Annotated in this window: 56 protein-coding genes and 1 riboswitch (1 of these 57 cut by a window edge); of the genes, 33 read left to right on the forward strand and 23 right to left on the reverse strand. The window is 65.7% G+C overall.

All coding sequences use genetic code 11. The features are described 5' to 3' along the window. Positions 1–61 precede the first annotated feature (61 nt). The 7 genes from HZS63_RS02855 to HZS63_RS02880 all read right to left on the reverse strand — a co-directional run bounded on the left by HZS63_RS02855 (position 62) and on the right by HZS63_RS02880 (position 6,018). Positions 62–943 (reverse strand): cytochrome c oxidase subunit 3, encoded by an 882-nt coding sequence (locus HZS63_RS02855; protein ID WP_180682545.1) that lies wholly within the window; start codon positions 941–943, stop codon positions 62–64. Between the two features lie 71 nt (positions 944–1,014). After that, positions 1,015–1,224, reverse strand: a complete 210-nt coding sequence (locus HZS63_RS02860) for a DUF2970 domain-containing protein (protein ID WP_180682546.1) — start codon at positions 1,222–1,224, stop codon at positions 1,015–1,017. Further along, entirely contained in the window at positions 1,221–1,844 is a 624-nt protein-coding gene (locus HZS63_RS02865) for a cytochrome c oxidase assembly protein (RefSeq protein WP_180682547.1), read from the reverse strand. Before HZS63_RS02865 ends, HZS63_RS02860 begins: the two co-directional genes overlap by 4 nt. Before the next feature lie 8 nt (positions 1,845–1,852). Next, complete coding sequence (locus tag HZS63_RS13850) at positions 1,853–1,969, reverse strand: cytochrome oxidase small assembly protein (RefSeq protein ID WP_343039942.1); 117 nt, start codon at positions 1,967–1,969, stop codon at positions 1,853–1,855. A 13-nt stretch (positions 1,970–1,982) separates the two neighbouring features. Then, positions 1,983–3,602: a cytochrome c oxidase subunit I gene (gene ctaD, locus HZS63_RS02870; RefSeq protein WP_180682548.1), complete on the reverse strand. Its 1,620-nt coding sequence runs from the start codon at positions 3,600–3,602 to the stop codon at positions 1,983–1,985. Between the two features lie 35 nt (positions 3,603–3,637). Continuing rightward, positions 3,638–4,828 (reverse strand): cytochrome c oxidase subunit II, encoded by a 1,191-nt coding sequence (gene coxB / locus HZS63_RS02875; RefSeq protein WP_180682549.1) that lies wholly within the window; start codon positions 4,826–4,828, stop codon positions 3,638–3,640. 251 nt (positions 4,829–5,079) lie between these two features. Next, positions 5,080–6,018 carry a class I SAM-dependent methyltransferase gene (locus tag HZS63_RS02880; RefSeq protein ID WP_180682550.1) on the reverse strand — a complete coding sequence of 313 codons (939 nt, stop codon included), beginning with the start codon at positions 6,016–6,018 and terminating at the stop codon, positions 5,080–5,082. A gap of 293 nt (positions 6,019–6,311) precedes the next feature. Here HZS63_RS02880 and HZS63_RS02885 point away from each other — a divergent pair, with 293 nt between their 5' ends. Together HZS63_RS02885 and trmL are read left to right on the forward strand one after the other, a co-directional pair. Then, entirely contained in the window at positions 6,312–6,812 is a 501-nt protein-coding gene (locus HZS63_RS02885; RefSeq protein ID WP_180682551.1) for a phosphoribosyltransferase family protein, read from the forward strand. A gap of 10 nt (positions 6,813–6,822) precedes the next feature. Next, positions 6,823–7,299, forward strand: a complete 477-nt coding sequence (gene trmL, locus HZS63_RS02890) for a tRNA (uridine(34)/cytosine(34)/5-carboxymethylaminomethyluridine(34)-2'-O)-methyltransferase TrmL (protein ID WP_180682552.1) — start codon at positions 6,823–6,825, stop codon at positions 7,297–7,299. 1 nt (position 7,300) lies between these two features. Here trmL and HZS63_RS02895 read toward each other — a convergent pair whose 3' ends face one another. The 3 genes from HZS63_RS02895 to HZS63_RS02905 form a co-directional block, all read right to left on the reverse strand. Then, positions 7,301–7,756, reverse strand: a complete 456-nt coding sequence (locus HZS63_RS02895; protein WP_180682553.1) for a MaoC family dehydratase — start codon at positions 7,754–7,756, stop codon at positions 7,301–7,303. Positions 7,757–7,835: 79 nt separating this feature from the next. Next, a complete protein-coding gene (locus tag HZS63_RS02900) occupies positions 7,836–8,453 on the reverse strand; it encodes a ParA family protein (protein WP_180682554.1) in 618 nt (205 codons plus the stop codon). A 25-nt stretch (positions 8,454–8,478) separates the two neighbouring features. After that, positions 8,479–9,237, reverse strand: a complete 759-nt coding sequence (locus tag HZS63_RS02905; RefSeq protein WP_180682555.1) for a TSUP family transporter — start codon at positions 9,235–9,237, stop codon at positions 8,479–8,481. A gap of 25 nt (positions 9,238–9,262) precedes the next feature. Here HZS63_RS02905 and HZS63_RS02910 point away from each other — a divergent pair, with 25 nt between their 5' ends. The 14 genes from HZS63_RS02910 to tolA all read left to right on the forward strand — a co-directional run bounded on the left by HZS63_RS02910 (position 9,263) and on the right by tolA (position 19,017). Further along, positions 9,263–9,901, forward strand: a complete 639-nt coding sequence (locus tag HZS63_RS02910) for a trimeric intracellular cation channel family protein (RefSeq protein WP_180682556.1) — start codon at positions 9,263–9,265, stop codon at positions 9,899–9,901. A gap of 18 nt (positions 9,902–9,919) precedes the next feature. After that, the gene (locus HZS63_RS02915) at positions 9,920–10,354 is read left to right on the forward strand and encodes a DUF1841 family protein (RefSeq protein WP_180682557.1); all 435 of its coding nucleotides are present in this window, start codon (positions 9,920–9,922) and stop codon (positions 10,352–10,354) included. A gap of 115 nt (positions 10,355–10,469) precedes the next feature. Continuing rightward, complete coding sequence (locus tag HZS63_RS02920) at positions 10,470–10,673, forward strand: hypothetical protein (RefSeq protein WP_180682558.1); 204 nt, start codon at positions 10,470–10,472, stop codon at positions 10,671–10,673. Positions 10,674–10,891: 218 nt separating this feature from the next. Continuing rightward, on the forward strand, positions 10,892–11,761 hold the full coding sequence (locus HZS63_RS02925) for a lytic transglycosylase domain-containing protein (RefSeq protein ID WP_180682559.1): 870 nt from the start codon (positions 10,892–10,894) through the stop codon (positions 11,759–11,761). A gap of 10 nt (positions 11,762–11,771) precedes the next feature. After that, positions 11,772–11,916: riboswitch (ZMP/ZTP riboswitch) on the forward strand. Between the two features lie 46 nt (positions 11,917–11,962). After that, complete coding sequence (gene glyA / locus HZS63_RS02930) at positions 11,963–13,207, forward strand: serine hydroxymethyltransferase (protein WP_180682560.1); 1,245 nt, start codon at positions 11,963–11,965, stop codon at positions 13,205–13,207. 3 nt (positions 13,208–13,210) lie between these two features. Further along, complete coding sequence (gene nrdR / locus HZS63_RS02935; RefSeq protein WP_180682561.1) at positions 13,211–13,660, forward strand: transcriptional regulator NrdR; 450 nt, start codon at positions 13,211–13,213, stop codon at positions 13,658–13,660. Positions 13,661–13,696: 36 nt separating this feature from the next. Continuing rightward, entirely contained in the window at positions 13,697–14,338 is a 642-nt protein-coding gene (locus tag HZS63_RS02940) for a riboflavin synthase (protein WP_180682562.1), read from the forward strand. A 26-nt stretch (positions 14,339–14,364) separates the two neighbouring features. Beyond that, entirely contained in the window at positions 14,365–15,507 is a 1,143-nt protein-coding gene (ribBA, locus tag HZS63_RS02945; RefSeq protein WP_180682563.1) for a bifunctional 3,4-dihydroxy-2-butanone-4-phosphate synthase/GTP cyclohydrolase II, read from the forward strand. Between the two features lie 4 nt (positions 15,508–15,511). Continuing rightward, positions 15,512–15,982: a 6,7-dimethyl-8-ribityllumazine synthase gene (ribH, locus tag HZS63_RS02950; RefSeq protein ID WP_180682564.1), complete on the forward strand. Its 471-nt coding sequence runs from the start codon at positions 15,512–15,514 to the stop codon at positions 15,980–15,982. Beyond that, positions 15,979–16,524, forward strand: a complete 546-nt coding sequence (nusB, locus tag HZS63_RS02955; protein ID WP_180682565.1) for a transcription antitermination factor NusB — start codon at positions 15,979–15,981, stop codon at positions 16,522–16,524. The genes ribH and nusB overlap by 4 nt, the downstream gene beginning before the upstream one ends. Before the next feature lie 6 nt (positions 16,525–16,530). Then, positions 16,531–16,947: a tol-pal system-associated acyl-CoA thioesterase gene (gene ybgC, locus HZS63_RS02960; protein ID WP_180682566.1), complete on the forward strand. Its 417-nt coding sequence runs from the start codon at positions 16,531–16,533 to the stop codon at positions 16,945–16,947. After that, the gene (tolQ, locus tag HZS63_RS02965) at positions 16,944–17,657 is read left to right on the forward strand and encodes a protein TolQ (RefSeq protein ID WP_180682567.1); all 714 of its coding nucleotides are present in this window, start codon (positions 16,944–16,946) and stop codon (positions 17,655–17,657) included. The genes ybgC and tolQ overlap by 4 nt, the downstream gene beginning before the upstream one ends. Before the next feature lie 12 nt (positions 17,658–17,669). Further along, positions 17,670–18,110, forward strand: coding sequence for a biopolymer transporter ExbD (locus HZS63_RS02970; RefSeq protein ID WP_180682568.1), 441 nt, complete (start codon positions 17,670–17,672; stop codon positions 18,108–18,110). A 22-nt stretch (positions 18,111–18,132) separates the two neighbouring features. Continuing rightward, entirely contained in the window at positions 18,133–19,017 is an 885-nt protein-coding gene (tolA, locus tag HZS63_RS02975; RefSeq protein ID WP_246316117.1) for a cell envelope integrity protein TolA, read from the forward strand. 29 nt (positions 19,018–19,046) lie between these two features. Here the strand turns inward: tolA and dnaE are convergent, their stop codons facing one another. The 4 genes from dnaE to HZS63_RS02995 form a co-directional block, all read right to left on the reverse strand. Further along, positions 19,047–22,610, reverse strand: coding sequence for a DNA polymerase III subunit alpha (gene dnaE, locus HZS63_RS02980; RefSeq protein WP_180682569.1), 3,564 nt, complete (start codon positions 22,608–22,610; stop codon positions 19,047–19,049). A 30-nt stretch (positions 22,611–22,640) separates the two neighbouring features. Continuing rightward, the gene (locus tag HZS63_RS02985) at positions 22,641–23,336 is read right to left on the reverse strand and encodes a DUF599 domain-containing protein (protein ID WP_180682570.1); all 696 of its coding nucleotides are present in this window, start codon (positions 23,334–23,336) and stop codon (positions 22,641–22,643) included. Between the two features lie 68 nt (positions 23,337–23,404). Further along, complete coding sequence (locus HZS63_RS02990; protein ID WP_180682571.1) at positions 23,405–23,959, reverse strand: flavodoxin family protein; 555 nt, start codon at positions 23,957–23,959, stop codon at positions 23,405–23,407. 39 nt (positions 23,960–23,998) lie between these two features. Continuing rightward, entirely contained in the window at positions 23,999–24,700 is a 702-nt protein-coding gene (locus HZS63_RS02995; protein WP_180682572.1) for a pirin family protein, read from the reverse strand. Between the two features lie 87 nt (positions 24,701–24,787). Here HZS63_RS02995 and HZS63_RS03000 point away from each other — a divergent pair, with 87 nt between their 5' ends. The 8 genes from HZS63_RS03000 to mgtE all read left to right on the forward strand — a co-directional run bounded on the left by HZS63_RS03000 (position 24,788) and on the right by mgtE (position 33,096). Beyond that, entirely contained in the window at positions 24,788–25,759 is a 972-nt protein-coding gene (locus HZS63_RS03000; protein WP_180682573.1) for a LysR substrate-binding domain-containing protein, read from the forward strand. A gap of 45 nt (positions 25,760–25,804) precedes the next feature. Next, complete coding sequence (locus tag HZS63_RS03005) at positions 25,805–26,884, forward strand: NAD(P)/FAD-dependent oxidoreductase (RefSeq protein ID WP_180682574.1); 1,080 nt, start codon at positions 25,805–25,807, stop codon at positions 26,882–26,884. Beyond that, a complete protein-coding gene (gluQRS, locus tag HZS63_RS03010) occupies positions 26,884–27,816 on the forward strand; it encodes a tRNA glutamyl-Q(34) synthetase GluQRS (protein WP_180682575.1) in 933 nt (310 codons plus the stop codon). Before HZS63_RS03005 ends, gluQRS begins: the two co-directional genes overlap by 1 nt. After that, positions 27,804–28,571, forward strand: a complete 768-nt coding sequence (trmB, locus tag HZS63_RS03015; RefSeq protein WP_180682576.1) for a tRNA (guanosine(46)-N7)-methyltransferase TrmB — start codon at positions 27,804–27,806, stop codon at positions 28,569–28,571. Before gluQRS ends, trmB begins: the two co-directional genes overlap by 13 nt. Further along, a complete protein-coding gene (gene ribD, locus HZS63_RS03020) occupies positions 28,568–29,734 on the forward strand; it encodes a bifunctional diaminohydroxyphosphoribosylaminopyrimidine deaminase/5-amino-6-(5-phosphoribosylamino)uracil reductase RibD (RefSeq protein WP_180682577.1) in 1,167 nt (388 codons plus the stop codon). The genes trmB and ribD overlap by 4 nt, the downstream gene beginning before the upstream one ends. A gap of 14 nt (positions 29,735–29,748) precedes the next feature. Next, positions 29,749–30,696, forward strand: a complete 948-nt coding sequence (locus tag HZS63_RS03025) for a pseudouridine synthase (RefSeq protein WP_180682578.1) — start codon at positions 29,749–29,751, stop codon at positions 30,694–30,696. 9 nt (positions 30,697–30,705) lie between these two features. Further along, positions 30,706–31,263 carry a TMEM165/GDT1 family protein gene (locus HZS63_RS03030; RefSeq protein ID WP_180682579.1) on the forward strand — a complete coding sequence of 186 codons (558 nt, stop codon included), beginning with the start codon at positions 30,706–30,708 and terminating at the stop codon, positions 31,261–31,263. Positions 31,264–31,722: 459 nt separating this feature from the next. After that, positions 31,723–33,096, forward strand: a complete 1,374-nt coding sequence (gene mgtE, locus HZS63_RS03035) for a magnesium transporter (RefSeq protein WP_180682580.1) — start codon at positions 31,723–31,725, stop codon at positions 33,094–33,096. A 10-nt stretch (positions 33,097–33,106) separates the two neighbouring features. Here the strand turns inward: mgtE and alaS are convergent, their stop codons facing one another. Continuing rightward, positions 33,107–35,743: an alanine--tRNA ligase gene (gene alaS / locus HZS63_RS03040; RefSeq protein WP_180682581.1), complete on the reverse strand. Its 2,637-nt coding sequence runs from the start codon at positions 35,741–35,743 to the stop codon at positions 33,107–33,109. A 50-nt stretch (positions 35,744–35,793) separates the two neighbouring features. Continuing rightward, a complete protein-coding gene (locus HZS63_RS03045) occupies positions 35,794–36,894 on the reverse strand; it encodes an NAD(P)H-dependent flavin oxidoreductase (protein ID WP_246316118.1) in 1,101 nt (366 codons plus the stop codon). Between the two features lie 52 nt (positions 36,895–36,946). On the opposite strand from HZS63_RS03045, the gene HZS63_RS03050 reads away from it, so the two are divergent. Together HZS63_RS03050 and HZS63_RS03055 are read left to right on the forward strand one after the other, a co-directional pair. Further along, complete coding sequence (locus HZS63_RS03050) at positions 36,947–37,453, forward strand: dihydrofolate reductase (RefSeq protein WP_180682582.1); 507 nt, start codon at positions 36,947–36,949, stop codon at positions 37,451–37,453. A gap of 7 nt (positions 37,454–37,460) precedes the next feature. After that, complete coding sequence (locus HZS63_RS03055; RefSeq protein ID WP_180682583.1) at positions 37,461–38,585, forward strand: GGDEF domain-containing protein; 1,125 nt, start codon at positions 37,461–37,463, stop codon at positions 38,583–38,585. On the opposite strand, the gene HZS63_RS03060 is transcribed toward HZS63_RS03055, so the two are convergent. Both HZS63_RS03060 and ffh read right to left on the reverse strand, forming a co-directional pair. After that, on the reverse strand, positions 38,564–39,205 hold the full coding sequence (locus tag HZS63_RS03060) for a hypothetical protein (RefSeq protein ID WP_246316119.1): 642 nt from the start codon (positions 39,203–39,205) through the stop codon (positions 38,564–38,566). The genes HZS63_RS03055 and HZS63_RS03060 overlap by 22 nt on opposite strands. 9 nt (positions 39,206–39,214) lie before the next feature. Beyond that, on the reverse strand, positions 39,215–40,588 hold the full coding sequence (gene ffh / locus HZS63_RS03065; RefSeq protein WP_180682584.1) for a signal recognition particle protein: 1,374 nt from the start codon (positions 40,586–40,588) through the stop codon (positions 39,215–39,217). Between the two features lie 58 nt (positions 40,589–40,646). Here ffh and HZS63_RS03070 point away from each other — a divergent pair, with 58 nt between their 5' ends. The 7 genes from HZS63_RS03070 (at position 40,647) to HZS63_RS03100 (ending at position 51,096) form a co-directional block, all read left to right on the forward strand. Beyond that, entirely contained in the window at positions 40,647–41,441 is a 795-nt protein-coding gene (locus HZS63_RS03070) for a cytochrome C assembly family protein (RefSeq protein WP_180682585.1), read from the forward strand. Further along, positions 41,438–41,695: a PP0621 family protein gene (locus tag HZS63_RS03075; RefSeq protein WP_219339067.1), complete on the forward strand. Its 258-nt coding sequence runs from the start codon at positions 41,438–41,440 to the stop codon at positions 41,693–41,695. Before HZS63_RS03070 ends, HZS63_RS03075 begins: the two co-directional genes overlap by 4 nt. A gap of 130 nt (positions 41,696–41,825) precedes the next feature. Then, on the forward strand, positions 41,826–43,376 hold the full coding sequence (locus HZS63_RS03080) for an ATP-binding protein (protein ID WP_180682586.1): 1,551 nt from the start codon (positions 41,826–41,828) through the stop codon (positions 43,374–43,376). Positions 43,377–43,396: 20 nt separating this feature from the next. Continuing rightward, the gene (locus tag HZS63_RS03085) at positions 43,397–44,833 is read left to right on the forward strand and encodes a sigma-54-dependent transcriptional regulator (RefSeq protein ID WP_180682587.1); all 1,437 of its coding nucleotides are present in this window, start codon (positions 43,397–43,399) and stop codon (positions 44,831–44,833) included. A 159-nt stretch (positions 44,834–44,992) separates the two neighbouring features. After that, the gene (locus HZS63_RS03090) at positions 44,993–47,239 is read left to right on the forward strand and encodes a putative bifunctional diguanylate cyclase/phosphodiesterase (RefSeq protein ID WP_180682588.1); all 2,247 of its coding nucleotides are present in this window, start codon (positions 44,993–44,995) and stop codon (positions 47,237–47,239) included. A gap of 3 nt (positions 47,240–47,242) precedes the next feature. Further along, complete coding sequence (locus tag HZS63_RS03095) at positions 47,243–48,382, forward strand: ABC transporter substrate-binding protein (RefSeq protein ID WP_180682589.1); 1,140 nt, start codon at positions 47,243–47,245, stop codon at positions 48,380–48,382. Next, entirely contained in the window at positions 48,379–51,096 is a 2,718-nt protein-coding gene (locus tag HZS63_RS03100) for a PAS domain S-box protein (protein ID WP_180682590.1), read from the forward strand. The genes HZS63_RS03095 and HZS63_RS03100 overlap by 4 nt, the downstream gene beginning before the upstream one ends. Before the next feature lie 52 nt (positions 51,097–51,148). Here the strand turns inward: HZS63_RS03100 and HZS63_RS03105 are convergent, their stop codons facing one another. The 5 genes in view from HZS63_RS03105 to ugpA are tightly spaced (at most 21 nt apart) and all read right to left on the reverse strand, a layout consistent with a single transcriptional unit that may run on beyond the window. Continuing rightward, positions 51,149–52,729: a glycerol-3-phosphate dehydrogenase/oxidase gene (locus HZS63_RS03105; RefSeq protein ID WP_180682591.1), complete on the reverse strand. Its 1,581-nt coding sequence runs from the start codon at positions 52,727–52,729 to the stop codon at positions 51,149–51,151. Positions 52,730–52,740: 11 nt separating this feature from the next. Next, the gene (ugpQ, locus tag HZS63_RS03110) at positions 52,741–53,490 is read right to left on the reverse strand and encodes a glycerophosphodiester phosphodiesterase (protein ID WP_180682592.1); all 750 of its coding nucleotides are present in this window, start codon (positions 53,488–53,490) and stop codon (positions 52,741–52,743) included. Next, positions 53,487–54,494, reverse strand: coding sequence for a sn-glycerol-3-phosphate ABC transporter ATP-binding protein UgpC (gene ugpC / locus HZS63_RS03115; protein ID WP_180682593.1), 1,008 nt, complete (start codon positions 54,492–54,494; stop codon positions 53,487–53,489). The genes ugpQ and ugpC overlap by 4 nt, the downstream gene beginning before the upstream one ends. 21 nt (positions 54,495–54,515) lie before the next feature. Then, positions 54,516–55,379 carry a sn-glycerol-3-phosphate ABC transporter permease UgpE gene (gene ugpE / locus HZS63_RS03120; RefSeq protein ID WP_180682594.1) on the reverse strand — a complete coding sequence of 288 codons (864 nt, stop codon included), beginning with the start codon at positions 55,377–55,379 and terminating at the stop codon, positions 54,516–54,518. Then, positions 55,376–55,720, reverse strand: the end of a protein-coding gene (ugpA, locus tag HZS63_RS03125; protein ID WP_180682595.1) for a sn-glycerol-3-phosphate ABC transporter permease UgpA. It continues 540 nt past the right edge of the window; only the last 345 of its 885 coding nucleotides appear in the window; its start codon lies off the right edge, out of view; its stop codon occupies positions 55,376–55,378. Before ugpA ends, ugpE begins: the two co-directional genes overlap by 4 nt.

The raw sequence follows: 55,720 nt of genomic DNA on the forward strand, positions 1-55,720 counted from the left end.
TGCTGGGCGCACAACAAAAAAGCGCCGCCAGGCGCTTTTTTGTTGGCTGGCCTGATCAGGCTCACATCCAGTACACCACAATGTAGAGGCCCAACCAGACCACGTCCACAAAGTGCCAGTACCAGGCGGCGCCTTCAAAGCCGAAGTGCCGCTCCTTGGTAAAGTGGCCTTTTTGCAGGCGCAACGTGATCACCAGCAGCATCAGCATGCCCACGAACACATGGAAACCGTGGAAGCCGGTCAGCATGAAGAAGGTCGAGCCATAGATCCCGGAATCCAGACGCAGATTCAGATCGGTGTAGGCATGGTAGTACTCATAGCCCTGCACGCACAGGAAAACGAAGCCCAACAGCACCGTCAGCCACATGAAGGCGATGGTCTTGCTGCGGTTGCCGTCCTGGATGGCGTGGTGAGCGATCGTCAGCGTCACGCCCGAGGACAGCAGCAGCGCCGTGTTGATGGTGGGCAGCCAGAAGGGGCCCATGGTCTGGAAAGGCTCCACGATACCGGCGGGCGATGCGGTCATGCCGGCCATGACCGATGGCCAGACGGCCTGGAAGTCCGGCCACAGCAGCGCGTGCTCGATATTGCCCAGCGTCGGCACCGAATGGGCACGGGCCCACCAGAGGGCGGTAAAGAAGGCGCCAAAGAACATGACCTCCGAAAAAATGAACCAGGTCATGCTCCAGCGGTAGGAGATGTCGATCTTGCGCCCGTACAGCCCGCCCTCGCTCTCGGCGATGGCGTCACGGAACCACTGATACAGCACCACCAGCCACCACACCAGGCCGAAGGCCACCGAATAGGGTGCCCAGGCCGACCCGTTCACCCACTGACCGGCACCCAGGATGACAAAAAACAACCCGAACGCCGACATGAACGGATGCCGCGACAGACCGGGCACGAAGTAGTACGGCGTTGTGCCATGCGTTGCTGCAGACATGCTCACTCCTATTGTTGCTTTCGCTTATGAATTCGATACGGTATGGATCGGCTGGCGTACCCCAATGAGGCTCAGCCAACCACCCAGCGGACCAACACCATCAGCAGGATGACAAACAGAAAACCCAGCACCAGCCCCACGATCAACACATGCAGAGGGGTGAGCTGCTGAATGTCTTCTTGAAAGTCTTGGCGACGGCGCAAGCCCAGAAAACTCCAGAGCACGGCTTTGACCGTGGCCCACCATCGGGATGGCCGACCAGGCACGGGGCGCTGCTTCATACCTTGCCCGACTCATCATGAGCCCCTTGGTTCAAAGAGGGTGGCACCACGTCCACCATGGCTTGCGGCGCAGGGGGCGTCTTGCCACCGACCTCGAAAAAGGTATAGGAAAGGGTGATGGTGGTGACATCGCGCGGAATCCGCGGGTCGATGACGAACGCCACCGGCCACTCTTTCTTTTCGCCCGGCTCCAGCGTGTACTGGGTGAAACAGAAACACTCCAGCTTGTTGAAATGCCGGGCCGCCTGCCGCGGCGCATAGCTGGGAATGGCCTGTGCAGCCATGGTGCGCCCCTGGATGTTCTGGAATTCGTACATCACGGTGGTGAGTTGCCCCGGGTGCACCTCCAGCGAGCGCACCAACGGCCGGAAGTCCCAGGGGCCGCGCACGTTGGTGTCGAACTCCACGATGATGGTCCGGCTGGTGTCCACCTGCGTGTTGGCCGGCAGCGACGGGGTCAGCCCCGGTACGCTGCGCTCCGACAGGGCAAGGATGTTGATGCCCGTGGCTTCGCAGATGGCCCGGTAAATCGGTACCAGCGCATAGCCGAAAGCAAACATGCCCAGCGCCACCACCGCGAGCTTGCCGACGATCTTCAGGTTTTCCTTGCGCAACGACATGGGCTCAATCAGGCACTGAAGAGTAGAAACTTGGCCACGAAACCAAGCATGAAGGCCAAGGCCACGGAAGCCAGGATGAGCCCCAGCCTCACGTTGCTCCTGCGCTTTTCAGGCGAAACCGGCACGAAACGCTCCCGATCAACCGATCACGCGGGTCGCCGTCGGATCCAGCTTGGGCGGGGTTTCGTAGGTGTGGTGCGGCGCCGGGGAAGGCACCTCCCACTCCAGACCTTCCGCCGCCTCCCAGGGCTTCTGGGGGGCCTTGGCACCCTGGCCACGGATCACCGGCAGCACGACGAAGAGCAGGAAATAGACCTGCATCAGACCGAAGCCGAAAGCACCGATGGACGACAGCATGTTGAAGTCAGCAAACTGCATCGGATAGTCGGCATAGCGGCGCGGCATGCCGGCCAGACCCAGGAAATGCTGCGGGAAGAAGGTGATGTTGAAGAAGATCAGCGACAGCCAGAAATGGATCTTGCCGCGAACTTCGCTGTACATCACGCCACTCCACTTGGGTGCCCAGTAGTAGAAGCCGCCGAACAACGCGAACAGCGAACCGGCCACCATGGTGTAGTGGAAGTGCGCCACCACGTAGTAGGTGTCATGGAGTTGCTGGTCCAGCGGAGCCATGGAGAGGATCAGACCGGTGAAGCCGCCCATGGTGAACACGAAGATGAAGCCCACGGCCCACAGCATCGGGGTCTCGAAGGTCATCGAGCCCTTCCACATGGTGGCGATCCAGTTGAACACCTTCACGCCGGTGGGCACGGCGATCAGCATGGTCGCGTACATGAAGAACAGCTGGCCGGTCACCGGCATGCCGGTGGTGTACATGTGGTGTGCCCACACGATGAAGGACAGGATGGCGATCGAGGCGGTGGCATACACCATGGAGGCATAACCGAACAGCCGCTTGCGGGAGAACGCCGGGATGATCTGGCTGACGATGCCGAAAGCCGGCAGGATCAGGATGTAGACCTCGGGGTGGCCGAAGAACCAGAAGATGTGCTGGTACATCACCGGGTCACCACCGCCGGCGGGGTTGAAGAAGGAGGTGCCGAAGTGCCGGTCGGTCAGCGTCATGGTGATGGCGCCGGCCAGCACGGGAATGACAGCGATCAGCAGGTAGGCGGTGATCAGCCAGGTCCAGCAGAACATCGGCATCTTCATCAGCGTCATGCCGGGAGCGCGCATGTTCAGGATGGTGACGATGATGTTGATGGCCCCCATGATCGACGAGGCGCCCAGGATGTGCAACGCGAAGATCGCGGCATCCATCGACGGCCCCATCTGCAGCGTCAGCGGTGCATACAGGGTCCAGCCGGCAGCCGGAGCACCACCGGGCATGAAGAACGAGGCGGCCAGGATGATCGCCGCCGGGACCATGAGCCAGAAGCTGAAGTTGTTCATCCGCGCAAAGGCCATGTCGGAGGCGCCGATCTGCAGCGGGATCATCCAGTTGGCAAAGCCCACGAAGGCCGGCATGATGGCACCGAACACCATGATCAGGCCATGCATGGTGGTGAACTGGTTGAACAGCTCGGGGTTCACCAACTGCAGGCCCGGCTGAAACAGCTCGGCGCGGATGCCCAGGGCGAGCACACCACCGAAGAGAAACATCACGAAGCTGAACAGCAGGTACAGCGTGCCGATGTCTTTGTGGTTGGTGGCATAGACCCAGCGGCGCCAACCGCTGGGCGCGTGGTGGTCGTGATCGTGCGCGTGAGCGTCGTGGTGATCAAGAACTGCACTCATGGCGTTTTCCTCGTTTCAAATGTTCTGTCGGGCGCTCACCGAGCCGCCATCACTTCGGCGGGCTGGATCAACCGCTGGGTATTGTTGGACCAACTGTTTTTGGCATAGGTCATCACCGCGGCCAGTTCGGTGTCGGAGAGCTGGCGCCAGGCAGGCATCGCACCCTTGCCATTGAGCATGATTTGCAGGAATTCGGACTGGTCTTCAGCGGTCACGATGGCCGAGCCGTCCAGGGGCTTGAAGGGGCCGGCGCCTTGACCGTTGGCCTGGTGACAAACAGCGCAGTTGGCGGCATACACCGAGGCACCGCGGGCGACGAGGTCGGTCAGCGTCCAGACCTTGCTGGGGTCATCGGCCTTGGCGGCCATGACGGCCATCTGTTCCTGCACCCAGGCGGTGTACTCGTCCTGAGACACCACGCGCACGTGAATGGGCATGAAGGCATGCTCCTTGCCGCACAGCTCGGCACACTGGCCGTAGTAGTCGCCCGTCTTTTCGGCACGGAACCAGTTGTCGCGCACGAAACCGGGAATCGCGTCCTGCTTGATACCAAAGGCAGGCACCATCCAGGCGTGGATCACGTCGGTCGCGGTGGTGATGATGCGCACCTTTTTGCCCACCGGGACGACCAGCGGGTTGTCCACCTTGAGCAGGTAGTTGTCCAACTTGACGCCACGGGCCCCTTCGTCGGCGATGCGGCGATGTTCCGGATCGAGCGTCTGCAGCAGGGAAATGCCTTCGCCCTCGCCCTTGAGGTAGTCATAACCCCACTTCCACTGCATGCCCGTGACCTTGATGGTGAGGTCGGCATTGGTGGTGTCTTTTTGGGCCACGACCAGTTTGGTGGCCGGCAGGGCCATGCCGATCACGATGAGCAGCGGGACGATGGTCCAGCCCAGTTCCACCCAGAGCGGCTCGGGCAGCTCCTGTGCCTTGTGACCGACCGATTTGCGGTGCTTCAGGATGGAGTAGAACATCACCCCGAAGACCAGCACGAAAATCACGGCACACAGGGCGAGCATGAACCAGTGCAGGCTGTGCAGTTCTTCGGCCATGCGGCTGGCGGCAGGCTGGAAATTGAGACCCCTGACTTGAGGACCGCCCTCAAGGCTACCGACCGCATGGGCCGAGGTGGACCACCAAGCCGCCGCACCCAGCGTCATCGTGGCCACGGCGCCTTGCGCGCTGGCCCAACGCCGGCGCAACGAATGAACTGCTTTCTTCATCGTGCTCACTTTTTTCGCCTCAAATATAAGCATTGATTTATATCAATGCCAATTACACCAAATTTTTCTAACATTCCGTGTCGGGGCATTCCCTGAGCGCACGACACTGGGATGACCCCTGCCATACAGCAACAGGCCGACTGCGCAGCCGGCCTGCTTTGATCTATGTCAATTGTAGCCGCGCTTTCGCAGCGTACTTAGCATCCCCTATGGAAGCAGCCGGGAAAAAGTTCCGTGACGGCCCCAAGGCTTCAGCGGCCCGCATCCGGCGGGCGGCGCAGCATGGCCCGCATGTCGTCCAGCGGCACCTGGGTGTGAGCGCTCAACCGCGCCCGTGGAGCTGGCTTGACGGCATGGCCGTAGATCACTTCCACCGTCACACACAGCTGCCCGTCCGGGTTGCGCGGGAGCGATTGCTCCAGCAAAGACCGAACCGCATGGGCATGCCCGCGTCCGCTCAGGCCCGAACGCCGATGCCGATGCAGGTTACGTCCACCTGCGCGCAGATCGGCCAGCAGGCGCTCGGCATCCGGGTAAGTCAGTGTGAGCCGCTCCATGTCCATCACGGGTTCGGCAAATCCGACTTGCACCAGCATGTCCCCCCAGTCGTGCATGTCGGTCATGGGCTGCAGGGGCGGTGGCCAGCCCTTCGACGCATAGGCACGGCGCAGCTCGATCAGGGTATCCGGCCCCAGGCAGGAGAACATGACGAAGCCATCGGTACGCAACCATTGGTACCAGGACTGCAGCACGGTCATGGGGTGCTCGTACAGGTGCAACGACAGATTGGCCCAGAGCAGATCGGCTTGGCCCGGCTCCGGCGGCGCTGACCGCGGGCTTGCAGAGGCGCCGCCCAGCCATCGGCGCCACCAGGGACGCCCTGCGCCTTCGGGGCCAAGCGCGATCAACCCCGCCGCCCGCCAGGTGTGCATGCCTTCATCCCCGGCCAGCCTCGCCGGGGCTTCGGGATAGCGGGCCGCCAGCGTACGGTGTGCCTCAACCCCCCCGAGCACAGGGTTCCAATCCACCCAGGCGGCCGGTCGTTGGCGTATCCAGTCCAGCCTGGACGCCATGCGCCGCCCCACTTCTTCGCTGAGCCAGGGGCTGCTGGCACGCGGCCACTCACGCCAGCGGCGGGCGGCAACGGGGTCGAGGTCAGGCACGGGGCCCGGTACGGTGGCATCGGTCATGAGAGGCATCCAGGCGGTCAGCCAGTATAGTGGCGGGCATGGGAGGCAGATTTCAGGCATGGCGGTCGTGGCTCACACCGCCGACGGCATGCGCGCTCTGCCGCGCCTGGTCGGCGCATGCCCTCTGTCCGTCTTGTCGTCAGGACTACGCCCGCCTGCTGCCCCGTTGTCCATCCTGCGCCCTGCCTCTGGCCCCAGGCCTGGCTCTGTGTGTTCGCTGCACCGAGTCCGGCCCGACGCCGTTGCAGCGTTGCATCGCTCGGGTGCCTTACGCTTGGCCCTGGAACGATATCGTGTCCCAGTTCAAATTCAGGTCTCAGCCCGCCTGGGCACGCGAAATGGCGCGCCTCATGCTGGAAGATCCACAAGCGACTGCGCTGCTCAGCGCCGCCGACGGCCTGATTCCCATTCCGCTGGCCACCAGCCGACTGCTGGACCGGGGCTACAACCAAGCGGCCGAACTCGCCAAAAGCCTGGGCCGGACAGCCGGACGCCCGGTGTTTCCCGGCGCGCTGTCACGCCGGGAAACACGGCGAGAACAACACTGGCTCACGCAAGAGGAGCGCGCGGCCCACGCCCGTGAAGCCTTCGAAGTCTCCCCTCGGTGGGGGGGCCATCTGCGGAACAGACACTGGGTGCTGGTGGACGACGTGATGACCACTGGCGCCACCCTGCGAGCCGCCGCGCTGCATCTGCGGGCAGCGGGTGCCGCTTCGGTCAGTGCCCTGGTGTTCGCCCGCACCCCACCGCCACAGACCACGGAGGATGCGGCCCCAAGGATGGACATGGAATAATCCCGGCCCCATGTTCCACATCATCCTGGTTCACCCCGAAATTCCGCCCAACACCGGCAATGCGATTCGGCTGTGCGCCAACACCGGCTGCACCCTTCATCTGGTCGAGCCGCTCGGGTTTTCCATGGAAGACCGGCTGATGCGGCGCGCCGGACTGGACTACCACGAGTACGCTGAGGTGCGCCGGCACGCCGACTGGGCCGCCTTCACCGAGCGCGAGCGGCCACGCGCCGACCGCCTGTTCGCCCTGACGACCCGAGGCACCCGGTCGGTGTACGAGGCCGCTTTCCAGCCGGGGGATTGGCTGGTGTTCGGTTCCGAAACGCGCGGGCTGCCTCCCGATGTGCTAGAGGCGTTTCCAGCATCGCAGCGGCTACGGCTGCCCATGCGGGCCGGCCAGCGCAGCCTGAACCTGTCCAATGCGGTGGCGGTGGTGGCCTACGAGGCCTGGCGACAACAGGGGTTTGCCGGCACCTCAGGCATATAGCTCAGGCGTACAGCCGCGCCAGAAATTCGGCCACACAGGCGGGCTTGTCGCCCCCCTCTCGCTCCACGGTCACATCCCAGGTGAGCTGACGCCCCCGGGGCTCGATGGGCTCGCACGCCTTGAGCTTCAGCACCGCGCGCAGGCGGCTGCCCACCGGCACCGGCGCCGTGAAACGGACCCGGTTCATGCCGTAATTCACTCCCATGCGCACCTCTTCCACCCGCAACGAGGACTCCAGGAAGCGGGGCATCAGAGAGAGCGTCAGGAAACCATGCGCGATCGGCGCACCAAACGGCCCTTGGCGGGCGCGCTCGGGATCGGTGTGGATCCACTGATGGTCGCCTGTGGCGTCGGCAAACCGGTTGACCTGCTCCTGCGTGACCTCCAGCCAAGGGCTGATGGCCACGGTCTGGCCCACGAGAGCGGCGAGTTCGTCTAGGGTGGCAAAAGAACGCATGCCGCCACTCTAAACGCGGACCATCCAGGCGCTTGTCGTCGGCGGGACAAAGGACCGCACAAGGCTGAGGCCAGACCCGTCAACGGTCCAGCCAGCGGCAGATCGGCTCCCATTGGACCAGATCGCGCTGGACTTGACTGGGCTGCACATCGAACAACGTGAGGCCCTGGGCGGCGAGATGGATGTAGATCTGGGTTTCACGCAGATAGGCCAGCACCGGCAGGTCCAGGGACTCGATGAAGGCGCGCAGCTTGTCGGCGGCCAGCGTTCGGCTGTCCACCCGCATACCCACCACCCCAATATCCAGCGCGGCGGATCGACGGCGCTCTTGCAGTTCGTCCCAAAAGGCACGGGTGGCCAGAATGTCGAACACGCTGGGCTGCAGGGGAATCAGCAGTTTGTCGGCACGCCTGAGCACCTCTTTCAGACCTTTGCCGTGCAGGCCGGCCGGGGTGTCGAGGACCACATGGGTGGTGCCCCGCGGCGGCTTGAGCACATCGCTCGCACTGGCGTCCCAGGTCACGATGGGCCGGGCCTGCGGCGGCCGCAACGCCAGCCACTGACCGCAAGACTGCTGCCGGTCGGCGTCACCCAGCATCACCGAATGCCCCCGGCGAGCCAGATAGCCCGCGACGTTGGTCGCCAAGGTGGATTTGCCGACACCGCCCTTGGGATTGGCCACGACGATCACGCTCATGTCACCCCTCCAAAAAAGCGTTACCTTATCCGAACCAGCCGTCCCACACCAGCTTGACACCGGTCAGAAACATGCCGAGGTACACCATCCGGTAGAACAACACAGGCTGGATGCGCCGGGCCAGCGCCACGCCAGCCCAGACCCCGAGCGGCGCAAATGGGATCAGCACCAGCGAGGTGGCGAAGTTGCGCCAGTCGAACAGGCCCAGCCAGGCATAGGGCACCCACTTCGAGAGGTTCACCACGAAAAACAAGAACGCCATGGTGGCTGTGAACACCACGGGCCTCAACTTGAGCGGGATGACGTAGGCGTTGAGCGGCGGGCCACCGGCATGGGCGATGAAGCTGGTGAATCCCGAGGTCACCGTCAGGATGCCGCCCACCCAGCGCGGCGGAGGCGGCGCATCGGGCCGGGGCGGGAACAACAGCCTTTGCGCAAGGAACAGCAGGGTGAGCAGGCCGACCAGGCCCGCCACCAGCCTCGGATCCACCCACCTGAATAGCAAGGTGCCGATCAGCGTGCCCAGCAAGGCAAACGGCACCAGGAAACGGAACAGCCGCCAATCCACGTCGCGCCGCAATGCCGCCATGCCGAGGATGTCCATGACGAGCAACAGCGGCATCATGATGGCCGCCGCCTGGGGCACCGTCACCGCCAACGCCATCATCGGCACCGCCAGGGCACCGAAGCCGGAGCCAAATCCGCTCTTGCTGATGCCCATGAGCAGGACCGCCGGGATGGCCACGGCATAGAACCAAGGATCGGTGATGGGTGCAAAGCTCACAAAAAACACTCTACCATCTGTGTCCATGGACCATTTGTCCCTCTGGGCCCACCGACTGAGCATCGCCATCGAGGCGGCTGCGGTGCTGGCCTTCGCCCTCTCTGGCCTGCTGGCTGCTGCGCGCAAGCGGCTCGATGCCGTGGGCGTGTTCACCGTCACCTTCCTGGCGGCCTTCGGCGGCGGCACCCTGCGCGACCTGCTCTTGGATCAGCGTCCCTTCTTCTGGGTCGAGCACGTCCACTGGCTGTGGCTGCTGATGGGGCTGTGCGTGGTGGCCATGGCCTTCATGCGCCACCATCATTTCGAACCCACGGAGCGCGCCATGCAATGGCCCGACGCGCTCGGCCTGGGGCTGTTTGCGGCCGCCGGTGTGAGCAAAGCGCTGCACACCGGCTCGCCCGCGCTGGTGGCGGTGCTCATGGGGGTGGTCACGGGCGTGTTCGGCGGCGTCCTGCGCGACGTGGTGTGCAACGACATTCCGCGCGCCTTCCAGGACCACCAACCCTACGCGGTCTGCGCCTTCATCGGGGGCTGGGCCTACGTGGGCTGGTGGACGTGGACGGGCTCGGCCGGCCAGGCCTTGATGATCTGCGTGGGCGTGACCTTCGGGCTGCGGGCGTTGGCCATGTGGCGGAACTGGAACCTGCCGGCCTGGAAGGCCTGAACCAGCGACAATACGGCCATGTTCCAACCCTCACAGGCCGATGTCCGGCGCTTTTTCTGCGGCACCTACGACAAACTCACCCGAGAGCTTCCGATGGAAGCGATCGAGGTGCTGGCCAGCGAATGGATCCGCTTGCACCCGGAATACCACGGCGATCTGGCCGATCTCGATCGCGCCCTGGCCGAGATGCAGACCGCAGACCCCAGCCGCGAAAATCCCTTCCTCCACCTGGCCATGCACCTGAGCATCAGCGAACAGTGCTCCATCGACCAACCACCAGGTATCCGTCAGGCGGTCGAACTGCTGGCGGCCCGGCTGGACTCGCTGCACGACGCACATCACCAGGTGATGGAGTGCCTCGGACAGATGCTGTGGGAAAGCCAGCGCAGTGGGCGGCCACCCGACGGCCAGGCCTACATCGACGCCGTGCGCCGCCGCGCCACCGGCACCTGACGCCCCCACAAACGAATCGACCCCGGCAGGCTGCACCCACCGGGGTCATCGGCCGGACTGAGTCCTGTGCCGAGGGGCGAGGCGGAGTTTGCTCGTCACACCACGCCGGAAGCAAGTGATTGCTTCCATTCTGTTGCCAGGCAACGGGGCGGACCCCGTTGCGGGCAGTGGCCTGCAACAACTGATCAGTTGGGCGCTGCTGCAGACGGTTTTGACTGTAGCGGTTGAGCGCGGATTTGCCCATCTGATTTTTTTTATGACGGCTATCGGCTTCATTGTTTTTTTCCACTATCGAGGACCGCGCCTCCCGAAGCGATGATTTCTATTCTAAATATGAATAAAAAACGATTTTTAAAGTATTGACAGGTAATTTACGAGCCCGTACCATCCGCGCCAAATCCATCTTGGTATTAACCCTAGGACGCTGCCGACCCCGGCTAAGTTGATGACCCGCCAGGGTTTTCAATGGCGACCCCCAATCGAGTGCGACCTGTCGGCCTTCCGGCGCCGCAGGCCACACCCAGAAAGGAGCGTGCGATGACAGCGCCACACGTACCCCGCCCTAGCGGGATTTTCCAACACCTGCACACAGCCGCCACGGGCGTGATGCAGGGCTTTCTGACCATCACCCGCAACAGCATGGCTGTGCTGGGCCTCGTGCTGGCCTTGGGCGCGGGCATTCTGCTGACGCAACCTCACCTTCGCGACAGCGCCGAAGAACTCGCTTTCGGCTGGCTGATGGATCGACAGATCGCCGCCAACGGTATCGGCGTCGATCCCAGCGCCATCGACCGCGTCACCGTGGCCGACCCCAGCGAGCTGCCCGAGCACCAAGCACTGATCGCCGACTGGCTGAGCCGCAAGTACCGCGTGGCCAAGGAGCCGCTGAGCGCTCTGGTGGCCGAGGCCTATGACGTCGGAGGCAAGATAGGCGTCGATCCCAAACTCATCCTGGCCGTCATGGCCATGGAGTCGCGCTTCAACCCCTTTGCGGCCAGCCCGGTGGGTGCACACGGCCTGATGCAGGTCATGACACGGGTGCACACCGACAAATTCGAAGGCTTTGGCGGCGCCATGGCGGCCTTCGACCCTGTGACCAACCTCCGTGTGGGCGCCATGGTTCTGGAAGAAGCCATACGCCGTGCCGGCTCTGTCGAAGGCGGGCTGCGCCTCTACGTGGGCGCCGTCACCACCGACGGCCGCGAATACATCGATCGGGTGCTGTCCGAACACGAACGCCTGCAACGCGTGGCCCAGGGGCAGCGCGTGGGCTTCAACGCGTTCCAGCGCCGCACCCCGCCTGCCACCACGGCTGCGCCCGCCCCTATTCCCACGGCGCCGGGTGGCGTGGAGCTCGAAGCCGAGGCCAAGCAGGACAATCTGCCGGCCGTGGCCCAGGCCTCCTGAGCTAGAATTTCAGCCTGTGCGCGACTGGCGATAGGCCGCAGACACCACCGCGTCGAACGGCGCGGCTGTAGGCCGACGTGGGCCACCACGGGGAAGCGCACAGTCGCGGTCGCCTCAGGGGCCGCGGCTCTGAGCCGTTCGCCTGGGCAGCCCGTGAGTCTCCACTCCCGCCACGGGTCCATCGACCTCCTCAGGACTGCCATGTACGACCGCAACATCCTCATCGAACAGACCGACCCCGAACTGTTCGCCGCCATCCAGGCCGAAAACGCGCGCCAGGAACAACACATCGAGCTGATCGCCAGCGAGAACTACGCTTCGCCGGCCGTGATGGCCGCTCAGGGAAGCCAGCTCACCAACAAATACGCCGAAGGCTACCCGGGCAAGCGCTACTACGGCGGCTGCGAATATGTGGACGTGGCCGAACAATTGGCCATCGACCGCGTCAAACAGCTCTTCGGTGCCGAGGCGGCCAACGTGCAGCCCCATTGTGGCGCTTCGGCCAACGAGGCCGTCTTTCTGGCTTTCCTCAAACCCGGCGACACCATCATGGGCATGAGCCTGGCCGAGGGTGGCCACCTCACCCACGGCATGCCGCTGAACATGAGCGGCAAGTGGTTCAACGTGGTGAGCTATGGCCTGAACGACAAGGAAGAGATCGACTACGACGCCATGGAGCGCAAGGCGCACGAACACCGCCCCAAGCTGATCGTGGCGGGCGCATCGGCCTACAGCCTGCGCATCGACTTCGAGCGTTTTGCCAAGGTCGCCAAGGACGTGGGCGCCATCTTCATGGTGGACATGGCCCACTACGCCGGCCTGATCGCCGCCGGCGTGTACCCCAACCCGGTGCCGTTCGCCGACGTGGTGACTTCCACCACCCACAAGAGCCTGCGCGGCCCGCGCGGCGGCATCATCCTGATGAAGGCCGAGCACGAGAAGGCCATCAACAGCGCCATCTTCCCGGGCCTGCAGGGCGGCCCGCTGATGCACGTGATCGCCGCCAAGGCGGTGGCCTTCAAGGAAGCGCTCGCGCCCGAGTTCAAGGCCTACCAGCAACAGGTGGTGAAGAACGCCCAGATCGTCGCCGAGACGCTGACCCAGCGCGGCCTGCGCATCGTCAGTGGCCGCACCGAAAGCCATGTGATGCTGGTGGACCTGCGTGCCAAGGGCATCACCGGCAAGGAAGCCGAGGCCGTGCTGGGCCAGGCCCACATGACGATCAACAAGAACGCCATCCCGAACGACCCGGAAAAGCCGATGGTGACCAGTGGCGTGCGCATCGGCACCCCGGCCATGACCACCCGTGGCTTCAAGGACGAGGAGGCCCGCCTGACGGCCCACCTGATCGCCGACGTGCTGGACAACCCGCGCGATGCGGCCAACATCGAAGCCGTGCGCGCCAAGGTCCATGCCCTGACCACCCGCTTCCCGGTCTATAGGTAAGCCATGAAATGCCCTTTCTGCGGCCACGCCGACACCCACGTGGTGGAGACGCGCGTGGCCGAGGAGGGGCTGTTCATCCGCCGCCGTCGCCGCTGCCCCCAGTGCGACAAACGCTTCACCACCTACGAACGCCCCGAGGTGAACTTCCCGGCCGTGGTGAAGAAGGACGGCCGGCGCATCGACTACGACGCCTCCAAGCTGCGCGCCAGCTTTGCGCTGGCCCTGCGCAAGCGCCCGGTCAGCACCGAGCAGGTGGATGCGGCCATGGAGCGCATCGAAGAAAAACTGCTCAATCTCGGCGCCCGGGAAGTGCCTTCGCATCAGATCGGCGAAATGGTGATGCGCGAACTCAAGAAGCTCGACAAGGTGGCCTACATCCGCTTCGCCAGCGTGTACCGCAGCTTCGAAGACATCAACGAATTCAAGACGCTGGTGGACGAAGTCCGCCGATAGCCCACGGGCCTGGGCCAATCCTGCGACAATAGCAGGATGTTCACCGGCATCATCACCGGCGTGGGGCGCATCGCCGCCGTCCACCCCCTCGGCTCTTCAGACCAACACGGCAAACGCCTCACCGTGGAGGCGCCGCCCGGCTATCTCGACGACGTGGGGTTGGGCGACAGCATCGCCCTCAATGGCGCCTGCATGACCGTGACCACCCTGGACCTCTCGCACCGCCAGTTCACCGTCGATATTTCCGCCGAATCGCTAGACAAGACGGCCGGCTTGGATCGACCCGGCCCAGTCAACCTGGAAAAGGCGCTGCGCGCGCACGATCGACTGGGCGGGCACATCGTCTCCGGCCACGTGGACGGCATCGGTCGCGTCACCCATTTCGCGCAAGCGGGTGAAAGCTGGACGCTGCGTGTGCTCGCGCCCGCCTCGCTCGGCAAATACCTCGCCTACAAGGGCTCGATCACCGTCAATGGCGTGAGCCTGACCGTCAACCAGGTGACCGATCTGCCGCAAGGCTGCGAGTGCAGCATCAACCTGATTCCGCACACGGTGGAGCACACTGCCCTGGGCACGCTGGCGCCCGGCAGTGCGGTGAACCTGGAAATCGATCTGATCGCGCGTTATGTCGAGCGCATGCTCGGCGCCAGAGCGCCGCACAGCGCCGTCCCTCACTGAATGGCTTTGACCTGGTCCTGACTCCCATGAACGCCTCCCACCCCACCCTGTCGCCGGTCGGCATTTCGCCGGTGGAGGACATCGTCGCCGATTTGAAGGCCGGTCGCATCGTCATCCTCGTGGATGAAGAGGACCGCGAAAATGAGGGCGATCTCGTCCTGGCAGCCGATCACGTCACGCCGCAAGCCATCAACTTCATGGCCCGGTTCGGCCGCGGCCTGATTTGCCTGACACTCACCCGCGAACGCTGCGAGCGGCTCAAACTGCCGCCCATGGTGCCGCGCAACGGCACCAAGATGGGCACGGCCTTTACGGTGTCGATCGAGGCCGCCGAAGGCGTGACCACCGGCATTTCGGCCGCCGACCGCGCGCGCACCGTGCAGGCAGCGGTGGCCCCCGATGCCCGGCCGGAAGACCTGGTCCAGCCTGGGCACATCTTTCCGCTGCAGGCGGTCGATGGCGGCGTGCTGATGCGCGCCGGCCACACCGAAGCGGGCTGCGATCTGGCAGCCATGGCCGGCTGCACACCCGCCGCCGTGATCTGCGAGATCATGAAGGACGACGGCACCATGGCCCGGCTGCCCGATCTGCAGATTTTTGCGGCCGAACATGGGCTCAAGATTGGCACCATCGCCGATCTGATCGAGTACCGCAGCCGCACCGAAAGCCTGGTGCGGCGCGTCGGCTCTCGCCCGTTGAACACGGCCTATGGGGAATTCCAGGCGCATGCCTTCCGCGATGACACGGGCGGTGCCGTGCATCTGGCGCTGGTCAAGGGACAATGGAATGCCGACGACACGGTGAGCGTGCGGGTGCACGAGCCGCTGAGTGTGCTCGATGCGCTGGAAGTGGGCCGGTCCATGCACTCCTGGACACTGGAAACCAGCCTGCGTCACATGGCCGAGCAGGGTCGGGGCGTGGTGGTGCTGCTCAACTGCGGAGAGACCGCCGAGCAACTGTTGGCCCAGTTCGACGGCACGGCACGTTCCGCCCAAGCGCCCGAGCGCGGCCGTATGGACCTGCGCACCTACGGCATCGGCGCGCAGATCCTGCGCGAATGCGGGGTACACAAAATGCAACTGCTGGGTACGCCACGGCGCATGCCCAGCATGGCCGGCTACGGCCTGGAAGTGGTCGGTTTCTTGAGCAAGAACCAGATGGAAGGATAAGCATATGTTGGGTGCAAACCAAGGCAGCGCGGCTGCGCTGGACGGCACGGGCTTGCGAATCGGCATCGTGCAAGCGCGCTTCAATCAGGGCATCACCGATGCGCTGGTGCAGGCATGCCGCCAAGAGTTGTTGCAGCTGGGGGTGGAGCAAGACCACATCGAACAGGTGCAGGTCGCCGGCGCGCTGGAAGTCCCGCTGGCTCTGCAGGCCTTGGCCGAGACGGAGCGCTTTGACGCACTGGTGGCGCTGGGCTGCGTGATCCGTGGTGAAACCTACCACTTCGAGCTGGTGTGCAACGAATCGGCCGCTGGCGTCACGCGCGTCGGGCTGGACCACCACATCCCGATTGCCAACGCCATCCTCACCACCGAAAACCTGTCGCAGGCCGTGGCCCGCCAGGAGGACAAAGGCCGAGACGCCGCCCGGGTGGCGGTGGAAATGGCCCGCCTGCTGCAAACCGTCAACCGATCATGAAGACCCCCACTGCTGCTGCCGAACGACCACGCAGGGCCTCGGAAAAATCGGCCCGCACCCGCGCGCGCGAGTTCGCTCTGCAAGCGCTCTACCAGTACCTGGTGGGCCGCAACGGAGCCGAAGACATCGACCTCTTTACCCGCGATCTGAGCGGTTTCCACAAGGCCGACAGTGCCCACTACGACGCGCTGCTGCACGGCTGCATTGCCGAGGCCGCCGAGCTCGACGCCGCCCTCACGCCCTTGCTCGACCGCCCGCTGGCCGAGATCTCGCCGATCGAGCACGGTGTGCTGTGGATCGGCGCCTACGAGTTTCGCCACTGTGCCGACGTGCCCTGGCGCGTGGTGATCAACGAATGCATCGAGCTGGCCAAGTCGTTCGGGGGCACGGACGGCCACAAGTACGTCAACGGCGTGCTGAACCAGCTCGCCCCGCTGTGGCGCGCGCCTGAGGTGGAGCGGGACCAGCGCCGGGGCATCGGCAAGCCACTCCAACGCCCCGTCACGGCCGCACCACCGCCGCCCGACGCCCTGCCCAGCTGAACCACCGTGAGCGTCTTCACTTGGCCCGTGAGGGTGTACTGGGAGGACACCGATGCCGGTGGCATCGTGTTCTATGCCAACTACCTGAAGTTCTTCGAGCGCGCCCGCACCGAATGGCTGCGCAGCCTGGGGGTGGAGCAGCAACGCCTGCGCGACGAAACGGGTGGCATGTTCGTGGTCATCGGCACGGAACTGCGCTACCACCGCCCTGCCCGCCTTGACGATGTGTTACAGGTCAGCGCGCGCATCACGGAACTTGGACGCGCTTCCATGACACTGCAGCAGGAGGCCTGGCGTGTCGGCCGCGGTGTCCCCGAAGACCTCTTGTGCGCAGGCACCATCCGCATCGGCTGGGTGGATGCTGCGCAGATGCGTCCCGGCCGTATTCCGGCGTCGATCATTCACCTGTTACAGAGTCCATGAACCACGATTTTTCCGTCATCCAGCTCATGCTGGACGCCACCTGGGTGGTACAGGCCGTCGTGCTGCTGCTGATCAGCGTATCCATCCTGAGCTGGGCTGCCATCTTCCGCAAGCTGTTCACCCTCAAGCGCGTGCGGCGCCTCACCGAGGATTTCGAACGCGAGTTCTGGTCCGGTGCCAACCTGAACGATCTGTACCAAACCGCCATCCAGCATGCCCGGGATGGCAGCCCGACCGAGCGCATCTTCGCCAGTGGCATGCGCGAATTCCACAAGCTGCGGGACCGCCGGATCACCCAACCCGATGCGCTGATCGAAGGCGCCCAGCGGGCCATGCGGGCGAGCTACCAGCGCGAGGTCGATGCGCTGGAGACCAACCTGTCCTTTCTGGGGTCTGTGGGCTCCGTCTCGCCGTACGTGGGCCTGTTCGGCACGGTGTGGGGCATCATGCACGCCTTCACCGGCCTGGCGGCCCTGACCCAGGTCACACTCGCCACGGTGGCCCCCGGCATTGCCGAGGCCCTGGTGGCCACCGCGATCAGCCTGTTTGCCGCGATCCCCGCCGTGGTGGCCTACAACCGCTTCACGCACGACATCGACCGCGCGGCCAACCGCATGGAAAGCTTCATCGACGAGTTTTCCAACATCCTGCACCGCAACGTGGCCAGCACCGGCACCGTGGCAGGCATGCAGACCACCGCAGCTCATTGAAGGAGGCCAGCGATGCCCGCCGTCGTCTCGCGCAGCCGCAGCCGCCGCACCAAGAGCGAGATCAACATGGTGCCCTTCATCGACGTGATGCTGGTGCTGCTGATCATCTTCATGGTCACCGCGCCGCTGATCGCGCCCAGCCAGATCGAGCTGCCCACGGTCGGGCAGGCGGCGCGCCAACCAGACCGGTTCGTGCAGGTGATCATCGACGCCGAGGGCCTGCTCCAGGTCAAGGAAGGCGCGGCCAGCGGGGCGGGCGTGCAGGTCACGGCTCGGGAACTGGTGGCACGGGTGCGGGAACTGCAAGGGCCACCGGCAGAAGGCCAGACCGCGGTACCGGTGATCATCACCGCCGACCGCAACGTGAAGTACGACGAGGTCATCAAAACCATGGATGCGCTGCAGCGAGCGGGTATCCAGCGGGTGGGCCTGTCGGTACAGCAAGCCCGCTGAACAACGCCGGGAGTGGGAAGTCATGCAGGCGCGTGGTGATGACCTCGATCTCAACCCCCCCGCCCCCGGACGCTGGGGCGGGCCATTGACCTTGGCTCTCGGTGTGCACGGCCTGCTGTTGCTCGCCCTGGCCTGGGGCGTGGCATGGCAAAAGGACACCGAGGCGGTGCTGGAGGCCGAGCTGTGGTCGCGCCTGCCCCAGGTGGCGGCGCCGCGAATCGAGGAGCCGCCACCGGCCCCTCCACCGAGACCGGCGCCGCCGCCACCAGCCCCCGCAGCGCCCCTCGAAGCCGACATTGCGCTGCAGCGGGCTCAGGAACAAGCCCGGTTGGAAGAACAGCGTCGGCTGGAGCAGCAGCGGGCCGAGGAACGCCGGCGTGAAGAACAGCGCCGGGCCGAGGAAGCCCGACGCCAGGCGGAACGCGAAGCAGCCGAACGTCGGGCAGCCGAAGAGCGCCGTCGCCAGGAGGAACAACGGGCTCAGCAAGCCCGTGAACGTGCCGAACAAGAACGCCGCGAACGCGAGCTGCAGGCGCAGCTCGAGGCCCAACGCCAGCGCAACCTGGAACGCATGATGAGCCAGGCCGGCGCCACCGGGGCACCGGCATCGACCGGGAGTGCGTCACAGTCGGCCGGCCCCTCGGCCAGCTACGCCGGCCGGCTCGTGGCCACCATCCGCCCCAACATCGTGTTCACCGATTGGGTGCCGGGCAATCCGCGCGCGGAGGTGGAGTTGCGCACCCTGCCCGATGGCACCATCGTCAGTGCACGGCTGCGCCAGTCCAGCGGACACCCCAGTTGGGACGCCGCCGTGCTGCGCGCCATCGAGCGCACCGGCCGCCTGCCCCGCGACGAGAACGGCCGCGTCCCCTCGACTCTGATTCTCGGTTTCCGGCCGCAGGACTGAAGCGGGGGCAGCTCCCGGAGGCGGGCCCGTCAGTCGAACACGATTTCAGCCCGTTGCTCATGCGCCTGGGCCATCCAGGCCGCAAGCGCTGCATTCGACGGAAAAAACAGCGAGCGATCATCCAGTTGCAGCTCGCAGCGGGCCGAATCGCGCCACACTTGCAGCCGCACCGGCAGACCGCGCACCAGTTCCCCCTGCTCGCTCGGCTCCCGACGTGGGGGAAACTCGCGGACCAGGGCTGCGACATCGAGTCCTTGGCCGTTGACCACCACCCGCAGGTACTTGCCGAAACGGCAGCGGGCCGCCCCCAGGTCCCAGAGCTGCTGCACCTTCAGGCGCAGACCACCGGAGAAGCGGTCGGTCTGGGCCAGCACCTGGGCCACCACCAGCTCGTCATCTTTCAGAAGGCCCTTGTGTTGGTTGATCAGCCCCTCGTCGGCGGTGGCTTCCAGCGTGCCGGTCTTGTCGTCCAGCTTGAAGATGGCGACCTTGCCACGCTGGCCGTTGATGATGCGCAGATCGGTCACGATCCCGGCCAGCAAGACCGGGTCGCGGCTTTCCACCACATCGCCAATGGGCGTGCGGGCAAAGCGGCGCACCTCGCGTTCCACCTCGTCGAACAGATGACCCGACAGGTAAAAGCCGATCGCCGTCTTCTCGTGGGTCAAGCGCTCCTTCACCCCCCAGGGCAGGACATCGACCAGATCAGGCTCCTGGGTACTGGCGCCATGGCCGTCGGCGCCGAACAAGTCGAACAGGCCGCCCTGCTGGGCGTTGGCCTGCTGGGCGTTGGCATACTCGAACGCCCGCTCCACCGAGGCCAGCAGGGCTGCGCGGTTGAGCTCCAGCGAATCAAAAGCCCCGGCCTTGATGAGTGCTTCGACCGTGCGCTTGTTCAAGCGGCTGCGATCCACCCGGTTGCAGAAATCGAACAGACTCTTGAACGGGCCGACGGTGTCACCAGCAGGGCCCACGCCCCGGCCTTCGCGTGCCGCCTCAATGGCCTCGATCGCCTGCTGGCCCGTGCCTTTGATCGCCCCCAGCCCATAGCGGATGACCTTGTCGCTGACCGGCTCGAAGCGGTAGGTGCCGCGGTTGACGTCCGGCGGCTCGAAGGTGATGCCGAACTGGATCGCGTCCTCGAACAACACCTTGAGCTTGTCGGTGTCGTCCATTTCGATGGCCATGTTGGCGCAGAAGAACTCCGCCGTGAAGTGCACCTTGAGCCAGGCCGTGTGGTACGCCAGCAGGGAATAGGCGGCAGCGTGCGACTTGTTGAAACCGTAGCCGGCGAACTTCTCCATCAGGTCGAAGACCTCGTCGGCCTTCTCTTCGCTGATGCCCTTCTCGGCCGCGCCCTTGCGGAAGATGATCCGGTGCTGGGCCATCTCCTCGGGCTTTTTCTTGCCCATCGCACGCCGCAGCAGGTCGGCGCCGCCGAGGGAGTAGCCTCCCAGTATCTGGGCCGACTGCATCACCTGTTCCTGGTAGACCATGATGCCGTAGGTTTCGGCCAGCACCGGCTCCAGCAGCGGGTGAGGATAGACCACTGCTTCACGCCCGTGCTTGCGCGCCACGAAGCTGGGGATCAGGTCCATCGGCCCTGGGCGGTACAACGCGTTGAGGGCGATCAGGTCTTCCAGCCGGGTGGGTTTGGCGTCGCGCAGCATACCCTGCATGCCGCGGCTTTCAAACTGGAACACGGCTTCGGTCTTGCCCTGCTGGAACAGTTGGTAGGTGGCTTGGTCGTCGAGCGGAATGTTCTCGAACGCAAAACCGGCTTGGTCAGGGTGGCGTTTCTGGATGAACGTCTTGGCCAGCTCCAGGATGGTGAGCGTGGCCAGGCCCAGAAAGTCGAACTTCACCAGGCCCACGGCCTCCACGTCGTCCTTGTCGTACTGACTCACCGCCGACTCGCTGCCCGGCTGCTGATACAGCGGACAGAAATCGGTGAGCTTGCCCGGCGCGATCAGCACGCCGCCGGCGTGCATACCGATGTTGCGCGTGATGCCTTCGAGCTTTTGCGCCAGTTCGATCAGTTGCTTGACCTCCTCCTCCTTCTGGATACGCTCGGCCAGCAGCGGCTCCATGGCGATGGCGTAGTTGTTCTTGTCGCCAGGCTTGGGCGGGTCGGGCGGGTACTGCAGCGTCACGCTCATGCCCGGTTTGTTGGGAATGAGTTTGGAGATGCCATCGCAGAAGCCATAGGCGAAGTCCAGCACGCGGCCCACATCGCGGATGGCGGCGCGCGCGGCCATGGTGCCGAAGGTGGCGATCTGGCTCACCGCATCCTTGCCGTACTTGCCCTTGACGTAGTCGATGACGCGGTCGCGGTTGGTCTGGCAGAAGTCGATGTCGAAGTCGGGCATGGACACCCGCTCCGGGTTCAGGAAGCGTTCGAACAGCAGGTTGTACTGCAGGGGGTCGAGGTCGGTGATGAGCAGGGCGTAGGCCACCAGGGAGCCGGCCCCGGACCCCCGGCCCGGCCCGACCGGGCAGCCGTTTGCCTTGGCCCACTGGATGAAGTCCGACACGATGAGGAAGTAGCCCGGAAACCCCATCTTGAGGATGGTGTCGAGCTCGAACTCCAGCCGCTCCAGATAGCGCGGGCGCTGACGCTCGCGCTCTGCCTGATCCGGGTAGAGGTGTTCGAGACGGGCGTTGAGCCCCTCGTGCGAAACGTGGCGGAAATAGTCCTCCACCGACATCACCACGCCGTTGACGGGCGGAATCGGGAAGTCGGGCAGGCGCGGCTTGCCCAAGGTCAGCGTGAGGTTGCAGCGCTTAGCAATCTCCACCGTGTTGGCCAGGGCGCTGGGCACGTCGGCGAACAGGGCCGCCATCTCGTCGCTGGACTTGAAATACTGCTCGCGGGTGAATTTGCGCACGCGGCGGCTGTTGCCGAGGATTTCCCCTTCGGCAATGCAAACGCGCGCTTCGTGAGCCTCGTAATCGTCGGCCCCGAGGAACTGGATCGGATGGGTGGCCACCACGGGCAGGCCGAGCCGTGCGGCCAGAGGCACCGCGGCCATGACGTGGCGTTCGTCGTCGGCACGCCCGGCACGCTGGATTTCGAGGTAGAAGCGGTGCGGGAACGCATGGGCCAGTTGCAGGGCCAGCTCGGCGGCCCGGGCCTCGTCACCGGCCAGCAGGGCCTGGCCGACCGGCCCGGCATGGGCTCCCGAGAGCACGATCAGCCCCTCTCCCAGTTCCTGCAGCCATTCCCAGCGCAACGCGGCCTGGTCACGCACGACGTTGCGCGTCCAGCCACGGGCCAGCAGTTCGCACAGGTTCAGGTAGCCTCGATGGTTTTGTACCAGCAGCAGCAGGCGCGGCAGGCTGTGCTGCTGGCTGGAGGCCCCCGGCACCGGCTCCCCGCCCAGGCCTTGCACCACCACGTCGGCCCCCAGCACGGGCTTGACACCGGCCCCGCGCGCAGCCTTGTAGAACTTGATGGCACCGAACAGGTTGTTCAGGTCGGTGATGGCCAGGGCAGGCTGGCCGTACCCCACCGCAGCCCCGACGGCCTCGTCCACACGGGTGGTGCCATCGACGACGGAAAACTCGGTATGCAGGCGCAGGTGTACGAACATGGCGCCATTGTAGGCAGCGGGCCGCCGCACTCAATCCTTGAGGATGGCCAGCACCTCGGAACGGAACTCCCGGCTGTAGAGGATGAGCACCACCAGCCCCGTGGCCAGCACCATGGCCAGGGGCGAGATGAACCAGGCCAGCGCGGCAAATGAGAAATAGTAGGCCCGCAGCCCGTCATTGAAGCTCTCGGCGGCGGCCCCCACCATGGCGGCGGCCCGGTCCACATAGATGGTGCGATCGAACTTGCCGCTGTCGAAGTCCGCCGGAGGCGGCATGGCACCGATCACCAGCGCCAGAAAGGTGTACTGGCGCATACACCAGGAGAAACGGAAAAAGGCATAGACGAAGATCGCCACCAGCACCAGCACCTTGAACTCGAACACCACGAGCGAGGTGGCTTGCGCAAAGGGAATTTCGCTCATCAGCTCGGTGGCCTTTTCGGTGGTGCCCAGCACCGCGAACAAGCCCCCGACGATCAGGATGGCGGTGGAGGAGAAGAAGGACGGCGTCTGCGACAGGCTCTGGGTGATGATGCCGTCCAGCATGCGCGGCTCGCGCTGGCTGGCCTGCATCATCCAGTAGCGGCGGTAACGGTTGGTGGTGGCGAGCAAGGAAGGGCGTTTGCGTGACCAGGCTCTGGCAAACCAGGCGTAGCCCACCCAGAGGGTCACAAACGCCAACAGGGCCAACCAGTCGGCCCAGGGAAGCAGATCGAAAATATTCATGGCGGGAGGCTCCGGGCATCAAGTATGCCGTGGAACCTCCCGTTCGGGTACGACAGAAACGGGCTGGATCAGGCCTTGAGTCGCGCCGCCACCTCGGCCACACGTTGGCCGAAAAGGCGCGCCGTCTCCAAGTCCCCAGGCAACATGTCGTTGGCGCCGGCATCGGAGGGGCTCTGGGCCATGGCACCCGCGAAAGAGCCAACATAGTTCACGTCGTTGCGCTGGGCTGCTTTGGTGTTGCTCGGCATCAGGCCGGTCCCCACCCAAATGCCGCTGTGCTGCATGGCCAGCGTGAACAGGTAGTGCAGCGTGGACAGTTTGTCACCGTTCATGGTGGCGCTGTTGGTGAAACCGGCAAAAAGCTTGTCTTTCCATTTCTGCGTGACCCAGGCCTTGCTGGATGCGTCAGCAAATTTCTTGAACTGCCAGCTCACGCCACCCATATAGGTGGGGCTGCCCATGATGATGGCATCGGCGGCGTCCAGCATGTCCCAGCCGCCTTCAGGCAGGTTGCCATCGGCATCGATGGCCAGCAGTTCGGCGCCAGCACCATCGGCCACCGATTGCGCCATGCGCTGGGTGTGGCCGTAACCCGAGTGGTACACAACAACGATACGAGACATGATGAACTCCTGGATGGGTTGAACAAGAAATGGACACAATCAGGCAGCAAGATCAAACACCAGCACTTCGGCCGACTGCCCGTCGGATAAAGTGATGGCTGGCTCCCCATGCATACCCAGGGCGTCACCGCTGGCGAGCCGATGACCATTGACCATCAGCTCACCACGGATCAGGTGGACATAAGCCTTGCGGGCGGGGTCGAGCGGCAAGCGGGCAGACTCATCCCCGTCAAACAGGCCGGCATAGAGTAACGCATCGGCATGCAGGCTGACCGAGCCCTGCGCTCCATGGGGTGACGCGACCAGCCGCAGCCGACCTCTTTTTTCGCTTTCGGTGAAGGTCTTTTGCTCGTAGCTGGGCGGGATGCCCGTGACATCGGGCTGGATCCAGATTTGCAAAAAATGGGTGAACTGGTCCGGGGCCTGGTTGAATTCGCTGTGCAGCACGCCGCGCCCAGCGCTCATGCGCTGCACATCGCCCGGCAAAATGCCTTTGACATGGCCCATGCTGTCGCGGTGCGCAAGGCAGCCCTCCAGCACATAGCTGATGATTTCCATGTCGCGATGGCCGTGGGTGCCGAAACCGGTACCCGGTGCGATCCGGTCTTCATTGATCACTCGCAGATTGCCCCAGCCCATGTGCCGAGGGTCGTGGTAATCGGCAAACGAAAACGAGTGCTTGCTGACCAGCCAGCCGTGGTCGGCATGGCCTCGGTCTTCGGAGCGGCGGATGTGGATCATGCTGCGAATTCTGCCTGTCGCCTCTGGGGCTGAATGTGTATGGATTTGCTGTCATCATTCAAATGTTTTGAATTGAAAGACCGAACCATGTCCTCGCCCCGAACCGCACTGTCGCCGGACAACCTTCATCTGCTGGAGACGGTCGCCCGCACCGGCAGCATGGCAGCGGCGGCGCGTGAGCTCGGGCTGGTGCCCAGCGCCCTGACCTACCGTGTGCGTCAGATGGAGGAGGCGCTGGATGTGCTGCTGTTCGATCGCCGCTCGCGCCGCGCCCAGCTCACCCCTGCCGGCGCCGAGCTGTTGCGCACCGGGGAGCGCCTGCTGCTCGAGCTCGACGCCGTGGCCCAACGGGTACGCCGCATCGCCACCGGCTGGGAGCCCCAGCTCACCCTGGCCGCCGACGCCGTGATCGCGCGCAGCACGCTGTTCGAGTTGTTCCAGGACTTCTACGCGCTGGGGGCGCCCACGCGGTTGCGCCTGCGCTCCGAGACGCTCTCCGGCACGCTGGAAGCCTTGCTGACCGGCCAGGCCGACCTGGCACTGGGGGTACTGATCGACGGCTCGCTGCCTTCGGAAATCCACTGCGAACCCTTGGGCGAGGTGGAATTCGTCTTCGTGGTGGCCCCCCATCATCCGCTGGCCGACACCCCGGAGCCGCTGACGCCGATCGACATCCAGGCCCATCGGGTGGTGGCCGTGGCCGATACCTCGCAGCGCGGCCAAGGCATGAGCTTCGGCCTGCTGCCGGGACAGGACGTGCTCACCGTCGGCACCATGCAGGAAAAGCTCGACGCCCAGCGGCGCGGCCTGGGCTGCGGCTCCCTGCCCCGACCGCTGGTCCAACCCCTGCTCGACACCGGTGAAATGGTGCACAAACGCACCACCCTGCCGCCACGCCTCTACCGCCCCGGTTATGCCTGGCATGCCCCCATGAGCCCGGCAGCCCGACGAGGCCCGGCGCACCCGGGCCTGCATACACCCGGACGCGCCCTGCAGTGGTGGCTGGAACGCCTGGCCCACCGCACCACGCGCGATGCCCTGTTGCATCACCATGTCTGAACCGGGCGATCCCAAGCTACACTGACTTCCAGCACGGAGATCCACATGCCGCCCACACCCCGCCCTTCCTCTGCAACGACAGCCCAACACATCGCCATCGTCGGTGCGGGCATGGCCGGCGTCACCTGCGCACGCACCCTGATCCAGGCGGGCCACCGCGTCACGCTGATCGAGAAAAGCCGGGGGGCTGGCGGTCGCATGGCCACGCGACGCACCGAATTCGGTGGTTTCGACCACGGCGCCCAGTTCTTCACGGTGCGCGACCCCCGTTTCGAGCAGGTGCTCAGACTCGATCCTTCGCTCATTGCCCCCTGGAAGGCGAACACCGTGCGCGTGCTGGATGCGCTGGGCCAAACCATGGCCAGCACGCCAGAGCCGCGCGATACCCGCTGGGTGGCCGTGCCGGGCATGAACGCCCTGGTCAAGCGCTGGGTAGAGCCGCTGAGCAACGGCACACTGGCGGGCGCCTTGCATCTCGAATCCCAGGTCACGCGCATCGAAGCCGATGCGCTACACCCCAAGCGCTGGCAGCTCCGGCTGGAAGGGGTGCAGGGGGCCCAGCAAGTGCTGGGGGGCTTTGACCAGGTGGTGCTCGCGGTGCCCCACCCACAGGCCGATACCCTGCTGCGCGCCAGCGCCTTGGCCCCCAAACTCAGCAAAGCCCTGCAGACCGTGGACGTGGCCCCGTGCTGGACACTGATGCTGGCCTTTCCACAGGCCATGCAGCCGGGGCTGGAGTCCTTCGGCCCGCGCTGGCACGCGGCCAGCAGCGACCACCACCGCATCCGCTGGGTGGCCCGAGAACCGAGCAAGCCGGGGCGCTCCGCGGTGGAACGCTGGACGGTGCAGGCCAGCCCGGAATGGTCGGCCGAACACTTGGAAGACGACCCCGAGCGCGTGAAAGCCAAACTGCTCAAGGGTTTCGCCGAAATCACCGGCATCCGCGCCACGCCGGCACATGCCGTCGTCCACCGCTGGCGTTATGCCCAGACTCGACAGCCGCTGGGCCAACCTTTTTTGCGCGACGGCAAGCTCGGCATCGCGCTGTGCGGCGACTGGTGCCTGGGGCACCGGGTGGAGAACGCCTTCGTGTCCGGGCTGGAACTGGCCCTGGCCATGGCCTGATGCCGTACCGCGGTCGGTTCGCGCCGTCGCCCACGGGGCCTCTGCACGCCGGCTCGCTGGTCGCGGCCCTGGCCAGTTGGCTGGACGCTCGCGCGCACCGGGGCGTCTGGCTCGTTCGCCTCGAAGACGTGGACACCCCGCGCTGCGTGCCGGGCGCAGACCGCACCATTCTGGAACAACTGGCTCGCTGCGGACTGGAACCCGACGAACCGCCCACCTGGCAATCGCAACACGGCAACGCCTACGCCCTGGCGCTGGATAACCTGGTCCAGCGCGGCTGGGCCTATCCCTGTGCCTGCACCCGCAAGGACATCGACGCCACTTGGCGGGCACGAGGGGTGCATCATGAACGCCATGCCGAGCGGGTCTATCCCGGCACCTGCCGCCCCGAGCATGGCGGCCTGCGTGGGCGGCCACCCCGTGCCTGGCGCCTGCACGTGGACCGCGTCCAGCAGGCCCTGCAACGGCCCACCCCCACCCTCTGGACCGACCGCCGGCTCGGACCCCAGCGGCAGAACGTGGCCACCGAGGTCGGCGACTTCGTGCTGCGACGTGCCGACGGCCTGTGGGCCTATCAACTGGCCGTGGTGGTGGACGACGCACGCCAAGGCATCAGCCACGTGGTGCGGGGCGAGGACCTGACCGACAACACCGCCCGCCAGATCGTGCTGCAACAGGCCCTGGGCCTGCCCACGCCGCGCTACCTGCACACCCCGCTGGTGAACGGCCCCAACGGGGAAAAACTCTCGAAGCAGAACGGAGCCGAGGCGCTGGACCTCACCGATCCGCTCCAGGCCTTGAACCAGGCCGCCCAAGTGCTGGGTTTGCCGCCGCAAACCTCGGGGGTGCCAAGCGCTTTGCGGGCCTGGACGGCGCAATGGCAAAGCCGCTGGTTCGATCCGACGGCCGAATCTCTACAATGCCGGGGGTGAACAGCGCAACCCTGCCCTCCCCCACCCCCGTCGAGTCGCCTGCCGGTACGGGCATACCCGGCGGTGTGGCACACCCCAAAACCATCAAAAGCTTCGTCAAACGCGCGGGCCGCACCACCACCGGCCAGGCCAAGGCTTTGGCCGAATGGGGGCCCCGCTTTCTGCTGCCCTACACCGGCCAAGTCATCGATCCCACCGCCCTGTTCGGCCGAGCGGGGCCGCTGATTCTGGAAATCGGCTTCGGCATGGGCGAAGCGACCGCGCACATCGCCCAGGTGCGCCCGCAGGACAACTTCCTCTGCTGCGAAGTGCACGAACCCGGTGTCGGGGCCCTGCTCAAACGCATCGGCGAGCAGGGATTGACCAACATCCGCATCCTGCAGCACGACGCGGTGGAGGTGCTCGACCACATGCTGCCGCCAGCCAGCCTGGACGGCGTGCACATCTTCTTCCCCGACCCCTGGCACAAGAAGAAGCACCACAAACGCCGGCTGGTCCAAGCGCCCTTCGTGGCCAAGCTGGCGCAACGCCTCAAGCCGGGCGGCTATATCCATTGCGCCACCGACTGGCAGCCCTATGCCGAACAGATGCTCGCGGTGCTCGGCGCCGAGCCCCTGCTGACCAACACGGCGGCCGATGCGGGCCTCGGAGGCTACGCCCCCAAGCCCGACTACCGGCCGCTGACCAAGTTCGAAAACCGCGGCCTGCGCCTCGGCCATGGCGTGTGGGACGTGGTGTTCCGCCGCCGGCCATGACCACTGCTCCGCCCTGCCCCCCCGAATGGCTCGCCGGCCTGGACACGCTGGCCGAACGCGCCATCGGCCTGTCCGACCCCAACCCCCGCGTGGCCTGCCGGATCATCACCACCGACGGCCGCGCCTTTGAAGGCCACACCCAGGCCGCGGGCGGCCCGCATGCCGAAGTCATGGCCTTGCGCTCAGCCCGTACCGCCGGCGCATCGCTGGCCGGCGCCACCGCCCTCGTCACGCTGGAACCCTGCAGCCACCATGGCCGCACCCCGCCCTGCTGCGACGCCCTGATCGACGCGGGCGTGGGCCGTGTGGTCATCGCACTGCCCGACCCCAACCCCCTCGTCGGCGGGCAAGGCATTGCGCGGCTGCGGGCCGCAGGCATCGCCGTGGACCTGCTGCCGGCCGACCACCCGCTGGCCGTGGCCAGCCGCGAACTCAACATCGGCTTTCTGAGCCGCATGGAGCGTGGCCGGCCCTGGGTGCGCATGAAAATTGCCGCCTCGCTCGACGGCACCACCGCGCTGCCCAACGGGGTGAGCCAATGGATCACCGGTGAAGCTGCCCGCACCGACGGCCACGCTTGGCGGCGCCGCGCCTCGGCTGTGCTCACCGGCATCGGCACCGTGCAGGAAGACGACCCCCGGCTCGACGTCCGCCTCGTGCCCACACAGCGCCAGCCGCGCCGGGTGGTGGTGGACTCCCGGCTCGACATCCCCCCCCAGGCACGCATTCTGCAGCCCCCGGGCGAAGTCTGGATCTACAACGCCGCCGATCCGCACGCCACGGCCCCGGCCCGCGCGGCTTTGCGCTCGCAAGGCGCTGTGCTCATCGACTGTCCGGGCCCCGCCAAGGCGGCCGGCGGCACGCCCAAGGTGGATCTGGCCGCCATGCTGCACGATCTGGCCCGGCGCGAAGTCAACGAACTCCACGTGGAGGCCGGCCACAAGCTCAACGGCTCTTTGCTGCGCGAAGGGCTGGTGGATGAGCTGCTGCTCTACCTTGCGCCCAGGCTGCTCGGCCCCGGCGCCGGACTCGCCCACATCGGCCCCTTTGAGGCGCTGCAACAAGGCCTGGAACTGGTGTTCAGCGAGGTGGTGCCCGTGGGCCCCGATCTGCGGATTCGTGCGCGCTTCGTTCCCAGCCCCCAGCCCCCCTCCTCACCCTGAAGCGGGCCAACCCCATGGCCCACGTGCCCAAGAACCCCGCCATTCCCATGCGCGACGGCGTGTCACCCAGTTGCGTCGCCCTGCCGCGCATGCGGGCAACACCCTGGGCCACCGTGCTGGATTTTCTGGCTCACCGCCTGCCCCGCGTGGGGCGCGACGAGTGGCGGGCGCGCATGTCCGCCGGTGAAGTGGTCGGCGACGACGGCCAACCCCTTGCCCCGCACACCCCCTACTTGCATGGCGCCCGCGTGTACTACTGGCGTGCCCTGCCGCAAGAGCCCGTCATCCCGTTCGAAGCCCAGGTGCTGTTTCGCGATGAGCACCTCGTCGTGGCCGACAAGCCCCATTTCCTGCCCGTGACCCCAGGGGGCCGCTACGTGCAGCAAAGCCTGCTGGTGCGCCTCAAGCGGGAACTGGGCCTGGCCGATCTGAGCCCGCTGCACCGCATCGACCGTGAAACGGCCGGCCTGGTGGTGTTCAGCGTGCGGCCGCAGGACCGCGACGCCTACCAGCGCCTGTTCCGCGAACGCCGCATCCACAAAAGCTACGAAGCCATCGCGCCTGCCGCGCCCCACCTGCCTTGGCCGATGATCAGGCAGAGCCACATCCTGGCATGCGAAGACGCGTTCTACAAGATGCGCGAGGCCGCGCCAGAAGAAGGCCTGGCGCCCAACAGCGAAACCCGCATCGAGCCACTGGAACAACAAGGCCCGTGGGCACGCTACCGCCTGGAACCCGTGACCGGCAAGCGCCACCAGTTGCGGGTGCACATGCACGGCCTGGGCCTGGCCATCGCCGGCGACCAGTTCTACCCCGTGGTGCGCCGCCTGCCCGGTGAACCCGAAGACTACGCCGAACCGCTGCACCTACTGGCCCAGACCCTGAGCTTCACCGACCCGATGACCGGCCAGGAACGCCATTTCCAGAGCCAGCGCGTGCTGGACTGGCCCTCCGCCCCTTGAAACCCCTTCATGGAAGCCCTCCTCCTCTCCACCGGCCTGGTGGCGCTTGCCGAAATCGGCGACAAGACCCAGCTGCTGGCCTTGCTGCTGGCAGCCCGTTTTCGGAAACCTTGGCCCATCGCCTGGGGCATACTGGTCGCCACCCTGGCCAACCATGCCCTCGCGGGGAGTGTCGGTCTGTTGGTGGCGCGCTGGCTCACCGACGACATCCTGCGCTGGGTGCTGGGCATCGGCTTTCTGGCCATGGCGGTGTGGATGCTGATCCCTGACCAGCTCGACGCACAGCCCGAGACCCAGGGCCGCTGGGGCGTGTTCGGCACCACCTGCGTGCTGTTCTTTCTGGCCGAGATGGGCGACAAGACCCAGCTCGCCACCGTGGCACTGGCGGCCCAGTTCAACGCCTGGTTCCCCGTGGTGGCCGGCACCACGCTGGGCATGATGATCGCCAACGCCCCCGCGGTGTGGCTGGGGGACCGCATGGCCCACCGCCTGCCGGTGCGCGCGATTCACCTGGGCGCCGCTGCGCTGCTGGCCGTGCTGGGTGTGTGGGCCTTGTGGGGCTGGTGAATGTTGCACAGCAACAAAACCCCGTGGTAAACTTTTTAGATATCTATTTTTGGACCCGCTTGTGGACAGTGACAGTAGCCCATCGATGCTGACGACCGGAACGGTCGGCGCTTCGCGTACCCTGCACTGACGCCCAGCCCTTCCTTGGCGCGGCGTCGATCCGGCACGCCGCCCACCCTTCCTTCTCTGCACGCCTGCCGTTGTGGTTTCGCCGCGCCTTGTCTGCGCACCGGCGACCCCGCAAGCGAATGCTACTCTGCTGCCCGTTCACAACGGGGTCGTCTGATCCCGTTACGCTGGCCGCGCCAGCAAGGAGTTGTCATGGACCCCGATCCCAGTTGTCACATACCCGATCGCTTCACCCTCAATCCTTTCAGTTTGACGGCTCAACGCCCACCATCCCACGCCTGACCATGGCCACATGGGATCTGGTGGATGCTGGAGCCACCGGAGACGCCCATGAACCGCGAAGACCTGAAGCTCACCCTGGCCGCGCTGCGCCGTTCGCTCGACGGCAAGGCCTTCACCCAACTGGTCCACCGCACCCCTGCGGCCGACGTTGCCGACGAACTCGAAACCCTACCCGTGGCCGATGTGGCCGCCCTGCTGCAGACCCTCCCGGCGACCGACCGTACCGAACTCTTCTCGCACCTGCCGGAGCGTTTGCAGGACGCCCTGCTGCCCGCCCTGCCCCGGCCAGTGGTGGTGCAACTGTTCGAGACCCTGCCCTCCGACGACCGCGCAGACCTGTTCAACCGCCTGAGCGAGGACGCCCAGGCCCAGCTCCTGCCCGCCCTGGCCCAGGTCGAGCGGGAAGACATCCTGCGGTTGGCCGCCTACCCCGAAGGCTCGGTAGGTTCAGCCGTCACCTCCGACTACGTGGCCGTCACGGCCGACATGACGTCCCGGGCGGCGCTGGACCTCATCCGCGCCACCGCACCCGATAAAGAGACCATTTACGTCATCTACGTCCTCAACGCCGAACGCCAGTTGCTCGGCACACTGTCGCTGCGCGACCTGGTGCTGTGCCCCCCTGAAAGCCGCATTGGCGACCTGATGCGCAAGGAACCCGTGTTCGCCAAGGCCAAATGGCCGCGGGCGCAAGCGGCCGAGCTGATCCGCCGCTACGATCTGTTGGCCCTGCCCGTCATCAATGGCGGCAACCGCATGATCGGCATCGTCACCGTGGACGACGCCATGGACATCGAAAAGGAGCAGGACGCCACCCAGCTGGCCCGCTTCGGGGGCACCGCCATCATGGGCGGACCGGACCTGAACATCCGCGAATCCTCGATTGGCCAGATGTACAAGACCCGGGTGTTCTGGCTGGCCATGCTGACCTGCTTCGGTGTCATCACCAGCACCTTCATCGCCGGACAGGAGGCGATCCTGGCCGAAGTCATCGTTCTGGCCGCCTTCATCGCCCCGATCATCGACATGGGCGGCAACACCGGCAGCCAGTCGGCCACACTGGTGATCCGGGCGATGGCCATTGGAGACGTGAAGCTCAAGTGGCGCGACATCTGGTTCGTGGTCAAGCGCGAAATCCCCGTTGCGCTGGGCCTGGGCGTGACCATCGCCATCCTGGAGGCCATCCTGGCCTATGTCAGCAAGGGTGTGGGTTTTGAGGTGCTGCTGGTGGTGGGCCTGACCATGCTCATCGTCACCGTGCTGGGCGGCGTCATCGGAGCCTTGCTGCCGTTTGCCGCCCGGCGCATGGGCACCGATCCGGCCACCCTCAGCTCCCCCATGATCACATCGATCATGGACTTGCTGGGGGTATTCATCTACTTTTACATCGCCTACTTGTTCCTCGGCCACCTGATCGGCTGAGCAACAGGCTTCAAACCCGCTCGCCCACCCAGTGGGCGACGGACTCCAGCGCCAGCGGCAAAGCGTTGGGGTTGTTGCCGCCCGCCATGGCCATGTCGGGCTTGCCACCGCCTTTGCCGCCCACATGGTGGGCAACGAAATTCACCAGCTCGCCAGCCTTGACCTTGCCCACCGTGTCGGGCGTCACGCCCGCAGCGAGTTGCACCTTGCTCCCATCGACCGCAGCGAGCACGATGACGGCGGTCTTGAGCTTGTCCTTGAGCTTGTCCATGGTCTCGCGCAGTGCCTTGGCGTCGGCGCCTTCCAGTCGCGCGGCCAACACCTTCACACCCTTGACATCCACGGCTTGGTTCATCAGCTCGTCGCCCTGTACGGCTGCCAGCTTGCCTTTGAGCGCGGCCATTTCCTTTTCCAGCTCGCGTATCTGTTCCAGCAAACTGCCCACGCGCGCAGGCACGTCGCCAGGAGCCACCTTCAGTGTGCCGGCCACGCCACCCAGGGTGGCTTCCATGTTTTGCACGTAGCGCAGGGCGGTCAGGCCGGTCGTGGCCTCGATACGACGCACACCGGCCGCCACGCCGCCTTCGGCGGTGATGGTGAAAAAGCCGATGTCCCCCGTGCGCGCCACGTGGGTGCCGCCGCAGAGCTCGCGGCTGGTGCCGATGTCGAGCACGCGCACGGTGTCACCGTACTTTTCGCCAAACAGCATCATGGCACCCGTGGCTTTGGCAGACTCGATATCCATCACCCGAGCCTGGGTGGGCACGTTGTCGATGATCTCGGCATTGACGCGGATTTCGATCTCGCGGATCTGTGCGTCGGTCAGCGGGGCGTTGTGGGTGAAGTCGAAGCGCGTTTTTTCGGCATCCACCAGGGAGCCTTTCTGCTGCACGTGCTCGCCGAGCACTTCGCGCAAGGCCTTGTGCATGAGGTGGGTGACCGAGTGGTTGCGCATGGTGGCGGCGCGAAGGGCCATGTCCACCCGGGCGTCCACGTGGTCGCCCACGGCCAGGGTACCGGTTTCCAGCACGCCGTGGTGGCCGAATACGTCGGCTTTGATCTTCTGGGTGTCTTCCACCCGGAAGCGGGCGGAGCCGCTGATCAGCGTCCCCTGGTCGCCCACCTGGCCGCCGCTTTCGGCATAGAAGGGCGTCGTGTCCAACACCACCACGCCAGCCTGGCCGTGTTTGAGTTCGGCCACCGGGGTGCCATCCATGTAGAGGGCCACCACCTTGGCCTGGACTTGCAATTGCTCATAGCCCACGAAGGTGTTGTCTGGGCCATGGTAGTCGAGCACCTTGTCCATTTTGAACTTGCCGGCAGCGCGGCCCTGCGCCTTCTGGCGCTCCATGGCGGCCTCGAAGCCGGCCGTGTCCACCGTGACGCCTCGCTCGCGGCACACGTCGTTGGTCAGGTCCAGCGGAAAGCCGTAGGTGTCGTGCAGCTTGAAGGCCACCTCACCGGACAGCACCTGCTCGCCGTTGCTCAGCGCGGCGTCCAGAATGTCCATGCCGTGGGCCAGCGTCTCGTAGAAGCGCTCTTCCTCGGTCTTGAGCACCTCGGCGATGCGCTGGGCCTGGGCCGCCAGGTGGGGATAGGCCTCGCCCATCTGGGCCACCAGGTCAGGCACCAGTTTGTGGAAGAACGGTGCCTTGCACCCGAGCTTGTAGCCGTGACGGATGGCGCGGCGCACGATGCGACGCTGCACGTAGCCCCGGCCTTCGTTGCTGGGGATCACGCCGTCGGCCACCAGGAAGGCGGTGGCCCGCAGGTGGTCGGCGATCACGCGCAGGCTGGGGCTGTGCAGATCGGCGCACCCGGTTTCGCGCGCGGCGGCAGCGATGAGCTTCTGGAACAAATCGATTTCGTAGTTGCTGTGCACACCTTGCAAGATGGCGGCCAGACGCTCCAGGCCCATGCCGGTGTCCACACAGGGGGCGGGCAGCGGGGTGACGGAGCCGTCTTCGTGCATCTCGTACTGCATGAACACGTTGTTCCAGATCTCGATGAAGCGGTCGCCATCTTCTTCGGGGCTGCCCGGGGGGCCGCCGGGGATGTGCGGACCGTGGTCGTAGAAGATTTCGCTGCACGGGCCACAGGGACCGGTGTCGGCCATCATCCAGAAGTTGTCGCTCTTGTAGCGGCCGCCCTTGTTGTCGCCGACGCGGATCACGCGCTCGGGCGGCAGGCCGATTTCTTTCGTCCAGATGTCGTAAGCCTCGTCGTCTTCGGCATACACCGTGGCGAGCAGGCGCTCTGCAGGCAGCTTGTAGACTTCGGTCAGCAGTTCCCAGGCCCATTTCAGGCTTTCGCGTTTGAAGTAGTCGCCAAAAGACCAGTTGCCCAGCATTTCGAAGAAGGTGTGGTGGCGCGCGGTGTAGCCGACGTTCTCCAGGTCGTTGTGCTTGCCACCGGCACGCAGGCAGGCCTGCACGGATGCGGCGCGCACGTAGCTGCGCTTGTCGGTACCCAGAAACACGTCCTTGAACTGCACCATGCCCGAGTTGGTGAACATCAGCGTGGGGTCGTTGCTCGGCACCAGCGGGCTGGACGCCACGACCGTGTGGCCGCGCTCGGCGAAGAAGTCCAAAAAGGTCTTGCGGATCTCGGCCACGGTGGCCACGGGCGTCGAGGTAGGCTGGGTCATGATGGGTGTCGCGGATCGATAGGCTGGCGCAAGCCAGCAAACCTTTTATTTTAGGCGGTTGGGGCTTGTGCGCGCTCCCATGCGGCCCAAGCCGCTTCGCCCAGCCGTCGCGTCAGCTCGGCTGCCGCCAGTGGCTCACACAGTGGCGCCGCCTGCCCGGCCCAGAGGGGGGTGCAATCGTCGAGCCCCGCGGCCTCTGCGGCAGCCCGCACGGGCGCCATCGCCCAGCCGGCCAGCGGAAATGCCGGAGCGCGTGCACTCAGGCAGGTCGCGCCATCGCCCAACTCGCGCATGGCGCGGTTCACAATGCCACGCGCTGGCCGGCCGGTGAACACATTGGTGAGCGCCGTGTGCCCCGCGCGCGAGGACTGCAACGCCGCCCGGTGCAAGGGGTGAGTCTGGGCCTCGGGGCTCAGCAGATAGGCCGTACCCACTTGCACCCCGGCCGCGCCCAAGGCCATGGCGGCACGCACCCCCTGCGGGTCGGCAATACCCCCGGCCGCCAACACGGGCACCTGCACCGCACGGACGATCTGCGGCAGCAGTGCCATCAAGCCGGATTGGGTGGTCACGTCAGCCGTGAGGAACATGCCCCGGTGCCCGCCCGCCTCCAGACCCTGTGCGACGATCACGTCCACGCCGTTGCGCTCCAGCCAGCGGGCTTCGTCCACAGTGGTGGCGCTGCTCCACACTTGGGCGCCCCAGGCCTTGATCTCGGCCACCAGGGCCGGGGCCGGCAAGCCGAAATGAAAGCTCACCACTGGCGGACGGAACGGGCGGATCACCTCCAGCGCCTCGGGGCTGAAGGGGGCCCGGCCCGCCACCGCCTGCCCGACAGGCAGCACGGCGCCGAACCGATCGGCCAAAGGCCGCAAGGCATCGAGCCAGGCCGCCTCACGCACCGGGTCGTGTGGCGGCGGGGTGTGACAGAAGAAATTCACATTCCATGGCCCCTGGGCCTGGCGGCTCAGAAGGTCCAGCTCCTGGCGCAGGGCGTCGAGTGACAGCGTGGCCGCCGGGAGCGACCCCAACCCTCCGGCGCCACAGACTGCCAACGCCAGCGCACTGCCTTGCGAGCCGGCCATGGGCGCCTGGACCACGGGCAGGCGCAGTCCGAGTTTGTTCATCCAGCAAGAGGGCTTGGCATTCATGCGTCTATTGTGCCGGCTGTGCCGCCGATCGGCCCTGTTATGCTTGTCGCCCATGCGGATCAATCTCATCTTCGCGCGGGCGCAGAATGGCGTGATCGGGAAAGGCAACGCCATGCCCTGGCACCTGCCGGAGGATCTGGCCCATTTCAAGCGGCACACCCTAGGTTGCCCGGTCATCATGGGCCGGACAACCTGGTATTCGCTGCCCGAACGTTTTCGGCCGCTGCCCGGTCGGCTGAACCTCGTCCTCACACGCGACGCCGACACCGCCGCTCGGCTGCGCAGCGAAGGGGCGCTGCCCATGTCCGGCCTGCACGAAGCGCTGGCCCACTGCGCCGCCCTGCCGGAGCAGCCCGAGGAGGTCTGGATCATGGGCGGTGCGCAGGTTTATGGTCAGGCCGAACCGCTGGCCCAACGCGCAGTGGTGACGGAAATTGACCAGGTCTTCGAAGGTGACGCCTACGCCCCCTCGCTGGGGGCCGGCTGGCGGGAAACCCATCGCGAAGCCCACCAGTCTGACGCAGGCTACGGCTACGCCTTCGTCACCTACGAGCGCTGAACACCCGATGTCGCCTGCCGCGCAGCGTCCCGTCTCATGGGTCGTCCTGGCGAATCACCGGGTGCGTGCCGCCACCTTCGCCGCCATTTTCCTCGTCATCGCCTCCCACCTGTACGAGCGCCCACAGGGCGGTCTGGTCTGGGCGCTGTTGACTCTGCATTTATGGGTCTATCCGCACCTGCTTTATGCGTTTGCGAACCGGTCGGACAAGCCATTGAAAGTGGAGTATCTGGCCCTGTTGCTCGAACCGGCGCTCATGGGGGCGTGGGCGGCGTGGCTCGGTTTTCCACTGTGGATCGCTTTTCCGGTGTTCCTGGGCTCGCTGATCAGCATCTCCTTGTACCAAGGGCCCCGCGGCACCGCAGGGGCGGCACTGAGCTTCGGGGCTGGCGCCCTCACCGTCATCGCGCTCCACGGCTTCACTTTCGCCCCCGATACCCGTCTCCTGACTTCCGCGCTGGCGATGTCGTCGCTGGGCATCTACCTGCTGCTGGTGGCCGAGGCTGCGCGCCAGCGTGGACTCAAGTTGCGCCATGCACGCGAGGCACTGCGCGAGAAGGAGCAGGCCCTGCAACGGCAGCTCCAGGCCAACCAGTCACTGCAACAGCAACTGCTGGAACAAGCCAACCGCGACGCCCTCACCGGCCTGTTCAATCGCCGCTATCTGGACGCGACCATCCTGCGCGAGCTGGCGCGCAGCCAACGTGAAAGCCAGCCGCTGAGCCTGCTGATCATGGACATCGATCACTTCAAACAGGTGAACGACCGCCACGGCCACCAGGCAGGCGACGAAGTGCTGCGGCAAGTGGCCCAGGCTCTGGCCGCCGGGGCCCGCCAGTCGGACGTGGTGTGTCGGTACGGCGGGGAGGAATACCTGGTGCTGCTGCCCAACGTGACGTGCCACACGGCCCAGGTCCGTGCCGAGGCATACCGGGCCGATGTGCAAACATTGCCCATCCCCTTCGGCCCCGAGATCCTCCACGTCACCATCTCCATCGGCGTGGCCACCTTCCCCCAGCACGGCCAGACCGCCCAGGCGCTGATCCAGCAGGCGGACGCGGCCCTCTATCAGGCCAAGCAGCTTGGCCGCAACCGGGTGGCGGCCCAGAATCAGGCTGGCGGCTTGAGGTAACGCGCATCCGACCAGGTGGCCAGCCACTGCGGGGCGAAGGCCACGAACACCGCCGCGAACAGGCCGGTGAGGAAAGCATCGCCCCAGGCCATGAGCCAACGGGCCACCAGCGCTTCATGCAGCGTGTTGCCACCCAACAGGTGGTGGATGACCTCGTACAAGGCACCGGCCACGAACACCGCGACGGCCGTCCCCAGAAAGGCCCGCCCCAGGGTGTAAATGAACAGGTTGGGCGGTAACCAGCGGCGCAACGCCGCTCCGATGACCAGGGCCAGGGTCGCAGGTACCAGCCCGACCCAGGTCCACTGCGTGAGGACGCTGGCGACCGGCTGGCTACCGATGAGCCAGACCAGCGCGGCCACCCCTGCCAGCAAAGGCACTGCCAGGGGCCAGCCCAGCATCAGCACCAGCAAGCACGCTCCCGACAGTTGCACCTGCAAGCCCTGGGGCAGCTTCTGCGGCAGCAGCCACATCCAGGGCAGCAGGGCCAGGGCGGCCAGGGCGGGCGTGAGCAAGGGGCCGTTGAGCATGCGCCAGGGGCGCATCCACAGCGCCAGCCCCAGCGCCAAGGCCCCCATGCCAGCCTCCAGCACGGTCATCAAGGGCGAAGGGGTCGTCATGGGATGGGTTCACATGCCGGGGAGCCTGGGCATACCCAAGCCCTTCACGCCGCCGAGCTTCTTCATCATCTTCATCAGACCGCCGCCTTTCATCTTCTTCATCATGGCCTGCATCTGCTCGAATTCCTTGAGCAGGCGGTTGACCTCCTGCACATGCACGCCGGCACCGGCGGCGATGCGGCGCTTGCGCGAGGCCTTGATGATCTCGGGCTTGCGACGTTCCTGCGGCGTCATGGCGCAGATGATGCCCTCCTTGCGCTTGATGTCCTTTTCGGCGCGGCTCAGGTCGTTTTCGGTGGCCTTGGCGGTCATCTGGCTGGGCAATTTGTCCATCAAGCTGGACAGGCCGCCCATCTTCTTCATCTGGCGGATCTGCTCCAGGAAGTCCTCCAGGTTGAAGCCTTCACCGCTTTTGACCTTGGCGGCCAGCTTCTGGGCCTGCGCCATGTCCACACCCGCAGTGACTTGCTCCACCAGCGCCACGATGTCGCCCATGCCCAGAATGCGGCCGGCGTGCCGTTCGGCGTCGAACACCTCCAGACCGTCGATCTTCTCGCTGACACCAGCGAACTTGATGGGCGCCCCCGTGACGGTGCGCACCGACAGCGCCGCCCCGCCGCGTGAATCGCCGTCCGTCTTGGTCAGCACAATCCCGGTGAGGGGCAACGCCTCCTTGAAGGCCTTGGCGGTGTTGACCGCGTCCTGGCCCTGCATGGCGTCCACCACAAAGAGCGTTTCCACCGGGTTGAGCGCGGCGTGTAACTGCTGGATCTCGGCCATCAAGACCTCGTCAATGGCCAGACGGCCGGCCGTATCCACCAGCAGCACGTCGAAATAGTGCTTCTTGGCATAGTCCAGCGCGGCGCGGGCAATGTCCAGCGGCTTCTGGTCGGGCGTGCTGGGGAACCATTCGGCCCCGGCCTGCTTGGTCACGGTCTTGAGCTGCTCGATGGCTGCCGGGCGGTACACGTCACCGGAGACCGTCAGCACCTTCTTTTTGCGCTTGTCGATCAGCAGCTTGGCCAGCTTGGCGGTGGTGGTGGTTTTACCGGCGCCCTGCAGGCCGGCCATCAGAATGACCGCTGGCGGCTGGGCGGCGAGGTTGATCTCACTCACCCCTTCGCCCATGGTGGCGGCCAGCTCCTTGTGGATGATGCCCACCAGTGCTTGCCCTGGCGTGAGCGAGCCCACCACTTCCTGGCCGAGTGCCTTGTCCTTGACGCGGGCGATGAAGTCGCGCACCACGGGCAATGCCACGTCGGCCTCCAGCAGCGCCATGCGGACCTCACGCAGCATGTCGGTGACGTTGCTTTCGGTGATGCGCGCCTGGCCGCGCATTTCCTTGACCAGGCGTGACAGTTTTTCAGTAAGGGCGGAGGCCATGCGGTGCTTTGTATGGGTGGGTACGTCAACCGGCCCGGCTGGCCGTTAAACTCTGGGGATGATTTTAGCCGCGAGCCCCTGGTGGACGACCGTGCCCTCGGTGGGTGCGGCGGTCGGCTACGCCGTGCTCGCGGGCTGGTCGTCGCGTCTGGGTCGCAGGGTCATCAGCGCCATCATGGTGGCCGTGTGGGTGCTGCATGGATGGGCGCTGGTGTCGCTACTGGGCGTGGAGCCGGTCCGCTTCGGGTTTGCAACGCTGCTGTCCGTCACGGCATGGCTGGTGTTCACGGTGTACTCCATCGAAACCCGACTCTACCCCCAGTTGGGCACACGCTGGACGCTCGCCGGCCTCGGCGCGCCGGCCGTGCTGCTGGCGCTCATTTTCCCCGGCAGCACCTACCCCGCCCTGCTGTCGAGCTGGCTACCGCTGCATTGGGCCCTGGGCATCGCCTCCTATGGCCTGCTGGGGGTGGCCGTGGCTCATGCCTGGATGATGCAGCGCACCGAACAACAGATTCGCCGCGGCACACCCTCGCCCAACGCGCTGCCTCTGCTTGCCCTGGAGCGCCTCACCTTCCGCTTCGTGGCCGCCGCCTTCGTGCTGCTCACGCTCACCCTGCTGGCGGGCTGGTACTTCACGGTCATTCTGGCCACCAGCGGCTGGGCCTGGACGCACAAGACCGTCTTCACCCTGCTCTCTTGGGCCGTGCTGGGCGTGCTGCTGGGAGGGCGCTGGCTGTGGGGCTGGCGTGGCCGACTGGCGGTGCGCATGCTGTACGCCGCGGCCGGTCTGCTGTTGCTGGGCTACGTGGGATCGCGTTTCGTCCTGGAAGTGGTGTTGCAACGCGCATGATCAAATACCTGCTTGTCATCGCCGTGGTGCTGGTGGCTTTCTACATCTGGCGCCACAACCGCCGGGTGGAGGCGCAACAAGAGGCCGAGCGCGAACACGCCGAACGCCAGCGGCGCACGCGCCGCACCCCTGCTGCGCCCGACGCCATGGTCACCTGCCGGCACTGCGGCCTGCACCTGCCGGCTTCTGAAGCCATCAAGGGCTCGCTGGGTTATTACTGTGGTCAGGAACACCGCCGCTTCGCCGAAGGCTGAATCGGCCCCGCCACCGGAGCCGGCATCGGCCTTTGCGCCTTCCTGGTTCCTGCCCGACCCCGGGTCCGCTGCGCGCGGCCCTTCCACTCGCCAAACGCCTGCCTCCGCTTCCCGTCTGTGGACCTCCCTCATGGGGGCCCGGTTGGTCGTGGCCATCGGTCTGTTCGGCTTGCAGGGTCTGGCGTATGTCCAAGGAAGCACGAACCTGTGGCTGCTGGCCCTGTGTGGCGTGTATCTGGTCGCGACCGCTGCGGTGCTGCGCTGGTCTCGCCCCGCCCACTCCGACGCCTACTGGGCTCCCGGCTGGGCACTCACGCTCTGGGTGGACCTGACTGTGTTCGGCCTGCTGCAGACCTTCCAGCAGGGCGGATTCAACTATTCCCCCCTCTTTGTGCTGCCTGTGTTGCTGGCCTCGGTGCTGGGCCCCATCATCCTGGCACTGGGCAGCGCGGCATTCGGCACGCTGGTGCTGCTGTTCGACGCTTTTTCCGGTGACGTGCTGCGTCCCGGCCAGTCCACCATCACCTATGTGCAGGGGGCGATCACGGGTGGCGGGCTGTTCCTCGTGGCGCTGCTGGCCAACCAACTGGCCACCCGGCTGGGGCGTGAACAGGCTCAGGCACGGCTGCACCGCGCCCTGGCCGACGCGGAATCCCAGGTCAACCAGCTCATTGTCACAGGGCTGAGCGAAGGCGTCATGGTCATGGACGGCCAAGGCCACATCTGGCACGCCAACCCGGCCGCCTGCACCATGCTCGGCGATCGCGAAGCCGCCCCCCCGTACCGCCGTCTCATGGCTTTGCCCGGGTGGGCCGTCCTCTCGGGCTGGACCCGAGGCGTGCTGCGGCTTGGGCAGGACGATCAGTGCGAACTCAACTTGCCGACACCGACCGGCGAGCCCCAGCACGTGCTCTTGCGGGCCCGCGTCATTCAGCCCACAGCCGATCAGGCCACACCCATCGATGCCGTCTGTGTGGTCTTCATGGAAAACCTGCGCGACATCGAAACCCGTGTGCGCAACGAAAAGCTCGCTGCCATGGGCCGGGTGTCGGCCGCCGTGGCACACGAAATCCGCAACCCCCTGACCGCCATTGCCCAGGCCAATGCCCTGCTCAGCGAAGACGCGCTCAGCCCCGTTCAGCGCCGCCTCACCCACATGATTGGCCAGAACGCCCAGCGCCTGGGCCGCACGGTGGATGACATTCTCGACGTTGCCAAACTCCCCACGCGCCCTCCGGCCCCAGCGTCCGTGCTTGCGCTGGACGCCACGGTGAGCGCCATCGTCAGCGACTGGCAACACCAGCACCCTGGCGGCCCGCCCGTTCGCTTCAGCCCCGGCGCTGCGGGCCTGAACGTGCGCTTCGATCCGGAACATCTGCGCCGTGTGCTCGTGAACCTGCTGGACAACGCGCACCAGCACGCCCCTGCGGACAGTCGGCGGGTGGAAATCAGCACCGGCTCGCCCGCTGCGCTGGAAGTATGGAACCCCGGCCCGCCTTTGCCACCGTCGGTGGCCCAATTTCTGTTTGAACCCTTCACCTCATCCCACAGCCGCTCCAGCGGACTGGGACTGTACCTGTCGCGCGAACTCTGCCTGCGATACGGTGCCGAACTCAGCTACCAAGCCACCACCCGCGACGGGGTAGCCGGGCATGCTTTTACCGTACAGTTCCGCGAATGACCTTGCCCTAAACTCGCCGCATGGCCCCACCCCCCCGCCTACTGGTCGTGGACGACGAGCCCGACTTGCGCACCCTCTACGAACTCACCCTGCTGAAAATCGGCTACGAGGTTGACACCGCCGCCGATTTGGCCGAGGCGCGGCAGTGCCTGGCCCAACAGCGCTACGACCTCCTCATCACCGACATGCGCCTGCCCGACGGGCTGGGCTTGGAGCTGGTCCGAGCATTGCAGGCCGCCCAGCGCCCGGAAAAGTCCATCGTCGTCACGGCCTACGGCTCCGCCGACAACGCCGTGGAAGCCTTGAAAGCGGGCGCGTTCGATTACCTCACCAAACCGGTGGATCTGGCCCAGTTCCGATCCGCCGTGGCCAACGCGCTTCGGGACGCCACCCCAACGGCTCCCAACCCCAGTTTGGGGCACCTGCCCCGCAGCCCCATCAGACCGGCCATTGACGTCGAGCCCTGCACACCCGCCCAGGCTGCGCTGGCCTGCATCGTCGGCCGCTCTGCCCCTATGCAGATGGTGCGCGAACGCGTGCAGCGCGTGGCCCGCAGCATGGCACCCGTGCTGGTGCAGGGGGAATCGGGCACCGGCAAGGAGCTGGTGGCTCGTGCCCTGCACGCCTGCAGCCACCGGGCCGATGGTCCTTTCGTGGCCGTCAACTGCGGAGCCATTCCCGAAACGCTCATCGAAGCCGAGTTCTTCGGCGTGCGCAAAGGGGCTTACACCGGCGCCACGGCGGACCGGCCCGGCTACTTCCAAACCGCCAGCGGCGGCACCCTGTTCCTGGACGAAATCGGCGATCTGCCCCTGGCCATGCAAGCCAAGCTGCTGCGTGCCATTCAGGAACGACAGGTGCGTGCCCTGGGCTCGCCCCAGGAGGAACCGACCGACGTGCGCATCGTCAGCGCCACCCATCACGACCTGGCCCGCGCCGTGCGCGATGGCCGCTTCCGGCAAGACCTGTTCTACCGGCTCAACGTGATCGAACTGCGCATCCCGCCATTGCGCGAACGCCGCGAAGATCTGCCCGAACTCATCCAGGCCATCCTGCAACGGGTGACCGAGCGCAACGGCGAGCCCCAGGTCCCCCACCTGTCGGCCGATGCGCTGCATGTGCTGACCGCCTACCCGTTTCCGGGCAATGTGCGCGAGCTGGAAAACATCCTGGAGCGGGCCATGGCCCTGCACCCCGGCCCCACGCTGGGGGCCGAAGCCATCCACCTGCCCAGCCTGACACCCGAGGCACCCCCCTTCGTCCACAGCGGCTTTCCACACAGCGCCACCGCACTGGGCGAATCCAACGCGCCACCCCTGCCCCCAGACGCGCCCTCCCGCGAACACCTGGAGCAGTTGCTTCAACGCAACCGCTGGAACCAGAGCCGCACCGCCCGGCAACTGGGTTGGACGCTGGCCAAGCTGCGTTACTGGATACAGCGCCTGGGGCTGGAGTAGCGCCTGAAGCTTGTGGACCCAGATCACGCGAACGACGTGCCGACGATCAGCAGGCTGACCGCTGGCGCCTGTCCAACAGCCCTAGGGAATACCCCGGAAATGGCATGAGACGGCCATGGGTCGGTGCTATATTGCGCGGACCTGTGAGTACCGACTCCCATGACGACGCCCCACGCCCACGAAGACGATTTCATCCGTTTCGCCGAAGACGATGGGCAGGGCGCCTTGCCAAGCGGCGTCTCACCTCTGCGGGCCTGGAACATCCTGGTCGTCGATGACGATGAAGACGTCCATCAGACGACCCGATTTTCCCTCGAAGGGGTCCAGCTCTTCGGGCGGCCGCTGGCTCTGCTGCACGCCACCTCGGCGGCCCAGGCGCGCGACCTGCTGCACACCACCCGCGATGTGGCCGTGGTGCTGCTCGACGTGGTCATGGAAACACCCGACGCCGGCCTCGGCCTCGTGGATCACATCCGCAACACCCTACAGATGATGGCGACGCGCATCGTGCTGCGCACGGGCCAACCCGGCTACGCCCCTGAGCACGAAACCCTGCTGCGCTACGACATCAACGACTACAAGACCAAATCGGAGCTGACCCACCACAAGCTGCTGACGGCCATCACCACCGCGTTGCGGGCCTACCAGCAGCTGTGCCTGATCGAAGCCAGCCGGCGCGGACTGGAGCAAATCGTCGCGGCTTCGGGTGAACTGTTGCGGGCCGCGGGCATCCAGCGGTTTGCCTCGGGCGTCATCACCCAGATCGCCGGCATCCTCGGCACGCGGCCTGAGGGCATCGTCTGTGCCCGGGGACAGGCAACAGGAGGTTACCGGGTGCTGGCAGCCGCCGGTCAATACGCCGGTCTCGTGGGCCTCCCGGTGGAGCGGCTGCAGGACCAGCACGTGGCGGCCCTGCTCGAGCAAGCGCTGCAATCCGGCCAAAGCGTGTTCACGGACCACGCATCCGTGCTCTTCCTCGGCGAACGTCAGGGCGATGGCATGGCCGCCTTCGTGCAGTCCGACGCCCGCATCCAGGCCATGGATGTGCAGCTGCTGCGGGTTTTCTGCACCAACCTCACCGCGTGCCGCAACCAGTTGCTGACCTTGGAACGGTTGCACCACGTGGCCTATGAGGACCCGATGCTCAAGCTGCCCAACCGCACCCGCTTCATCGAGCTGCTGGCGCAATCCTTGGCGCACGGCGACACCAACCAGGCCCTGGTGCTGGTGGACGTGGACGATTTCGCCGGAATCAACGATCTGATGGGGCACGACTATGGCGACGAGTTGCTGCGGGCGATGGCCAAGCGTCTGGCCGAATCCGCTGGGTCAGAGGTGGTCTTGGCCCGGGTGTCGGGCAATGCCTTTGGCCTGCTCGGACCAAGTGACATCGTGGACCCGGAACGGATCCTGAGCTTTTTCGTGACCCCGCTGCAAGTGGCCGGCAAGCCTCATCGCGTCTCGGTGACGCTGGGCGCCTGCCTGCTGAACGACCCGGGCATCGACGGTGTGAACTGGCTAAAAAACGCCAGCATCGCGCTCAAGCAGGCCAAGCGCGACCGGCGCGGCCGCTTCGTGCGCTTTACCCCGGAAATGGCCCAGCACGCGCGCAACCGGACCCAGATGCTTTCAGAGCTGCACGCGGCGTTCGACCACAACCACCTCTACCTCGCCTACCAGCCCCAGTTGGATCTGCGCACGGGCGAGCTGATCGGGCTGGAAGCGCTGATGCGGTGGCGCGGACACGACGGCCGCATGGTTCCGCCAGACCGCTTCATCCCGCTGGCCGAACAGTCCGGCCTGATCGTCGGGCTGGGCGACTGGGGCCTGAAAACCGCCTGCCTGACCATGCGCGAACTGGTGCAACAAGGGCTGGCCCCCAGGCGCATGGCAGTCAACGTGTCGGTCGTGCAGTTCCAGACACCGGGTTTTGTCGAACGGATACAGCACGCGCTCGACACGGCAGGGCTGCGGCCTGACCAACTGGAGCTGGAGATCACGGAATCCGTGTCGCTGCTCGGGCACGGCGTGATCGAGACGCTGCTGGAACGCCTGCGAGCCATGGGGGTATCGATTTCGATCGACGATTTTGGCACCGGCTACTCCTCGCTGAGCTACCTGGAGCGGTTGCCCCTGGACCGCATCAAGATCGACAAAGCCTTCGTCACCCGCATGTCGGCCGAAGGTGGGCCCCGCATCGCAGAACTCATCGCCCAGCTCGGGCAGAAGCTGGGCCTACAGGTACTGGCCGAAGGCATCGAAGACGCCCACGCTTGGCGCAGCCTCGCGGCCATGGGCGTGCACGAGGGCCAGGGCTACCACATCGCCCGGCCGCTGGACGTGCCAGAACTCCTGGAGTGGTTGCGCCAGCGCCCCACCGATCCGCGTCACTACACTCAGGAGTGAGCCATGGGCCTTCATGCCCCGCACTGGTCGCGCCGGCAATGGTTAGCAGTCGGCATGGGTGCAACCATGCTGCTGACCCTGCCCGGTTGTGCGAAACGCTCCGTACGCCTGGGCTTCATGGGTGGTCTCACAGGCCCGGCAGCGGACCTGGGTGTGGCCGGGCGCGACGGCGCCCTGCTGGCGGTCGAGTGGTGGAATGCGCGTGGCGGCGTCAACGGCAGCCCAGTGGAACTGGTGGTATTTGACGACCGGCAACGCCCGAGCGAGGTGGCCAGCCTGCTACCGGCGATCCGTGAGGCAGGACTGATCGGTCTGGTCGGCCCCATGACCAGCAGCGTGGCCGAGCGCTGGATTCCCTTGGCCAATCAGGAGCGGCTGGTGACCGTCTCGCCCACGGTCACAAGCTCCGACTTTACGGGGCAGGACGACCACTTCTTCCGGGTCTGCTCGACCACAAAGGAATATGCCCGGCTATCGGCCGAGCGGCATATCGGAGCCAGGCAGGGCGGGCGCTACGCCATCGTGCGCGACGACAGCAACGCGGCGTACAGCCGCAGCTGGGCTGAGCATTTCACCGAGCGCGCCGAACAACTCGGCGCCCAGGTGGTCCACCAAGAAGCCTATCGCCTCGACTCGCCCGGCGAGAGCTTGGCACCTGTCCTGGCCCGGACCATGGCCCACGCCCCGGACACGCTCGTCATTGTCACCAACGCCTTGGATGCGGCCAACCTGCTGCAACTGCTGCGGCGTGAGCAACACGCGGTGCAGGTCATCACTGCGGAATGGTCGGCCACAGAGCAGCTCCTGGATCTGGCGGGCCGCGCAGCCGAAGGCGTGATGGTGGCTCAGTACTTTGATCGCAACAGCCAGACCCCTGCGTACCAGGCGTTCAAAACCGCCTTTGGGTCACGGTTCCAGCGCAGCCCCGGCTTTGCTGAAGTGGCCGCATTCGATGCCACCCATGTGCTGCTGAGCGCCTATGCCCGGCGGCAGCGCGGCGAAGACCTGCGCAGCGCTCTGCTGCGCATACGCCAGTTCGAGGGTCTCCAACAAACCATCGCGTTCAACGAACATGGGGACGCCGAGCGGCGACTCTACATCACCCACGTTTCGAATGGCCAGTACATGGCTGAAGCCGAATGACCAAGCGCGCCAGGGGGCCCTACACGATCCGCCAGGTACTGATTGGCCAGTTCCTGCTGGTGGTGCTGTTTGCCGCATCGGTGGTTGCCGTGCTGATGGTGTTCTGGCGCCTGCCCATGGTCAAAGCCCAAAACGAAATGGAACAGCGGCGTGCCGCCGCCGCGGCGGCGCACCAGGTGGACATCAACTTGCAGTACGCCGAGCAACTGGCCGCCGGCCTGGCCAGCGCACTGGAGGTGGCGGCCACGACCGTGGAGGGTCGCACGGGCTTTGAATTGTTGCTGCTGCGTCTGGTGGCTCAGACCCAGTTCTTCCAAGGCATCTACCTGCTGGACCAGGAAGCACGGGTGCGTGAACTGTTCGTCGCCTCGGGCATGACGTCGCGCATCACCAACTGGCGAGGAAACGACCTCAGCGGACTGGGCGGTATCCGGGAGGCGGGGCGGCGGGGCCGGGCACTGTGGAGCGATCAATACCGCTCTCCGGTACTGGACCTGCCCGTGGTGGCGTACAACGTGCCACTGAACGACGGATTTCTGGTGATCGAGCTCGGCGTACACCGCCTGGCTGAAACGGTGCGCCAGTCTCTGGCTCTGGACGGGCTGATGGTGCTGGTCACGGATGGCAAGGGTGAGGTGGTGGCCGCCCCGGACATGACCTGGGCCGCCCTGCGGCGCAACGTGGCCCACTGGCCCGTGTTCCAGGCAGCCAAGGCCGGGCAGCCCCTGCACGACGTGATCGACCTGGATGGCGTGCGTTACCAAGGCGCCGGCCAGCGGCTGGACCGCATCGGCTGGGTCGTGCTGGCGGGCTACCCGGTCGATGTGGTCAACGCGTCGGCCCGCACCGCGCTGGGCATCACACTGGTTACGCTGGTGGTCGCCGTGGGTTTTGGGTGGTTGCTGTTGCTGTGGTTTTCCCGCGTCATCCAGCGCCGCTTGAACCGCAGCCTGGTGTTCGCCAGCGAAGTGGCCCGAGGTCGGTACGATGCCCCTTTGCCCAGCACCGGCGTGCAGGAGCTCGATGCCCTCGGCCAGGGTTTGCGGAACATGGCCATGCAGATCCAGCGCCGCGAGGCCCAGTTGCGCGCCATCGTGGACACCACACCGACACTCGCCATCCAGTGGTTCGACCGCGACGGGCACGTGCTGGACTGGAATCCGGCCTCCGAGACCGTGCTGGGCTGGACGCGCGAGCAGGCCTTGGGCAAAACGTTGGACGAACTCATCTACACCCCAGAGGAGGCGGCCAGTTTTGTGCAGTTGTTACGCGAGATCGAGCGCACGGGAACCCCGTTCGGGCCTTATGAAGGCACGATACGCAAACACGACGGTCAGATCGCGCATATCCTGTCCACCACTTTTTCCATCCCCGACCTGCAAGGCGGCTCGATCTTCGTGTGCATGGACGTGGACATCACCGACCTCAAGCGCAAGGAACAGGCCGTGCGCGAAAGCGAGGAGAAGTTCAACTTCTTCTTTCGAGCCAGTCCGGTGGCGGTGGCGGTGCTGGAAGCAGACGAACAGGGCTACCACTACCTGGACGTCAACCCGGCCTGGCTGGCCTTGCTGGGCTACGAGCGAGACGAGGTGATCGGGCACAGCGCGTCGCTACAAGGCGCACTGCTCGACGAAGAGGTGCTGCAGACCACCTTCCGGCGTCTGCGCACCAGCAACGCGATCAACGGCACCTTGGGCCGGCTGCGCAAGAAGAACGGGGAAACGCTCATGGTGGACGTGTACATGCGCACAGTGGCGTTTCAGGAGCAGACCCTGCTGATTTGTTCGATGCTCGACATCACCGAGAAACGGGCGATGGAGCAGGAGCTCAGACGCCTCAACACGGAGCTGGAACAGCGCATCGCCGCCCGCACGCAGAGCCTTTCCGAAGCCAATGCCGCCTTGACGGAGGCGATCGAGCGGCTCAAAAACACCCAGGCACAACTGGTCCAATCGGAAAAACTGGCCTCTCTGGGTTCGCTCGTGGCGGGCGTGGCTCACGAACTCAACACCCCGATTGGCAACGGGTTGATGTCGGTCTCTGCCCTGGAAGACCGGTTGAAGGTCTTCCGCCAGCGGCTGGAATCCGGGCTACGCAAATCGGACCTGGATGCCTTCCTGGGTCAGGTCGAAACCGCGACTGACATCGCTCAGCGCAACCTGAGACGGGCCTCGGAACTCATCGTCAGTTTCAAACAGGTGGCCGTCGATCAGACCAGCTCGCAGCGACGCCAGTTCTCACTGTCGGAGGTGTTGCACGAAATCGTCTTGACGCTGCAACCCATGGTCAAGCGTACACCGATCGAGCTGCTCGTGAATGCGCCGGTGGATGTGCAGATGCATTCTTACCCCGGTCCGCTGGGACAGGTGTTGACCAACCTGATCCAGAACGCCCTGATGCATGCCTTCCCCGACCGGGATCACGGACGCATCGAGATCGCCGTCGAACCACTGGGCGATGCCGCCGTGCGCATCCGGGTACAGGATGACGGCGTGGGCATCCCGCCGAACCAGATCGACCGCATCTTCGACCCGTTTTTCACCACCCGACTGGGCCGTGGTGGAACGGGTCTGGGGTTGCACATCGTGCACAACATCGTCACCGGCATACTGGCCGGACACATCACCGCTGGGAATCACCCTCAAGGCGGAGCGGTATTCGTCATCGAATGCCCTCTACAAGCCCCCAAGACAATAAAGGAGACCACACCATGAGCTTCAACGACTTGACCATACGCTTGCGCATCACCATCGGCATGGGCCTGCGTCAACCTGGCAGGTAAGCGGCAGCCAAGGCGTCGAAGGCACCGAGTCGCGGGTCGAGTCCCGTTTCATCCTGCAACAAGCTGGCCACGGACGGCGCCATCTCCCGGGCACGGGCGGCATCGACAAACAGCACTCGCCAACGCCGGGCCAACACATCTTCCACCGTGCAGGCGTATTCGTGGCGGGCGGCAAACCGCACCATGGCTTCCGTCAAGCCATGGCCCAGGTCCCGGTCCGCGCCGGGGCATGCTTGGACATCGGGCCATTCCGAACCCCACAGGTGGGGACCCGGCGGCTGGTGCAGGGCCACCGTGGGCGCACCCGCCGCCGGCGCGCCCACCAGCGCATGGTGCGCGGTCACGCCACCCTCGCGCACCGGCAGAAGGCCCTGGGCAAAACAGGTATCGAGCACATCTTCTGCCATAGCGCGGTAGGTGGTCCACTTGCCACCGGTGACGGTGACCATGCCGTTCGCGTCCGCCACGATGGTGTGCTCGCGCGACAAGGCGTGGGTGCTGTCAGACCCGCCCGTTCCATGGGCGGCCACCAGAGGGCGCAACCCGACCCACAGGCTGCGGATATCCGCCCGGCACACGGGGCGACTCAATACCCGGCTGGCCTCGGACAGAATGAAATCCAGCTCTTCCTCGAAGGGTTGCGGCTCGCGTGGCACATCCTCCCGGGGGGTGTCGGTGGTGCCCAGAACCAATGCGCCCATCCACGGCACGGCGAACAGCACGCGGCCGTCGGAGGTTTTGGGTACCAATAAGGCATGTGAGCCCGGCATGAAGGCACGGTCCACCACCACATGCACCCCCTGGCTCGGCGACACCAGGCGTGACGGTATGCCTTGGAGGCTGGCGGCGGCCTGTTCACGTAGCCGATCCACCCACACGCCAGTGGCGTTGACCACCGCCCGCGCGCGCACCGTGGTACGCCGGCCCTGCAAGGCGTCGGTCACCTGCAATTCGAGCCGAGGGGCTCCATCTGCAGAGGGCTCCAGACAGCTGACGCCGGAGACGGATGCGTGGTTGAGTACCAAGGCCCCCGCTCGCTGTGCGGTCCGGGCCAGCGCCAGCGCCAGCCGGGCATCGTCGAATTGCGCGTCCCAGTACGACACGCCGCCGCGCAAGCCAGCCGGCTGCAAGCCGGGCAAAGCAGACAGGGTCTGTGGGGCCGACAGCCACTGCGTGGCACCCAGGCGCGCCCGACCGGCCAGCGCGTCGTAGAGTTTGAGCCCGGTACCGTACAGCGGAATTTCCCACCGGCGGTAAGACGGCATCACGAACGGCAGGGGTTGTGCCAGATGGGGTGCGATGTGCAGCACGGTGGAGCGTTCTGCCAGGGCCTCACGTACCAAGGACAGTCGGCCTTGCGCCAAATAGCGCACCCCCCCGTGCAGCAGTTTGGTGGAGCGCGACGAGGTGCCGCTGGCGAAATCGTGCGATTCCAGCAACACCACGGAGAAGCCACGCAGCGCGGCGTCCAACGCCACCCCCAAACCAGTGGCACCTCCCCCCACCACCGCGAGATCGGTCACACCGACCCCCTCGAGCCGGGCCCACAAACTGGAACGTTGCATCGCCGAACCGTTCAGACCAGGTTGAGCAGGTTCATGTGGTCGGTGATGAGCCCCTCCACCCCCAGGCGCTGGAGGCGCCGCGCCTCGGCGGCGTCATTGACGGTGTAAGACAGCACGCGCCAGCCATGCGCCTGGGCGTTGCGCATCAGGGCCTCATCGATGAGCGGATGGTGGCACACCAGGGCGACACAGGCCAGCTGCTGGGCCACCGCCTCCCAGCCGGGCCAGAAGCGGTCCAGCAGCAAGGCCCGGGGCAGATCGGGCGCGGCCTGCTGCGCCGCTTGCAGGGCGTGAGGTTGGAAGGAAGACAGCAAAGGAGGCACCGGGGCCTGTGCCCAGAGGGCTTGCGCGGCCAAGGCCACGCTGGTGCCGGTCGACGCCTCATGGCTATGCACCGGCTTGATTTCGATGTTCAAGTACGCGCCTCGCTCCAGACACCAAGCCGCCAGCTCGTCAAGCCTCAGCAGGCGCTCGCCCGCGTACTCGGCCGAATGCCAGCCACCCGCATCCATTTGTACCAGCTCGGCCCAAGCCTTGTGTTCGACCGAGCCGCTGCCGCTGGTGGTGCGATCCAGCGTGGCGTCGTGCAGCAGATAGGGCACGCCGTCGGCACTGAGCTTGACATCGCACTCGAACATGCGATAGCCAGCCGCCCAGCCGAGGCGAAAGGCGGCCAGGGTGTTTTCCGGGGCGTCCTTGCCGGCACCCCGATGCCCGATCCACAGCGGGTAGGGCCAGTCGTTCAAGGCCGCCTGGCTCATGCGCGCCTCAGGCCCGTGGCCGCATCAAAGGTATGGATCAAGGCCTCGTTGGGTCGGACGCGCACCGTGTCGCCCATGGCAGGCGCGTCGTCCTGCGCCGGGATGCGCATGGTCAGGTCCTCCTCACCCAAGCGCAGGTGCAGCAGCCGCTCAGCCCCCAACAGCTCGATCGAGTCCACCACGGCTTCCCAGCCCTGTTCGTCCCACAACAAATGCTCGGGCCGGATGCCCAGCACCGTGCCCGCCTGCACCCCGGGCGCGTGGCGCAGCAGGTTCATGGGTGGCGCGCCCATGAAGCCGGCCACGAACAGGCTGGCCGGGCGGCGGTACACCTCCTCCGGGGTGGCAAACTGTTCCATACGGCCGCCGTTCATCACCATCATGCGTTGTGCCAGGGTCATGGCCTCGACCTGATCGTGCGTGACGAACAGCGAGGTGATGCCCAGGGTACGGTGAAGCTTCTGGATTTCGAGCCGGGTCTGCGCGCGCAGCTTGGCGTCGAGGTTGGACAGCGGTTCGTCGAACAGAAACACCTGAGGCTGCCGGACGATGGCACGCCCCATGGCCACGCGCTGGCGCTGGCCGCCCGAAAGCTGGCTGGGCCGGCGTTGCAGCAATGCCGAGAGCTCCAGCGTCTGGGCTGCCGCTTCCACGCGCGCGCGCACCTCGGCCTCGGGCAAACGACGGATGCGCAGCCCATAGGCCATGTTGTCGAACACGCTCATGTGCGGGTACAAGGCATAGTTCTGGAACACCATGGCGATATCGCGCTGAGCAGGTTGCACCCCGTTGACCGTTTTGTCACCGATCGTGATGTCGCCACCGGTGATGTCCTCCAGACCGGCCACCATGCGCAACAACGTGCTCTTGCCGCAACCCGACGGACCCACCATGACGATGAATTCGCCATCGTCGATCTGGGCATCCACACCGTGGATCACCTGCACGGCGGTCGGTCCTGTGCCGTAACGTTTGATGACTTGTTTGAAACCGAGAGAGGCCATAGGAGTTCTTGCTTATCTTGCTTATTTTTCGCTGTCCACCAAACCGCGAACGAACCATTTCTGCATCAGCACGACGACCAGCGTGGGGGGCAGCAGGGCCAGCACGGTGGTGGTCATGACGAGGTTCCAGTCGGTGGCAGCGTCACCCGTGCCGATCATCTTGGCGATGCCGACGACGATGGTGTCGAGGTGGATGTCGGTGACGATGAGCAGCGGCCAGAGATACTGATTCCAGCCGTACACGAACAGGATGACGAACAACGCTGCGATTTGGATGCGGGTCAGCGGCAGCACCACGTCCCAGAAAAAGCGCAGCGGTCCGGCGCCATCGATCTTGGCGGCTTCGACCAGTTCGTCGGGCAGCGTGAGAAAGAACTGCCGGAACAGCAGCGTGGCCGTGGCCGACGCGATGAGTGGCAGGGTCAGCCCGGCAAAGGTGTTGATGAGGCCGAGATCGGTCACCACCTGGTAGGTGGGCAGGATGCGCACCTCCACCGGCAGCATGAGGGTGATGAAGATGAGCCAGAAGCACACCATGCGGCCCGGGAAGCGGAAGAACACCACCGCGTAGGCCGAGATCACCGACACCAGGATTTTGCCCACGGCAATCACCAGGGCCATGGCCAGGCTGTTGCGCAGCATGGTCCACACCGGGGGCGAAAGGTGCGAGCCGCCCATGCCCTCCACCAGCACCTGCCGGTAGTTTTGCCAGCCCTGGTCGCCGGGCCACAGAGGCATGGGGGCCTGGGCGATCTCTTGGTTGGTGAGGGTGGAGGCCACGAAGGCCACGTAGAGGGGAAAGGCGGTGATCGCCAGCCCTACCCAGAGCACGAGGTGAGCGAACACGTTGGAACGGTTCGAGGGAGCTGCGGCGACTTGACTCATGCGTAATGCACCCGTCGTTCAATGAAACGGAACTGCACCATCGTCAGGCCGATGACGAGCAGCATGAGCAGCACGGACTGTGCCGCCGAATGCCCCAGGTCCAGCGCCACGATGCCGTCGTAATACACCTTGTAAACGAGGATTTCGGTGGCTTTGGCCGGCCCCCCCGACGTGACCGCGTGGATCACGCCGAAGGTGTCGAAAAAGGCATAAACCAGCCCCACGACCAACAGGAAAAAGGTGGTGGGTGACAACAGCGGAAAGACGATGGTGCGGAACCGATGCCACGGGCCGGCACCGTCGATCGACGCCGCCTCCAGCAAGGACTTGGGGATCGATTG

Origin of the sequence: Tepidicella baoligensis (assembly GCF_013432195.1) — a bacterium.
Lineage (GTDB): Bacteria > Pseudomonadota > Gammaproteobacteria > Burkholderiales > Burkholderiaceae_C > Tepidicella > Tepidicella baoligensis.

Bases quoted from the DNA above. Each gene is read 5' to 3' on its own strand.
- HZS63_RS02855 (WP_180682545.1), bottom strand. From the start codon at position 943: ATGTCTGCAGCAACGCATGGCACAACGCCGTACTACTTCGTGCCCGGT.
- HZS63_RS02860 (WP_180682546.1), bottom strand. From the start codon at position 1,224: ATGAAGCAGCGCCCCGTGCCTGGTCGGCCATCCCGATGGTGGGCCACG.
- HZS63_RS02865 (WP_180682547.1), bottom strand. From the start codon at position 1,844: ATGTCGTTGCGCAAGGAAAACCTGAAGATCGTCGGCAAGCTCGCGGTG.
- ctaD (WP_180682548.1), bottom strand. From the start codon at position 3,602: ATGAGTGCAGTTCTTGATCACCACGACGCTCACGCGCACGATCACGAC.
- coxB (WP_180682549.1), bottom strand. From the start codon at position 4,828: ATGAAGAAAGCAGTTCATTCGTTGCGCCGGCGTTGGGCCAGCGCGCAA.
- HZS63_RS02880 (WP_180682550.1), bottom strand. From the start codon at position 6,018: ATGACCGATGCCACCGTACCGGGCCCCGTGCCTGACCTCGACCCCGTT.
- trmL (WP_180682552.1), top strand. From the start codon at position 6,823: ATGTTCCACATCATCCTGGTTCACCCCGAAATTCCGCCCAACACCGGC.
- HZS63_RS02895 (WP_180682553.1), bottom strand. From the start codon at position 7,756: ATGCGTTCTTTTGCCACCCTAGACGAACTCGCCGCTCTCGTGGGCCAG.
- HZS63_RS02900 (WP_180682554.1), bottom strand. From the start codon at position 8,453: ATGAGCGTGATCGTCGTGGCCAATCCCAAGGGCGGTGTCGGCAAATCC.
- HZS63_RS02910 (WP_180682556.1), top strand. From the start codon at position 9,263: ATGGACCATTTGTCCCTCTGGGCCCACCGACTGAGCATCGCCATCGAG.
- HZS63_RS02915 (WP_180682557.1), top strand. From the start codon at position 9,920: ATGTTCCAACCCTCACAGGCCGATGTCCGGCGCTTTTTCTGCGGCACC.
- HZS63_RS02925 (WP_180682559.1), top strand. From the start codon at position 10,892: ATGACAGCGCCACACGTACCCCGCCCTAGCGGGATTTTCCAACACCTG.
- glyA (WP_180682560.1), top strand. From the start codon at position 11,963: ATGTACGACCGCAACATCCTCATCGAACAGACCGACCCCGAACTGTTC.
- nrdR (WP_180682561.1), top strand. From the start codon at position 13,211: ATGAAATGCCCTTTCTGCGGCCACGCCGACACCCACGTGGTGGAGACG.
- HZS63_RS02940 (WP_180682562.1), top strand. From the start codon at position 13,697: ATGTTCACCGGCATCATCACCGGCGTGGGGCGCATCGCCGCCGTCCAC.
- ribBA (WP_180682563.1), top strand. From the start codon at position 14,365: ATGAACGCCTCCCACCCCACCCTGTCGCCGGTCGGCATTTCGCCGGTG.
- ribH (WP_180682564.1), top strand. From the start codon at position 15,512: ATGTTGGGTGCAAACCAAGGCAGCGCGGCTGCGCTGGACGGCACGGGC.
- nusB (WP_180682565.1), top strand. From the start codon at position 15,979: ATGAAGACCCCCACTGCTGCTGCCGAACGACCACGCAGGGCCTCGGAA.
- tolQ (WP_180682567.1), top strand. From the start codon at position 16,944: ATGAACCACGATTTTTCCGTCATCCAGCTCATGCTGGACGCCACCTGG.
- HZS63_RS02970 (WP_180682568.1), top strand. From the start codon at position 17,670: ATGCCCGCCGTCGTCTCGCGCAGCCGCAGCCGCCGCACCAAGAGCGAG.
- tolA (WP_246316117.1), top strand. From the start codon at position 18,133: ATGCAGGCGCGTGGTGATGACCTCGATCTCAACCCCCCCGCCCCCGGA.
- dnaE (WP_180682569.1), bottom strand. From the start codon at position 22,610: ATGTTCGTACACCTGCGCCTGCATACCGAGTTTTCCGTCGTCGATGGC.
- HZS63_RS02985 (WP_180682570.1), bottom strand. From the start codon at position 23,336: ATGAATATTTTCGATCTGCTTCCCTGGGCCGACTGGTTGGCCCTGTTG.
- HZS63_RS02990 (WP_180682571.1), bottom strand. From the start codon at position 23,959: ATGTCTCGTATCGTTGTTGTGTACCACTCGGGTTACGGCCACACCCAG.
- HZS63_RS02995 (WP_180682572.1), bottom strand. From the start codon at position 24,700: ATGATCCACATCCGCCGCTCCGAAGACCGAGGCCATGCCGACCACGGC.
- HZS63_RS03000 (WP_180682573.1), top strand. From the start codon at position 24,788: ATGTCCTCGCCCCGAACCGCACTGTCGCCGGACAACCTTCATCTGCTG.
- HZS63_RS03005 (WP_180682574.1), top strand. From the start codon at position 25,805: ATGCCGCCCACACCCCGCCCTTCCTCTGCAACGACAGCCCAACACATC.
- gluQRS (WP_180682575.1), top strand. From the start codon at position 26,884: ATGCCGTACCGCGGTCGGTTCGCGCCGTCGCCCACGGGGCCTCTGCAC.
- trmB (WP_180682576.1), top strand. From the start codon at position 27,804: ATGCCGGGGGTGAACAGCGCAACCCTGCCCTCCCCCACCCCCGTCGAG.
- ribD (WP_180682577.1), top strand. From the start codon at position 28,568: ATGACCACTGCTCCGCCCTGCCCCCCCGAATGGCTCGCCGGCCTGGAC.
- HZS63_RS03025 (WP_180682578.1), top strand. From the start codon at position 29,749: ATGGCCCACGTGCCCAAGAACCCCGCCATTCCCATGCGCGACGGCGTG.
- HZS63_RS03030 (WP_180682579.1), top strand. From the start codon at position 30,706: ATGGAAGCCCTCCTCCTCTCCACCGGCCTGGTGGCGCTTGCCGAAATC.
- mgtE (WP_180682580.1), top strand. From the start codon at position 31,723: ATGAACCGCGAAGACCTGAAGCTCACCCTGGCCGCGCTGCGCCGTTCG.
- alaS (WP_180682581.1), bottom strand. From the start codon at position 35,743: ATGACCCAGCCTACCTCGACGCCCGTGGCCACCGTGGCCGAGATCCGC.
- HZS63_RS03045 (WP_246316118.1), bottom strand. From the start codon at position 36,894: ATGAATGCCAAGCCCTCTTGCTGGATGAACAAACTCGGACTGCGCCTG.
- HZS63_RS03050 (WP_180682582.1), top strand. From the start codon at position 36,947: ATGCGGATCAATCTCATCTTCGCGCGGGCGCAGAATGGCGTGATCGGG.
- HZS63_RS03055 (WP_180682583.1), top strand. From the start codon at position 37,461: ATGTCGCCTGCCGCGCAGCGTCCCGTCTCATGGGTCGTCCTGGCGAAT.
- HZS63_RS03060 (WP_246316119.1), bottom strand. From the start codon at position 39,205: ATGACGACCCCTTCGCCCTTGATGACCGTGCTGGAGGCTGGCATGGGG.
- ffh (WP_180682584.1), bottom strand. From the start codon at position 40,588: ATGGCCTCCGCCCTTACTGAAAAACTGTCACGCCTGGTCAAGGAAATG.
- HZS63_RS03070 (WP_180682585.1), top strand. From the start codon at position 40,647: ATGATTTTAGCCGCGAGCCCCTGGTGGACGACCGTGCCCTCGGTGGGT.
- HZS63_RS03075 (WP_219339067.1), top strand. From the start codon at position 41,438: ATGATCAAATACCTGCTTGTCATCGCCGTGGTGCTGGTGGCTTTCTAC.
- HZS63_RS03080 (WP_180682586.1), top strand. From the start codon at position 41,826: ATGGGGGCCCGGTTGGTCGTGGCCATCGGTCTGTTCGGCTTGCAGGGT.
- HZS63_RS03085 (WP_180682587.1), top strand. From the start codon at position 43,397: ATGGCCCCACCCCCCCGCCTACTGGTCGTGGACGACGAGCCCGACTTG.
- HZS63_RS03090 (WP_180682588.1), top strand. From the start codon at position 44,993: ATGACGACGCCCCACGCCCACGAAGACGATTTCATCCGTTTCGCCGAA.
- HZS63_RS03095 (WP_180682589.1), top strand. From the start codon at position 47,243: ATGGGCCTTCATGCCCCGCACTGGTCGCGCCGGCAATGGTTAGCAGTC.
- HZS63_RS03100 (WP_180682590.1), top strand. From the start codon at position 48,379: ATGACCAAGCGCGCCAGGGGGCCCTACACGATCCGCCAGGTACTGATT.
- HZS63_RS03105 (WP_180682591.1), bottom strand. From the start codon at position 52,729: ATGCAACGTTCCAGTTTGTGGGCCCGGCTCGAGGGGGTCGGTGTGACC.
- ugpQ (WP_180682592.1), bottom strand. From the start codon at position 53,490: ATGAGCCAGGCGGCCTTGAACGACTGGCCCTACCCGCTGTGGATCGGG.
- ugpC (WP_180682593.1), bottom strand. From the start codon at position 54,494: ATGGCCTCTCTCGGTTTCAAACAAGTCATCAAACGTTACGGCACAGGA.
- ugpE (WP_180682594.1), bottom strand. From the start codon at position 55,379: ATGAGTCAAGTCGCCGCAGCTCCCTCGAACCGTTCCAACGTGTTCGCT.